55 protein-coding genes and 1 tRNA gene (2 of these 56 running past the window's edge) are annotated in these 55570 nt (G+C 67.1%); 29 read left to right on the forward strand and 27 right to left on the reverse strand.

The window, feature by feature from the left end:
- Window positions 1-427, reverse strand: partial view of an aldehyde dehydrogenase (NADP(+)) gene (locus tag ASE75_RS01090; RefSeq protein ID WP_055929162.1) — the 5' portion only. It extends 1157 nt beyond the left edge of the window; only the first 427 of its 1584 coding nucleotides appear in the window; the start codon lies at window positions 425-427; its stop codon lies beyond the left edge, outside the window.
- A gap of 121 nt (window positions 428-548) precedes the next feature.
- On the opposite strand from ASE75_RS01090, the gene ASE75_RS01095 reads away from it, so the two are divergent.
- On the forward strand, window positions 549-1808 hold the full coding sequence (locus tag ASE75_RS01095; RefSeq protein WP_235512459.1) for a YihY/virulence factor BrkB family protein: 1260 nt from the start codon (window positions 549-551) through the stop codon (window positions 1806-1808).
- Between the two features lie 33 nt (window positions 1809-1841).
- Here ASE75_RS01095 and ASE75_RS01100 read toward each other — a convergent pair.
- A tRNA-Tyr gene (locus ASE75_RS01100) sits at window positions 1842-1928 on the reverse strand.
- Between the two features lie 132 nt (window positions 1929-2060).
- Here ASE75_RS01100 and ASE75_RS01105 point away from each other — a divergent pair.
- Together ASE75_RS01105 and rlmB are read left to right on the forward strand one after the other, a co-directional pair.
- Window positions 2061-3683: a M20/M25/M40 family metallo-hydrolase gene (locus tag ASE75_RS01105; protein WP_055927559.1), complete on the forward strand. Its 1623-nt coding sequence runs from the start codon at window positions 2061-2063 to the stop codon at window positions 3681-3683.
- The gene (gene rlmB, locus ASE75_RS01110; RefSeq protein ID WP_055927561.1) at window positions 3683-4426 is read left to right on the forward strand and encodes a 23S rRNA (guanosine(2251)-2'-O)-methyltransferase RlmB; all 744 of its coding nucleotides are present in this window, start codon (window positions 3683-3685) and stop codon (window positions 4424-4426) included. Before ASE75_RS01105 ends, rlmB begins: the two co-directional genes overlap by 1 nt.
- A 65-nt stretch (window positions 4427-4491) precedes the next feature.
- Here the strand turns inward: rlmB and ASE75_RS01115 are convergent, their stop codons facing one another.
- Window positions 4492-4809, reverse strand: coding sequence for a 2Fe-2S iron-sulfur cluster-binding protein (locus tag ASE75_RS01115; protein WP_055929166.1), 318 nt, complete (start codon window positions 4807-4809; stop codon window positions 4492-4494).
- A gap of 78 nt (window positions 4810-4887) precedes the next feature.
- Between ASE75_RS01115 and ASE75_RS01120 the strand changes: the two genes are divergently transcribed.
- From ASE75_RS01120 to ASE75_RS01130, 3 genes are all read left to right on the forward strand, one after another.
- A complete protein-coding gene (locus tag ASE75_RS01120) occupies window positions 4888-5514 on the forward strand; it encodes a DNA-3-methyladenine glycosylase family protein (RefSeq protein ID WP_055927563.1) in 627 nt (208 codons plus the stop codon).
- Window positions 5515-5640: 126 nt separating this feature from the next.
- Window positions 5641-6108, forward strand: a complete 468-nt coding sequence (locus ASE75_RS01125) for a hemerythrin domain-containing protein (RefSeq protein WP_235512460.1) — start codon at window positions 5641-5643, stop codon at window positions 6106-6108.
- Between the two features lie 31 nt (window positions 6109-6139).
- On the forward strand, window positions 6140-7447 hold the full coding sequence (locus ASE75_RS01130) for an Nramp family divalent metal transporter (protein WP_055927566.1): 1308 nt from the start codon (window positions 6140-6142) through the stop codon (window positions 7445-7447).
- Between the two features lie 85 nt (window positions 7448-7532).
- Here ASE75_RS01130 and ASE75_RS01135 read toward each other — a convergent pair whose 3' ends face one another.
- The gene (locus ASE75_RS01135) at window positions 7533-9212 is read right to left on the reverse strand and encodes a class I adenylate-forming enzyme family protein (RefSeq protein ID WP_200922287.1); all 1680 of its coding nucleotides are present in this window, start codon (window positions 9210-9212) and stop codon (window positions 7533-7535) included.
- Window positions 9213-9277: 65 nt separating this feature from the next.
- Here ASE75_RS01135 and lgt point away from each other — a divergent pair, with 65 nt between their 5' ends.
- From lgt to ASE75_RS01170, 7 genes are all read left to right on the forward strand, one after another.
- The gene (lgt, locus tag ASE75_RS01140; RefSeq protein ID WP_055927570.1) at window positions 9278-10177 is read left to right on the forward strand and encodes a prolipoprotein diacylglyceryl transferase; all 900 of its coding nucleotides are present in this window, start codon (window positions 9278-9280) and stop codon (window positions 10175-10177) included.
- Between the two features lie 54 nt (window positions 10178-10231).
- On the forward strand, window positions 10232-11317 hold the full coding sequence (locus ASE75_RS01145) for a class I SAM-dependent methyltransferase (RefSeq protein WP_055929172.1): 1086 nt from the start codon (window positions 10232-10234) through the stop codon (window positions 11315-11317).
- Window positions 11314-11826 carry a GNAT family N-acetyltransferase gene (locus ASE75_RS01150; RefSeq protein ID WP_055927573.1) on the forward strand — a complete coding sequence of 171 codons (513 nt, stop codon included), beginning with the start codon at window positions 11314-11316 and terminating at the stop codon, window positions 11824-11826. Before ASE75_RS01145 ends, ASE75_RS01150 begins: the two co-directional genes overlap by 4 nt.
- The gene (pgeF, locus tag ASE75_RS01155; protein ID WP_055927576.1) at window positions 11823-12602 is read left to right on the forward strand and encodes a peptidoglycan editing factor PgeF; all 780 of its coding nucleotides are present in this window, start codon (window positions 11823-11825) and stop codon (window positions 12600-12602) included. The genes ASE75_RS01150 and pgeF overlap by 4 nt, the downstream gene beginning before the upstream one ends.
- 173 nt (window positions 12603-12775) lie before the next feature.
- Window positions 12776-14002 (forward strand): MFS transporter, encoded by a 1227-nt coding sequence (locus ASE75_RS01160; protein ID WP_268796017.1) that lies wholly within the window; start codon window positions 12776-12778, stop codon window positions 14000-14002.
- Window positions 13999-15000 carry a helix-turn-helix domain-containing protein gene (locus ASE75_RS01165; protein WP_055927582.1) on the forward strand — a complete coding sequence of 334 codons (1002 nt, stop codon included), beginning with the start codon at window positions 13999-14001 and terminating at the stop codon, window positions 14998-15000. Before ASE75_RS01160 ends, ASE75_RS01165 begins: the two co-directional genes overlap by 4 nt.
- 182 nt (window positions 15001-15182) lie before the next feature.
- Entirely contained in the window at window positions 15183-15926 is a 744-nt protein-coding gene (locus tag ASE75_RS01170; RefSeq protein WP_055927585.1) for a helix-turn-helix domain-containing protein, read from the forward strand.
- A gap of 54 nt (window positions 15927-15980) precedes the next feature.
- On the opposite strand, the gene ASE75_RS01175 is transcribed toward ASE75_RS01170, so the two are convergent.
- Both ASE75_RS01175 and murA read right to left on the reverse strand, forming a co-directional pair.
- A complete protein-coding gene (locus ASE75_RS01175; RefSeq protein ID WP_055927588.1) occupies window positions 15981-18044 on the reverse strand; it encodes a catalase in 2064 nt (687 codons plus the stop codon).
- A gap of 85 nt (window positions 18045-18129) precedes the next feature.
- Window positions 18130-19413, reverse strand: coding sequence for a UDP-N-acetylglucosamine 1-carboxyvinyltransferase (murA, locus tag ASE75_RS01180; RefSeq protein ID WP_055927592.1), 1284 nt, complete (start codon window positions 19411-19413; stop codon window positions 18130-18132).
- Window positions 19414-19540: 127 nt separating this feature from the next.
- Between murA and ASE75_RS01185 the strand changes: the two genes are divergently transcribed.
- On the forward strand, window positions 19541-20275 hold the full coding sequence (locus tag ASE75_RS01185; RefSeq protein WP_055927595.1) for a Crp/Fnr family transcriptional regulator: 735 nt from the start codon (window positions 19541-19543) through the stop codon (window positions 20273-20275).
- Between the two features lie 45 nt (window positions 20276-20320).
- Here the strand turns inward: ASE75_RS01185 and clpS are convergent, their stop codons facing one another.
- The 3 genes from clpS to ASE75_RS01200 all read right to left on the reverse strand — a co-directional run bounded on the left by clpS (window position 20321) and on the right by ASE75_RS01200 (window position 23647).
- Window positions 20321-20659 carry an ATP-dependent Clp protease adapter ClpS gene (gene clpS / locus ASE75_RS01190; protein ID WP_055927598.1) on the reverse strand — a complete coding sequence of 113 codons (339 nt, stop codon included), beginning with the start codon at window positions 20657-20659 and terminating at the stop codon, window positions 20321-20323.
- A gap of 262 nt (window positions 20660-20921) precedes the next feature.
- A complete protein-coding gene (gene phaP, locus ASE75_RS15985) occupies window positions 20922-21806 on the reverse strand; it encodes a phasin family protein (RefSeq protein WP_055927602.1) in 885 nt (294 codons plus the stop codon).
- Between the two features lie 110 nt (window positions 21807-21916).
- Window positions 21917-23647, reverse strand: coding sequence for a PHA/PHB synthase family protein (locus tag ASE75_RS01200; protein ID WP_055927605.1), 1731 nt, complete (start codon window positions 23645-23647; stop codon window positions 21917-21919).
- Window positions 23648-23802: 155 nt separating this feature from the next.
- On the opposite strand from ASE75_RS01200, the gene ASE75_RS01205 reads away from it, so the two are divergent.
- The 3 genes from ASE75_RS01205 to ASE75_RS01215 are packed head-to-tail and all read left to right on the forward strand — an operon-like array spanning window position 23803 to window position 26243.
- A complete protein-coding gene (locus ASE75_RS01205) occupies window positions 23803-25020 on the forward strand; it encodes an LL-diaminopimelate aminotransferase (RefSeq protein WP_055927608.1) in 1218 nt (405 codons plus the stop codon).
- 12 nt (window positions 25021-25032) lie between these two features.
- Window positions 25033-25812 carry a sulfite exporter TauE/SafE family protein gene (locus ASE75_RS01210; protein ID WP_055927611.1) on the forward strand — a complete coding sequence of 260 codons (780 nt, stop codon included), beginning with the start codon at window positions 25033-25035 and terminating at the stop codon, window positions 25810-25812.
- Entirely contained in the window at window positions 25809-26243 is a 435-nt protein-coding gene (locus tag ASE75_RS01215) for an acyl-CoA thioesterase (protein ID WP_055927614.1), read from the forward strand. The genes ASE75_RS01210 and ASE75_RS01215 overlap by 4 nt, the downstream gene beginning before the upstream one ends.
- A gap of 131 nt (window positions 26244-26374) precedes the next feature.
- Here the strand turns inward: ASE75_RS01215 and ASE75_RS01220 are convergent, their stop codons facing one another.
- Window positions 26375-26848 carry a winged helix-turn-helix transcriptional regulator gene (locus tag ASE75_RS01220; RefSeq protein WP_055927617.1) on the reverse strand — a complete coding sequence of 158 codons (474 nt, stop codon included), beginning with the start codon at window positions 26846-26848 and terminating at the stop codon, window positions 26375-26377.
- Window positions 26849-27004: 156 nt separating this feature from the next.
- On the opposite strand from ASE75_RS01220, the gene ASE75_RS01225 reads away from it, so the two are divergent.
- On the forward strand, window positions 27005-29110 hold the full coding sequence (locus tag ASE75_RS01225) for a RelA/SpoT family protein (protein WP_055927620.1): 2106 nt from the start codon (window positions 27005-27007) through the stop codon (window positions 29108-29110).
- Window positions 29111-29252: 142 nt separating this feature from the next.
- On the opposite strand, the gene ASE75_RS01230 is transcribed toward ASE75_RS01225, so the two are convergent.
- From ASE75_RS01230 to ASE75_RS01240, 3 genes are all read right to left on the reverse strand, one after another.
- Entirely contained in the window at window positions 29253-30398 is a 1146-nt protein-coding gene (locus ASE75_RS01230; protein WP_055927624.1) for a DUF1501 domain-containing protein, read from the reverse strand.
- A 3-nt stretch (window positions 30399-30401) separates the two neighbouring features.
- Window positions 30402-31847 (reverse strand): DUF1800 domain-containing protein, encoded by a 1446-nt coding sequence (locus ASE75_RS01235; RefSeq protein WP_055927628.1) that lies wholly within the window; start codon window positions 31845-31847, stop codon window positions 30402-30404.
- Between the two features lie 276 nt (window positions 31848-32123).
- Window positions 32124-32348: a hypothetical protein gene (locus ASE75_RS01240; RefSeq protein WP_055927630.1), complete on the reverse strand. Its 225-nt coding sequence runs from the start codon at window positions 32346-32348 to the stop codon at window positions 32124-32126.
- 323 nt (window positions 32349-32671) lie between these two features.
- Here ASE75_RS01240 and ASE75_RS01245 point away from each other — a divergent pair, with 323 nt between their 5' ends.
- Window positions 32672-33688, forward strand: a complete 1017-nt coding sequence (locus ASE75_RS01245) for a glycosyltransferase family 2 protein (protein ID WP_055927633.1) — start codon at window positions 32672-32674, stop codon at window positions 33686-33688.
- On the opposite strand, the gene ASE75_RS01250 is transcribed toward ASE75_RS01245, so the two are convergent.
- On the reverse strand, window positions 33663-34136 hold the full coding sequence (locus ASE75_RS01250) for a GtrA family protein (RefSeq protein ID WP_235512462.1): 474 nt from the start codon (window positions 34134-34136) through the stop codon (window positions 33663-33665). The two genes, ASE75_RS01245 and ASE75_RS01250, sit on opposite strands and share 26 nt — an antisense overlap.
- A 38-nt stretch (window positions 34137-34174) precedes the next feature.
- Here ASE75_RS01250 and ASE75_RS01255 point away from each other — a divergent pair, with 38 nt between their 5' ends.
- Window positions 34175-35965, forward strand: a complete 1791-nt coding sequence (locus ASE75_RS01255) for a hypothetical protein (RefSeq protein ID WP_055927637.1) — start codon at window positions 34175-34177, stop codon at window positions 35963-35965.
- Window positions 35966-36113: 148 nt separating this feature from the next.
- Here the strand turns inward: ASE75_RS01255 and ASE75_RS01260 are convergent, their stop codons facing one another.
- The 7 genes from ASE75_RS01260 to ASE75_RS01290 all read right to left on the reverse strand — a co-directional run bounded on the left by ASE75_RS01260 (window position 36114) and on the right by ASE75_RS01290 (window position 40491).
- Window positions 36114-36734 (reverse strand): MarC family protein, encoded by a 621-nt coding sequence (locus ASE75_RS01260; RefSeq protein WP_055927641.1) that lies wholly within the window; start codon window positions 36732-36734, stop codon window positions 36114-36116.
- A complete protein-coding gene (locus tag ASE75_RS01265) occupies window positions 36731-37348 on the reverse strand; it encodes a hypothetical protein (protein WP_055927644.1) in 618 nt (205 codons plus the stop codon). Before ASE75_RS01265 ends, ASE75_RS01260 begins: the two co-directional genes overlap by 4 nt.
- Window positions 37348-38214 carry a bifunctional methylenetetrahydrofolate dehydrogenase/methenyltetrahydrofolate cyclohydrolase FolD gene (gene folD, locus ASE75_RS01270; protein ID WP_055927647.1) on the reverse strand — a complete coding sequence of 289 codons (867 nt, stop codon included), beginning with the start codon at window positions 38212-38214 and terminating at the stop codon, window positions 37348-37350. The genes ASE75_RS01265 and folD overlap by 1 nt, the downstream gene beginning before the upstream one ends.
- Complete coding sequence (locus tag ASE75_RS01275) at window positions 38211-38513, reverse strand: DUF167 domain-containing protein (protein WP_055927649.1); 303 nt, start codon at window positions 38511-38513, stop codon at window positions 38211-38213. The genes folD and ASE75_RS01275 overlap by 4 nt, the downstream gene beginning before the upstream one ends.
- An 11-nt stretch (window positions 38514-38524) precedes the next feature.
- Window positions 38525-38827 carry a YggT family protein gene (locus ASE75_RS01280; RefSeq protein ID WP_055927653.1) on the reverse strand — a complete coding sequence of 101 codons (303 nt, stop codon included), beginning with the start codon at window positions 38825-38827 and terminating at the stop codon, window positions 38525-38527.
- A gap of 79 nt (window positions 38828-38906) precedes the next feature.
- Entirely contained in the window at window positions 38907-39806 is a 900-nt protein-coding gene (gene argB / locus ASE75_RS01285; RefSeq protein WP_055927656.1) for an acetylglutamate kinase, read from the reverse strand.
- 46 nt (window positions 39807-39852) lie between these two features.
- Window positions 39853-40491, reverse strand: a complete 639-nt coding sequence (locus ASE75_RS01290) for a queuosine precursor transporter (protein ID WP_055927659.1) — start codon at window positions 40489-40491, stop codon at window positions 39853-39855.
- A 148-nt stretch (window positions 40492-40639) separates the two neighbouring features.
- Between ASE75_RS01290 and ASE75_RS01295 the strand changes: the two genes are divergently transcribed.
- Complete coding sequence (locus tag ASE75_RS01295; RefSeq protein WP_055927661.1) at window positions 40640-41902, forward strand: NupC/NupG family nucleoside CNT transporter; 1263 nt, start codon at window positions 40640-40642, stop codon at window positions 41900-41902.
- Between the two features lie 119 nt (window positions 41903-42021).
- Here the strand turns inward: ASE75_RS01295 and ASE75_RS01300 are convergent, their stop codons facing one another.
- Entirely contained in the window at window positions 42022-42582 is a 561-nt protein-coding gene (locus tag ASE75_RS01300) for a hypothetical protein (RefSeq protein ID WP_156340041.1), read from the reverse strand.
- 254 nt (window positions 42583-42836) lie between these two features.
- Between ASE75_RS01300 and ASE75_RS01305 the strand changes: the two genes are divergently transcribed.
- From ASE75_RS01305 to ASE75_RS01315, 3 genes are all read left to right on the forward strand, one after another.
- The gene (locus tag ASE75_RS01305; protein ID WP_055927667.1) at window positions 42837-44267 is read left to right on the forward strand and encodes a DEAD/DEAH box helicase; all 1431 of its coding nucleotides are present in this window, start codon (window positions 42837-42839) and stop codon (window positions 44265-44267) included.
- 383 nt (window positions 44268-44650) lie between these two features.
- Complete coding sequence (locus ASE75_RS01310; RefSeq protein WP_055929178.1) at window positions 44651-45820, forward strand: acetyl-CoA C-acetyltransferase; 1170 nt, start codon at window positions 44651-44653, stop codon at window positions 45818-45820.
- A 3-nt stretch (window positions 45821-45823) separates the two neighbouring features.
- On the forward strand, window positions 45824-46258 hold the full coding sequence (locus tag ASE75_RS01315; protein WP_055927670.1) for an acyl-CoA thioesterase: 435 nt from the start codon (window positions 45824-45826) through the stop codon (window positions 46256-46258).
- A gap of 11 nt (window positions 46259-46269) precedes the next feature.
- On the opposite strand, the gene ASE75_RS01320 is transcribed toward ASE75_RS01315, so the two are convergent.
- The gene (locus ASE75_RS01320; RefSeq protein WP_235512463.1) at window positions 46270-47064 is read right to left on the reverse strand and encodes a crotonase/enoyl-CoA hydratase family protein; all 795 of its coding nucleotides are present in this window, start codon (window positions 47062-47064) and stop codon (window positions 46270-46272) included.
- 90 nt (window positions 47065-47154) lie between these two features.
- On the opposite strand from ASE75_RS01320, the gene ASE75_RS01325 reads away from it, so the two are divergent.
- Together ASE75_RS01325 and ASE75_RS01330 are read left to right on the forward strand one after the other, a co-directional pair.
- Window positions 47155-47580, forward strand: a complete 426-nt coding sequence (locus ASE75_RS01325; RefSeq protein WP_055927673.1) for a PaaI family thioesterase — start codon at window positions 47155-47157, stop codon at window positions 47578-47580.
- Window positions 47577-47960, forward strand: a complete 384-nt coding sequence (locus tag ASE75_RS01330; RefSeq protein ID WP_055927677.1) for a PaaI family thioesterase — start codon at window positions 47577-47579, stop codon at window positions 47958-47960. The genes ASE75_RS01325 and ASE75_RS01330 overlap by 4 nt, the downstream gene beginning before the upstream one ends.
- 109 nt (window positions 47961-48069) lie before the next feature.
- Here ASE75_RS01330 and ASE75_RS01335 read toward each other — a convergent pair whose 3' ends face one another.
- From ASE75_RS01335 to ASE75_RS01350, 4 genes are all read right to left on the reverse strand, one after another.
- On the reverse strand, window positions 48070-49071 hold the full coding sequence (locus ASE75_RS01335) for a glycoside hydrolase family 3 N-terminal domain-containing protein (RefSeq protein WP_055927680.1): 1002 nt from the start codon (window positions 49069-49071) through the stop codon (window positions 48070-48072).
- Window positions 49072-49178: 107 nt separating this feature from the next.
- Complete coding sequence (locus ASE75_RS01340) at window positions 49179-49910, reverse strand: SPOR domain-containing protein (RefSeq protein WP_055927683.1); 732 nt, start codon at window positions 49908-49910, stop codon at window positions 49179-49181.
- Window positions 49910-51634: an arginine--tRNA ligase gene (gene argS / locus ASE75_RS01345; RefSeq protein ID WP_055927686.1), complete on the reverse strand. Its 1725-nt coding sequence runs from the start codon at window positions 51632-51634 to the stop codon at window positions 49910-49912. The genes ASE75_RS01340 and argS overlap by 1 nt, the downstream gene beginning before the upstream one ends.
- Window positions 51635-51801: 167 nt before the next feature.
- Window positions 51802-52929 carry a PQQ-dependent sugar dehydrogenase gene (locus ASE75_RS01350; protein ID WP_055929184.1) on the reverse strand — a complete coding sequence of 376 codons (1128 nt, stop codon included), beginning with the start codon at window positions 52927-52929 and terminating at the stop codon, window positions 51802-51804.
- A gap of 171 nt (window positions 52930-53100) precedes the next feature.
- Between ASE75_RS01350 and rimP the strand changes: the two genes are divergently transcribed.
- The 3 genes in view from rimP to ASE75_RS01365 are tightly spaced (each overlapping or abutting the next) and all read left to right on the forward strand, a layout consistent with a single transcriptional unit that may run on beyond the window.
- Window positions 53101-53697, forward strand: a complete 597-nt coding sequence (gene rimP / locus ASE75_RS01355; RefSeq protein ID WP_055927692.1) for a ribosome maturation protein RimP — start codon at window positions 53101-53103, stop codon at window positions 53695-53697.
- The gene (gene nusA, locus ASE75_RS01360) at window positions 53697-55397 is read left to right on the forward strand and encodes a transcription termination factor NusA (protein ID WP_055927695.1); all 1701 of its coding nucleotides are present in this window, start codon (window positions 53697-53699) and stop codon (window positions 55395-55397) included. Before rimP ends, nusA begins: the two co-directional genes overlap by 1 nt.
- Window positions 55397-55570, forward strand: the 5' portion of a protein-coding gene (locus tag ASE75_RS01365; protein ID WP_055927698.1) for a tautomerase family protein. Its footprint extends 63 nt past the window's final position; 174 of the gene's 237 nt are visible here — the first part of the coding sequence; its start codon is at window positions 55397-55399; its stop codon lies off the right edge, out of view. Before nusA ends, ASE75_RS01365 begins: the two co-directional genes overlap by 1 nt.

Raw genomic sequence — 55570 nt, forward strand, 5'->3', positions numbered from 1 at the left:
GGCGACGCAGGTCGGGACGCGGCAGCGGCGCACGATCGGGCATCGCGGTGTCGATCGTCGCATGGACCCATTCGCCCTCGCGCACGACGCCGGCGAACAGCTTCAGCTGACCCACGGTGCGCCCGCGCTCGCCCTCCAGCCGCGCGCGGGGCAGGCCGCTCTCGGCCATCGCGCGTACGATCAGGTCGTCGCCAAGGGCCACGATATGCTCGCCGATGGATTCGAGGAACTTCGCGCGTGTTTCGGGATCGGTTTCGGAAAAGCTCGGAAACGCCGCGGCCGCCAGATCGCAGGCGCGGGTCACGTCGTCGGCCCCGGCGGCGAAGAACATCGGCTCCAGCGCCTTGCCGGTGGCCGGGTTCACGCCCGCAAACCGGTCATCGCCGGTCGCCTCGGTCGACCCGATAAGGAAAGAACCGTTAATCATGTCGCCATCCCGCATCCGTGAAAACTCAGACATATACGATAGCAGTCAGGCCGAATCGGCGCAACCCGGCCATGTCGAGCAGGCACCGGCCCGCCATCAATCGTTGTCATGTCGGAACGCCTTGGCGCACCACGCGCTATCGGATGCACGCCCCCTACCTGCAAGACCGGAGCCTCCCGCCATCGCCACGCTTCAGACCCACACGGCCGCCGCCATCCCCCATCCCCGCGGTCGTGACGCGGCCAGCCCGTCCGCCATCCCCTTCGCCGGCTGGAAGGATGTCCTGCGCCGCACTTGGCGCGAGGGTGGCGAGGACAATATCGGCCTGATCGCCGCCGGCGTCGCCTTTTACGGCTTCCTGTCGATCGTCCCCCTGCTCGGCGCGGTCGTGCTGGTCTATGGGCTGGTCGCCGAGCCGCGGACCGTCATCGACAACATGCGGTCGCTGATGACCGTCATGCCCGCCGACGTTGCCCGCATGATCGGCGACCAGTTGATGACGGCGGTGACGGGGTCGGAGGGCAAGCAGGGCCTGGGCCTGCTCATCGCGCTGGCGCTGGCGCTCTACGGCGCGATGAAGGGCGCGGGCGCGATCGTGACCGCGCTGAACGTGGTGTATGAGGAGCGCGAGAAGCGCGGCTTCATCCGCCAGAATCTGGTATCGCTGGCAATCACCGCCGGGGCGGTTCTGCTTGCGATCATGGCGATGACGACGGTCGCCGCCGTCGCCTTTCTGGATTCGCTGATGCCGGAGGCACCGGCGTTCGTGCTGACCGCAATGCGGCTGACCAGCTACCTGCTGCTCGCCGGCCTGACGATGGCGGCGGCGTCGACGCTGTATCGCTATGGCCCGTCGCGCGATCATGCCCGCTGGCGCTGGCTGACGCCGGGATCGGTGCTGGCGACCGTCATATGGCTGGCCATGACCACCGGCTTCGGCCTCTATGTCCGCAATTTCGGCAGCTATGACGCCACATACGGGTCGCTCGGCGCGCTGGTCGTGCTGCTGACCTGGCTGTGGCTGTCGGCCTATATCTTCCTGCTCGGGGCCGAACTCAATTCCGAGCTGGAACATCATGTGATGCCCGACACCACGAAGGGACCGGCCCGGCCGATGGGCCAGCGCGGCGCGACCGTCGCCGACACCATGCCCGAGGATGCGGCGGCGACCGTGGAACTGGCGGATGTGGCGGCGGCGCGACGGCCCGGCGATCATCGCGGCATGTCGGCGGCGGCGGGTGTCATCGGTGGCGGCATGGGACCGGCGCTTGGCGCGGCCGGCGGCCTCGCGATGCTGCGGCGCGGCCATCCCGCCGGTGTAGCGGTGCTGGCGCTGGCCGGCTGGCTCGCATGGTCGAAGCGACCGGGGACCAAAGTCTGACGATTATCGGTGCGGCCCGGCGCAAACGGGCGGTGGTGGACAGGGCTGGATTCGAACCAGCGTACGGGAAACCCGGGCAGATTTACAGTCTGCTGCCTTTAACCACTCGGCCACCTGTCCAGATGCGTGGTTCGCCGAAGCGAGGCGGCTCCATGCCGAAGCGAACCCCGCCTGTCAACGACGCGAACCGCCTTGCGCTGTCGGAAATCGAAGAATACCCCCTTCGACAGCAGTTTTCTTTGGGGGATTTCCATGCGCCACCTGTTTCTCGCCGCGACGGCGACGCTCGCTGTCGTGTCCGCCGCCATGCCCGCCACCGCGCAGGACAAGCCCGCCAGCCCGGTCCTCAACCGGATCATCGACGAGGGCACCAACCGGACGCAGGTCATGACGACCGCGCAGCACCTGACCGACGTCATCGGCCCGCGCCTGACCAATTCCCCCGCGATGCGCCGGGCCGAGGCGTGGACGCAGGAGGAGTTTCGCCGATACGGCCTGGTCAACGTCCACAAGGAGGCGTTTCCGTTCGGGCGCGGCTGGTCGATCGAACGATCCAGCGTCCGCATGGTCACCCCGCGCGTCGTGCAGCTGACCGCGATTCCCATCGCCTGGACGCCCGCGACCACCGGCGCGCTGACCGCCCCCGTCATCGTCGCCCCGATCGACAAGGAGCGTGACTTCGCCAAATGGCGCGGCAAGCTGTCGGGCAAAATCGTGATGTTGTCGGCCCCCGGCACCGGTGACGAACCGACCGACCCCGCGTTCAGGCGGCTGGCCGGCGACGACATCGCCAAGCTCGATGTGTTCCAGCAGCCCTCCTATGACCCCGCCGCCGCCGATCGCCGGCTGAAGCGGCTCGACTTCGCGCAGAAGCTCGATGCGTTCCTGAAGGCCGAGGGCGCGGTCGGGTTCGCCACCATTTCGTACCGCGACGGCAAGCTGGTCAGCGGCGAGGGCTATCAGTTCGGCGTCGGCGAAACCCCGTCGATGCCCGGCGTGCAGATCGCGGCGGAGGATTATCGCCGCCTCGCGCGCCTGTCAGTCAGCGGCCCCGCCCCGACGCTGGAAATCATCAGCGACGTGCGCTTCGACGACAGCGACACCAACGCCTACAACATCATCGCCGAAATCCCCGGCACCGACCCCAAAGCCGGATACGTCATGGCCGGCGCGCATCTCGATAGCTGGGTCGCCGCCGACGGTGCGGCCGACAACGCCGCCGGTTCGGCCATGATTATGGAAGCCGCACGCATCCTGGCCGCCACCGGCGTCCGGCCGAAACGCGCGATCCGCTTTGCCCTGTGGTCCGGCGAAGAGCAGGGCATCCTGGGGTCGATGGCCTATGTCGAACAGCATCTGGCGCGGCGCGGGTCACCCGGCGACCCGAAGCAGAGCGGCATGAAAAGCTATTACGGTTTCGCCAATCGCTGGCCGATCACGCCGCTGCCCGGTCACGGCGATTTGGCCGCCTATTTTAACATCGACAATGGCTCGGGCAAACTGCGCGGCCTGTATGCGGAGAATAATCCGTCGGTCGTGCCGATCTTCCGCGAATGGCTGGGGCCGCTCGCGTCGATGGGCGCTGGCAACGTCGTCGCGCGCCAGACCGGCGGCACCGACCATGTCTTCATGCAGTCGGTCGGGATTCCCGGCTTCCAGTTCATCCAGGATCCGCTGGATTACGGCAGCCGCATCCACCATACATCGGCCGACACCTTCGACCATCTGAAGGCGACGGACATGCGCCAGGCGTCGATCGTGCTCGCATCGGTCTTGCTCAGCGCGGCCAATGCGGACAAGGCGTTGCCGCGACCGCCGGTTCCAACCAAGCCGGTGGTGACCGACCCGTTTGCAATTTCCGAGGATGATGACTGATGGCGCGTAAAGGCCACCGCCCGAGCCAGGCTTTTGCCGGCCGCCCGAAGTTCTGGGGCCGCCACGCGGTGACCGCCGCGCTCGCCAACCCGAACCGGGTGGTGAAGAAGATCTGGGGCACGCGCGAGGCGCTGGCCGCGCTCGACCTGCCGTCGATCCTGCCGGTGACGTTCGCGGAAGCCGTCGATCTGGGCCGGATGGTGCCGGGCGACGCGCCGCATCAGGGGCTGGTCGCCGAGGTCGAGCCGCTGGAGGATATGTGGCTGGGCGACCTGCTGGAAATGGGGCGTGACGACCAGCGCCCGCTCATCATCCTGGATCAGGTGACCGATCCGCACAATGTCGGCGCGATCCTGCGCTCGGCCGCCGCGTTCGACGCGCTGGGCGTCATCACCCAGGATCGTCACTCGCCGCCGGAATCGGGGACGGTCGCGCGGTCGGCCAGCGGCGCGCTGGAAACCGTGCCGTGGCTCCGCGTCGTCAATCTCGCCCGCGCGCTGGACGAAATCGGCGAGGCCCAGTTCTGGCGCATCGGCCTGACCGGCCACGCCACCCAGACGCTGGCCGAGGCGATGAGCCCGATGAAGACCTGCATCGTGCTGGGGGCCGAGGGTGAGGGCATGCGCCAGAATACCGAGGCGCATTGCGACCTGCTCGCCAGGCTGCCGATCAGCCCGAAGGTCGAAAGCCTGAACGTCTCGAACGCCGCCGCCATCGCGCTCTACGCGGTGACTGCGCGGTAGAAGCATTTTCGGCGGGTTGTAGGCGACCGTCATCCCGGACGTGATCCGGGATGACGGGTATAGCCTCAGTCCTCCGCGGCGATCCGCACCTTCAACCCGTCCAGCGTGTCGTCGAACATGATCTGGCACGACAGCCGCGACCCCGCGTCACGGTCGCTGGTCGAATCGAGCAGGTCGTCCTCGTCCGGTCCCATCTTCGGCAGCAGGCCGACGAACGCCGCGTCGACATGGACGTGGCAGGTCGCGCACGAACAGCATCCGCCGCACAGCGCAAGAATCTCGTCGATCCCGGAATCGCGGATCACCTCCATCACGGACAGCCCGGCCTCGCCGTCGATCTCGCGTTCTTCCCCTTCGCGCGTCGTCACGATAAGCTTGGGCATCATGCTCTCCAAAAACCATTTCTCCGCCCATGCCGTGCCGCCCTGCGGCAATCAAGCATTCCCGCCGGTCGCTTCGTCATGGGGCTGAACGCCGAACAGATCGGTCACGCGATGGATGCGCTGGCCGCCGCCGAACCCGCGTTCGCGGTCGCGCTGGCCGAGGCGGGCTATCCCGCCCCCCGGATCAGCGCGCGCGGCTATCCGACATTGCTGCGCACCATCGTCGGCCAGCAGGTCAGCGTGGCGTCGGCCGAATCGGTCTGGCGCAAGCTGGAGGCGGTGCTGGGTGACGCCACCTCACCGGAGGCGGTCGCCGCCGCCAGTGACGAGGAACTCCGCAGCGCCGGCCTGTCGCGCCAGAAGGCCAGCTATGCCCGCAGCCTCGCCGACGAGGTGACCAGCGGCCGGCTCGACCTCGACCATCTGCCGGCGGACGACGAGGAGGCGATCGCCGCGCTGATCCGGGTGAAGGGCATCGGCCGCTGGTCGGCCGAAATCTACCTGCTGTTCGCGGAAGGACGCACCGACATCTGGCCGGCGGGCGACCTGGCGGTGCAGATCGCGGTCGGCCGGATCCTGGGCCACGACACGCGCCCCAGCGAAAAGCGGACGCGCGAACTCGCCGAACGCTGGCGGCCACACCGCGGGGCGGCGGCGATCTTCGCCTGGCATCACTATCAGGCGGGGATGAAGGTCATCGGGTAAAGATGACATTCACTATCCTCGCACAGCTTTTCATCAACGGTGGCGTCCTACTGTCGAGTCCTTGGAACGGGTCGCCTGCGACTGCGCCGTTCATCCAATAGGGCCGTTCGTCCAATGGGGGATGCAATGCTGGATCGCCAATGCCTGTCGCGTGAACATGACGAACTGATCGCGCTGACGACCGCCCTCGTCGCGCAGGTTACCCGGGCGGCGCCCGACCTGGCGGGCCTGTCGACGGTCCGCTGGCGCTTCAACCGGGTGCTGCTGATGCATCTGGCGAAGGAGGACAAGCTGCTCTACCCGCAGCTTACCCGGTCGCCCTCGCCGACCACCGCGCGCCTCGCCGAACTGTTCGCCGCCGAAGTCTGCGGGCTGGCGGCGGACTATGCCGCCTACATGCAGCGCTGGCCGGTCGAACGGATCGAGGGCGAATGGCCCGCCTTCGCCAAGGATACCCGCCGCATCCTCGACGCGCTGGGCAAGCGGATCGCGCGCGAGGAAAACGAACTCTACCCCTGCATCGACGCGGTCAGCACCGCCGGTACAGCGCCCGCCCGTCCGTCGGCCCCCACGCCCGCCCCGCACCGCTTGTGATGCGCGCCATCATCGGCCAAAGCGGCAGGTGATGGCATCCCCCAATACCGATTTCACCCGGTCGCTGGCCGAAAGCCACCGCACCGTCGCCGTGCCCGCCGCCGCCAGGGGCTGGCGGCGGTTCGCGGCGTTTGCCGGCCCCGGCTATCTGGTCGCGGTCGGCTATATGGACCCCGGCAACTGGGCGACCGACATCGCCGGCGGGTCGGCCTTTGGCTATGCCCTGCTGTCGGTCGTGCTGATGTCCAACCTGATGGCGATCGTGCTGCAGGCGCTGGCCGCGCGGCTCGGCATCGCCGCCGGCATGGATCTGGCGCAGGCGTGCCGCGCGCACTATTCGCGGCCGGTGGCCTTCGCCCTGTGGGTGCTGTGCGAGATCGCGATCATCGCCTGCGACCTGGCCGAGGTGCTCGGCACCGCCATCGCGCTGAAACTGCTGTTCGGCCTGCCGCTGGTCTGGGGCGTGTGTCTGACCGCGCTCGACGTATTCCTGATCCTCGCGCTCCAGCGGTTCGGGTTTCGCAAGCTGGAGGCGTTCGTCATCGCGCTGCTGGCGATCATCGCCGGCTGTTTCGTCTTCGAACTGATCGCCGCACAGCCCAACCTGCGCGACGTCCTCGGCGGGCTGGTGCCGACGCCCGAAATCGTCACCGACCCGGCCAGGCTGTACCTGGCGATCGGCATCCTCGGCGCGACCGTCATGCCGCACAATCTCTACCTCCACTCCTCGATCGTCCAGACCCGCGCCTTCGCACAGGACGAGGCCGGCCGGCACGAGGCGGCGAAGATGGCGACGATCGACAGCACCGTCGCGCTGGCGCTCGCCTTCTTCATCAACGCCTCGATCCTGATCCTCGCGGCCGCCGCCTTCCACACCGCCGGCCGCACCGACATCGCCGAGATCGACGAGGCCTACCGCCTGCTCAGCCCGATGCTCGGCGTCGGCGCGGCCAGCGTGATCTTCGCGATCGCCCTGCTCGCCTCGGGCCAGAACTCGACGGTCACCGGCACGCTGGCGGGGCAGATCGTCATGGAGGGGTTCCTCCACCTGCGGATGAAGGTGTGGCTGCGGCGGATGGTCACGCGACTGCTGGCGATCGTGCCGGCTGTGCTGGTCGTCGGTGCCGCCGGCGACGCGGGCGCCACCCGCCTGCTGGTGCTGAGTCAGGTCATTCTCAGCCTGCAACTGCCCTTCGCGGTCGTGCCGCTGGTGCAGTTCACCAGCAACCGGACGGTCATGGGCAGTCTGGTGTCGCCACGCTGGCTGGGCGTCATCGCCTGGGTCATCACGACCGTCATCATCGGCCTGAACGCGACGCTGCTGTGGGGGATGCTGTAGGGCGACCGTATCGCGATGGGGCACCCCTACCCCGTCACCCACGAGCGCAGCGAGGCAATGACGGATCGTAAGGTTCCCGCCCACCTCACACCAGCGCCCGATACCGGTCCCTAAGCGTCACCTTGTCGATCTTCTCCGTCCCCAGGCGCGGCAGGGGTGCGTCGACGATCCAGATCCGCGCCGGCACCTTGAACGCCGCGATATGCTGGAACAGGAAGGCACACAGGTCGTCGGACGTCAGGTCCGCCCCGTCCTGCAACAGCACGACCGCGCCCGGCACCTCGCCATATTTCTCGTCGGGCAAGCCGAAGACCGCCGCCTCGGCAACCTGCGGATGTTCGTACAGCGCGGCCTCGACCTCCAGGCAGCTGATATTCTCGCCGCCGCGGATGATGATGTCCTTCTTGCGGTCGACGATGAACAAATAGCCGTCCTCGTCCAGATAGCCGATGTCGCCGGTGCGGAAATAACCATCGGCGGTGAAGGCGTCGGCGGTCGCCTGGGGGTTTGCCCAATATTCTCGGAAATTGGCGACCGAGCGGATACACACCTCGCCGCGCACCCCGGCCGCTTGCGCGTGGCCGGCATCGTCGAGGATCGCCATGTCGACCAGCGGCAGCGACGCGCGACCGGTCGAATTGGGCTTGGCCAGGTAATTGCTGCGCCAGTTGCCGGAACCGACGCTGTTCGTCTCGGTCAGGCCGTACCCGATCAGCGGCGCGCCGCCGCCCATCTCGTCGTTCAGCCGCCGGACATGCTCGACCGGACGCGGTGCGCCGCCGGCGGCGAAGTCGGTCACGGTCGACAGGTCATAGGCGGCGCGGTTGGGATGGGTCAGCATCTCGAAACTCATCAGCGGCACCCCGACGAAATAGGTGACTCGCTCCGCCTCGATCAGCCGCATCGCATCCTCGGCATCCCATTTCGCCATCAGCACCAGCTTGCGGCCCATCGCGAAGCTCTGCAGGAACACCGGGATTTCGGCGGTGACGTGGAATAGCGGCACGTTCAGCAACGTGGCCGGCTGCCCGACCGGCGGCGTGCCCATGTCGGTCGCGATACCCAGCATCGTCAGCGCCTGCGCCAGAAAACTGAACACGCCCTGCACCACCGCCCGGTGATCGGACAGCGCCCCCTTGGACCGGCCGGTCGAGCCGGAGGTGAACAGGATCGTCGCGGCATCGTCGGGGCCGGGCTGCGGCAGGTCGTCGCGGCCATCCGGTGCCGTCCCCACCGCAACCAGCGCCTCGGCCAGCGGCAACCGGTCGTCGATCGTCACAACCCTGACGCCAAGGCCCGCCAGCCGGGCCGCGCGCGGTGGATCGGCGAACACCAGCCGGCAATCGACGTCGGCGATCGCGGCCGCCAGTTCCTCGGTCTGCCACCAGCCGTTCAATAAGGTCGCGACCCCGCCGGCCATGACGATCCCCATGTACAGCGCGATCCACGACGGCGAATTGCGCATCGCAATGCCGACCCGGTCGCCCATGCCGACCCCGTGATCGTGGACCAATGCAGCAGCGACGCCCCGCGCCTGCGCATACACCTCGGCAAAGGTCAGCCGCTCGGCTCCGGCGACCAGCATCGTCAGGCCGGCATGTTCGGCGCAATAATGCGCGAAGTAGGCGGGCAGCGACGGCGGCGCGGTGGCGATCATCGGCACGGATCGCCCGAACCGCTCCACCGTACCCAGCCGCAACGGGCCATCGTCGCCAGTCAGCCGTGCCAGATGCGCATCCATCAGCCGGTCCAGGTCCGTCCGCATCATTCTCTCCACTTGGTCTAATGCCTTTGCGCCACTATGCAGACGCCAAACCCAGGGGGAAAGCCTTGATCCTGTCGTCTCTCGTTGCCGCTGCCGTCACCGCCCCGCCGGCGGGCCATGTCCGGTTCGCCGATCTGGGCCTTGACCCGGTCGTGTTCTCGGTCGGCTTCTTCACGCTGCGCTGGTACAGCCTCGCCTATATCGGCGGCATCCTGCTCGGCTGGTGGTATCTGCTGAAGCTGCTGGCCCAGCCGGGCGCGCCGATGGCCCGGCGCCATGCCGACGACCTCGTGTTCTACGCCACGCTCGGCGTCATCCTCGGCGGGCGGATCGGCTATGTCCTGTTCTACGCGCCGGAAATGATCCTGCACCCGTTGCGCATCCTGCGGCTGTGGGACGGCGGCATGTCGTTCCATGGCGGCGTGATCGGCGTGTCGCTCGGCCTGATCCTGTTCGCGCGCAAGCACCAGCTGAACTGGCTGCGGGTCCACGACTATATCGCCTGCTGCGTGCCCTTCGGCCTCGGCCTCGGCCGCCTCGCCAATTTCGTCAATGGCGAGTTGTGGGGCAAGCCGACGACGGTTGCCTGGGGCATCGTGTTCGAGCGCACCGTGCCGTTCGGCATGGTCGAACCGGCCCGCCACCCGAGCCAGCTGTACGAGGCGGGACTTGAGGGCGTCGTGCTGTTCGCGCTGCTGTGGTTCGCGTTCTGGAAAACGAAGGCGCGCTATGCGCCGGGCAAGCTCGTCGGCCTGTTCCTCGTCGGCTACGGCCTTGCCCGCTTCACCGTCGAGTTCTTCCGCGAACCCGACCAGCAACTGCGCGCCTTTGCCGAGGCGACCGGCCTGCACATGGGCCAGTGGCTGTGCGTGCCGATGATCCTGGGCGGCCTGTTCCTGGTCGCCACCGCCGACAGGCGCCGCGTCCGCGTGGAGCCGATCGCCGGTACCGAAAGCGTCGCGTGACGTCTCCCCTCCCGCTTGCGGGAGGGGTCGGGGGAGGGCATGGACCGCGGCATCATGTCTGAAGAAACCCCTCCCCTAACCCCTCCCGCAAGCGGGAGGGGAACGGAAACCACCCCCCTCACCGACCGTCTCGCCAGCGCGATGACGCTGGCCGGGCCGATGTCGGTCGCGCAGTTCATGGCCGCCGCCAACGCGCACTATTACGCCAGCCGCGACCCGCTGGGGACCGCCGGAGACTTCACCACCGCGCCCGAAATCAGCCAGATGTTCGGCGAGCTGATCGGCCTGTGGTGCGCCGACCTTTGGGACCGCGCCGGTCGCCCGGACGTGGCGTGGGTCGAACTGGGACCGGGCCGCGGGACGCTCGCCGCCGACGCACTGCGGGCGATGGCGCGCGCCGGCCTGACCCCGCCGGTGCATTTCGTCGAAACCAGCCCGGTGCTGCGCGTTCGGCAGGCAGAGCGCGTGCCGAACGCAACGTGGCACGACGCGATCGACACGCTGCCAACCGACCGCGCGCTGATCGTCGTCGCCAACGAATTTTTTGACGCGCTGCCGATCCGCCAACTGGTCAAGCGCGAGCAGTGGCACGAACGCCTCGTCGCCTGTCAGGATACGCTGTTCCTGCCGATCGCCGGCGCGGCCCTGCCTGATTCGGTGATTCCCGAACCCCTGCGCGACGCAGCGCCGGGGTCGATCCTGGAAGCCTCCCCCGACTCGATCGCGGTCATGCGTGCGCTGGCCGCGCGCGTGGTGGCGCAGGGCGGCGCGGTGCTCGCCATCGACTATGGCTATGAAGGTCCGGCGGTCGGCGACACGTTGCAGGCGGTGCGCGGCCACGGTTTCGCCAATCCCTTCGACACGCCCGGCGAGCAGGATCTGACCGCGCATGTCGATTTCGCGACGCTCGCCGCCGCCGCGCAAGGCTGTGGCGGCGTCGCTTGGGGTCCGGTCGACCAGCGCGACCTGCTCGGCGCGCTCGGCATCGACGCGCGGGCGAGCGTGCTGGCCGCCGCCAGTCCCGACCGCGCCGACCGGATCCTCGCCGACCGCAACCGGCTGATGCAGGCGATGGGCACCCTGTTCAAGGCGCTGGCCGTCACCGCGCCCGGCTGGCCCGCCCCGGCCGCGTTCGCATGAGCGCCACCAGCCGCGACGCCCTGCCCGCCGACGGCCCCGCACTCGCCGCGATGGGTCGCCAGTCGTTCACCGAGACGTTCGGCACGCTTTACGCCCCCGCCGATCTGGCCGCGTTCCTCGACACGACGTTCGGCCCCGCCGGCCTGCCCGCGCAGCTTGGTGACCCGGCCTACCGAATCCGCGTGGCGACCAGCGGCGACGCAATCGTCGGCTTCGCCAAGCTGGGACCGGTGCTGTTTCCCGGCGACTGGCCGGCGGACGCGATCGAATTGCACCAGCTCTATGCGCTGGCCGACAGCCACGGCACGGGGGTCGGCCCGTTGCTGATGGACTGGGCGATCGCGACCGCAAGGCGCATGGGATGCAGCGCGCTGATCCTCAGCGTCTATGTCGACAATCACCGTGCGCGCGCCTTCTATGCCCGCTACGGTTTCGTCGACATCGGCCGTTACGACTTCGCGGTCGGCACCCATATCGACGAGGACCGGATCATGCGGCTGACGCTGTGACGACCACCACCCCCGACATCGACGTGATCCGCGCCCGGACGCTGGCCGGTATCGCGCACGGCTTTCTCGGCCGGCGCGGCGGTGTGTCGACCGGCCTCCACGCCGGGCTGAACGTCGGACCGGGGTCGGAGGACGACCCAGCGGCGGTCGCCGAAAACCGCCGGCGGGCGCTGCAGGTGATCCTGCCCGGCACGACATTGCTGACCCCCTATCAGGTCCATTCCGCCGACGCCGTGGTCGTGACCGCCGCCTTTGCCGACCACGACCGCCCCCATGCCGACGCGCTGGTCACCAACCGCCCCGGCTTGGCCCTCGGCATCCTGACCGCCGATTGCGCGCCGGTGCTGCTGGCCGACCGCACGGCCGGCGTGGTCGGGGCCGCCCATGCCGGCTGGAAGGGCGCGATCGCCGGCGTTACCGATTCGACCATCGCCGCGATGGAGACGCTGGGCGCGGACCGCGCCCGGATCGTCGCCGCGATCGGTCCGTGCATCGCCCGCACCGCATACGAAGTGGACGCCGCCTTCCAGCGCCGGTTCACCGACGCCGATCCGGCGAACGAACGCTTCTTCGTCGATTCCCGCGCGGGCCATCACCGTTTCGACCTGGAGGCCTATGTCACCCACCGACTGGCCGCCGCCGGGATCGGCCGGGTCGAGGCGCTTGGTCTGGACACCTATGCCGACGATTCCCGCTTCTACAGCTATCGCCGCTCCACCCACCGGTCGGAACCGGGCTATGGCCGGCAGATCGCCATCATCGGCATGATGGACTGAACCCGAAACACCGATGCCGTAGCAACAGGCGCTTGCTGAGACGCAAAGACAAGAAACTGCAACATTATGTCCTGTGGCGCTGGTCGCGCCCTCTTTCCGCGCGCCCTCCCGGCGTGTAGCGCGGTTGTGTCTTGGACAACGCCCGCCCCCTTCCCGCAACCGCCATCACCGCCTTGTGTCTCGCCCATCTGGCGACGATGGCGAGTCGGTCGGCGTTTGCCGCGATCGTCCCCGTGCTGGGGCGGCAATATCACTTCACCGACACCGCGCTCGGCGTGCTGATGGGTCCGGCGTTCGCGGTGATGTATGGCGTGGCCGCGATCACTTTCGGGTCCTGGGCGGATCGACACGCGCCGCGCCGCCTGATGATCGCCGGTCTGGCCGTCGTGGCCGTGGCGTCGGGTATCGTCGCGATCAGCGACCGGTTCGGCCTGTTCTTCCTCGGCCAGCTGTTGCTGGGGCTTGGGCAGGCGGCGTTCGTGCCTGCCGCCATCCTGCTGATCGTGCGCGATGCGCCGCGCGGCCGGACTGGACCACCCCCGCTGGCGCTGTTCACCGGCGCATCGGCGCTTGGCCGCAGCACCGGATTCATGATCGCGGGTCTGGTGCTGGCGGCGAGCCTCACGCTGGGCCGGACGACCGGTATCGACGGCTGGCGCGTCCTGCCGCTGGTGATGGCGCTGTCGATTGCTTTGCTGGCCGGGGTGTGTTGCCGGACCCTGCCGCGCCATCGCGCGATACGCCCCGATGCGCCGGCGCTGGCCCCGGCCCACGCCACCGGGCCTGTACCGGCCGCGCTGATCCCGCTGTTCGCCGCAGCCTTTGCACCGGTCCTGATCGGCCAGAGCATCGCCGCGTGGATGCCGTCGCTGCTCGTGCGGATGCGCGGGTTCACGCCGGCCGACGCCGCGACGGTCTTCGGCGGTATCCTGCTCGTCATGGGGTTTGCCGGGCAGCTTGTCGGTGGACTGGCGATACAGCGGATCGCGTGGATTTCCCGCCGGCCCCTCGTCGCCAACGCCGTCTGCCTCGGCATCGCCCTGCCCCTGCTGGTCGTCGCCACCCACGCCCCGCGACCGGTCGTCATCGGCCTGTCGCTGGCCGGTGTCCTGCTGGTGATCGGGATGGCGGCGTTCATCGCCCTGCAGGCCGTCCAGACCGCATCGCCCGCCGACCGGCGCGGCACCACGACGGGCGTCTTCCTGGCGCTGGTCACGCTGGTCGGGGCCGGCGGCGGGCCGCTGCTGACCGGCCTGTTGAGTGATTCGGGCCTGACCGCAGCGGATGGTCAGGGGCTGGCGGCCGCGCTGGTCCTGGTCGCCGCCGGCGGGGCCGGGTTCAACGCGCTGCTGGCGGCGGGCATCGCGATCCGGCCGACGACGCTGGCGGCCGTGCGGTGACCGGCCCCGACGCCACGATCTTTCGGTTCGACAGTGCCACGCTGCCCGAAGACGAGCGATTCGACCGATACCGCGATCTCTATGCCAATGGATCCGACGCCATACGGCTCGGCCCCGATTTTGCCGCGCGGGTCACCGCCTGGGCGTCCGACCGGGTCACCATCTACGAACGCGACCTGCACGATGTCGGCCATGTCCGCGGGGCGGAACGGGCCGGACAGGACGGGTTTGACCACCTGCTGCTGACCCTCGTCGCCGACGGCGCGGTGGAGGTGGACACCGGTCGCGGGTTCGCGCCGGTCCCGGCCGGCAGCGGCGTCATTCTCGACATGCAGCGGCCGATGCGCAACCGGACGCGGTTCGCACGATCCTACAACATCCGCATCGCCCGCGACGATTTCCTCGCCACCATCGGGCCGGTCCGCAACCTGCATGGCACGATCCTGTCGGCGGACGGCACCGCGCTGCTGATCGACTATGTCGCGCTGTTGCTCCGTCGCATGGATGCGCTGAACCCGCCCGCGCGGCGGTCCGCGATCGACGCGCTGTTTTTGCTGGTCGCCGGTGCCCTGGGCGCGGTCACCGGTGCCGTCGAGCGGCCCGCAACCGCGCGCGATGCGATGCGCCTGTCCCGCATCCGCGCGCTGATCGACGCGCATATCGCCGATCCCGCGCTTGGCCCCGACATGATCGTCCAGCGTGCCGATCTGTCGCGCGCCACCCTGTACCGGCTGTTCAAGCCCTATGGCGGCCTGACCAGCCATATCCAGACACGCCGGCTGCAACTGCTGCTGCTGGCGTTGAACGACGAGGCTGAAACGCGCCCCTTCGGTGAACTGGCGCTCGACGCCGGCTTCCGCAGCGAGGCCCATGCCAGTCGCCTGTTCCAGAAGCGATACGGGATTCGCCCGGGCCAGTACCGCATCGAACGCGCGGCGCAGGGCAGCACGCCGGTACCGCTGCGCGCGATGCAGTTTCTGGACGACACGATGCGCTGACCACCGGATTCTAAAATCCAAAATGGACCGATGTCTCAGCGATGAGACGACCGGGCATGGTCCACATCGACCGTTTTGTACCAAGGAGAACCGTTCCGGCGCAACGCCTTGCCACTGCCGGACGTGCGGAGAATAACATGGTTTCGTCATCGGCAGCCCTGGCATTACGGGATTCCGCCACGGTGATCCGGGCCGCCCTGCCCACCGCCCGCGCGGCGCGTGATCCGGGCCTGCCATCATGGACGCTGCCGGGTGAGGCGCGGGTGCTGGTGACGCGCGGCCCGGGTCATGTCGCGACGACGATCGGCAATCGCCACTACGCGCCCCTGCCCGCCATCGCCATCGTCGGCCCGACCAGCAAGCCGCGCCTGTCCTGGAGTGACGCGGCCTCCTCGATCGAAATACCGCTGACGGCGCTCGACTGGTGCGGGCTGACCGACGTTTCGGCCGAGACGATCGCCGACCGCATCGTGACGCCCGATCAGCTTGGCATGGAGGCGTTTGCCGACGATCTGGCGGTGCTGCTGTCCCCGGTACATAGCGAGCAGGACGTGGCCCGGATCGTGCGCGGACTGATCGCGGATCATGTCGTGGGCACCATGTCGACCGTCGTGCCGCAAATCCGGGCACTGATGCGCATCGTTGACGATACCATGATCGTCGATGCGACGGCGGTTGCCGATCAGGTCGGCCTTGCCCCGCACACATTGCGCCGGATCGCCCTTCGCCAGTTCGGTTTCCCGGCGAAGACCGTGTTGATCCGCCGCCGGTTCCTGCACGCCATGGACCGGTTTCGGACGAGCGGCATGGACATGTCCAGCGCGGTGGCCTGCGGCTATTTCGACAGCTCGCATTTCCTGCGCGATGCCAAACGCTTCCTCGGCATGACGCCGCGACGGTTCCTGGCCTCGGTCGCGCCGCACTAAGGAAACGCATCCGCCATCGTACCGGGGGGCCGGTACGATGGCGGACCGATCGGGTCAGGCGAGCGTACGGACGCCGTCCTCGCGTGCCCAGTACCGCTTGGTCGCGGCCGAGGCGATCTGGTCGAGCGCCACAACGCCCTCATCCTTTTCCACGCCCGCCCGGTCCAGCAACGGCCGCGCGTCCGCGCTGGCCGCCACGGCCTTCAGGTGACCGAACGCGTCCATCACCCATTGTACTGCGGCACCTTCCTTGAGCAGCGCCCTGGCACCGTCGGCCGACAGCACGACGGCCACCGCGTCGAACAACTGCGACGGGCTGCCCGCCAGCTGCCCATGCGCTTCCTTCATGCTGCCGTCGGCCAGCTTCGCACCGCCGACCTTCGGGGCCACCAGAAAGACCTTGCCGCCCGCGCCTTCGATCGCGGACGTGACCGTGTCGATCTCGGCACCATCGGACCCGTCGGCAATCAACACCCCGACCATGCGGCCCGCCAGCGTGTCCTTCATGTTCCGCTGGATCGACAACGCCGGGCTTGGCGCCATGTCGACCGGTTCGCGGAACGCCGGGTTCGCAGGCGGCAGGTCCATGCCGATCCCGTCGGCCACGCGCGCCGCCAGTTCCTCGTTCACGTTGCGCAGGTTGGCGACGACCCGCTTGCGGATATGCGCCGGCCCGACCTTCGACAACTCGAAGGTGAAGGCAGAGGCGATATGCGCACGCTCGTTGTCCGTCATCGACACCCAGAACAGCCGTGCCTGGCTGTAATGGTCGCCAAACAGTTCGGCGCGAATCCGCAGTTTCTCGCCCTGCTCGTCGGGACCGGTCGGATTGGTCGTCGTGGCAAAACCGTTAGGCGATTCGCGCGGGCCACCGTCCTCGCCGATCACGGACAGGCTGTTCGGTTCGTAATTGGCGCGCCCCTTGGGCACCTTCGTCTGCATCATCCCGTCGCGCTGGAAATTCTGCGCATCGTTGCGCGGCGCGTTGATCGGAATCTGATGGAAGTTGGTCGTGCCCAGCCGCGACTTCTGCGTGTCGAGATAGCTGAACAGACGCCCCTGCAGCAGCGGGTCGTTCGAAAAGTCGATGCCCGGCACAACGTTGGTCGGCAGGAACGCGACCTGCTCGGTTTCAGCAAAGAAATTGTCCGCGTTCCGGTTCAGGGTCATCGTACCGATGATACGGACGGGAACGTCCTCCTCCGGGATCAGCTTGGTCGAATCGAGCACGTCATAGGGCTGTGCATCAGCAAACGCCTTGTCGAACACCTGGATGCCCAGGTCCCATTCGGGAAAATCGCCGCCGTCGATCGCTTCCCACAGGTCACGACGGTGATAATCGTTGTCCGCCGCCTGAAGCTTCAGCGTCTCGTCCCAGATCGTCGACTGAAGACCAAGCCGGGGCTTCCAGTGGAACTTGACGAAGCTCGACTTGCCCTCGGCATTGACCAGCTGGAACGTGTGGACGCCAAAGCCCTCCATCATCCTGAGCGAGCGCGGCAGGGTCCGGTCCGACATCGCCCACAGCTGCATGTGCGTCGATTCCGGGGTCAGCGATGCCCAGTCCCAGAAGGTGTCGTGCGCGCTGCCGGCCTGCGGATAGGCGCGGTCGGCCTCCATCTTCACCGAATGGATCAGGTCGGGAAACTTGATCGCATCCTGAATGAAGAACACCGGAATGTTGTTGCCGACCAGATCCCAGTTGCCCTCGGTCGTGTAGAACTTGACCGCGAAGCCGCGCACGTCGCGCGGGGTGTCGACCGATCCGGCCCCGCCGGCGACCGTCGAAAAGCGCGTGAACACCTCCGTTTTCGTACCCTTGGTGAACACTGCGGCGCGGGTCAGGTCGGAAATGTCGTCGGTCGCCTCGAACACGCCGTGCGCACCCGAACCACGCGCATGGACGATCCGCTCCGGGATCCGCTCGTGATCGAAGTGGAAGATCTTTTCGCGCAACACAAAATCTTCGAGCAGCGTGGGTCCACGCGCGCCGGACTTCAGGCTGTTCTGGTTGTCCGACACGGGGACACCGTGGTTGGTGGTCAGCACGGGTACGTCGCCGCCGGCCTGCTGATGCGTCTCGCCACCGTTGCCGGGGTTGCGGTTCTGCTCGGTCATGAAATCGGGTCCTCGGGTATCTTCCCCGCCCCAACGCGCCGTGACGCCGGCGTGTCCATCGCTTGACCGGCGTTAGTCGAAAAGATCAGCCGTCGCTGACCCGTTCGATGTCCGCGCCCACCGCCTGCAGCTTCTCCTCCAGCCGCTCATAACCCCGGTCGAGGTGATAGACCCGCGCCACCGACGTCTCGCCGTCGGCGACAAGGCCGGCGATGATAAGGCTCATCGACGCGCGCAGGTCGGTCGCCATCACCGGCGCACCAACCAGCTTGCTCACGCCCTTCACCACCGCGGTACGGCCCTGCACCAGGATATCGGCCCCCATGCGCGCCAGTTCGGGGACGTGCATGTATCGGTTCTCGAAGATCGTCTCGGTCAGCACGCTGGCCCCGTCGGCCATGCACAGCATCGCCATGAACTGCGCCTGCATGTCGGTGGCGAAACCGGGGTACGGCGCGGTCGACAGCGTCAGCGGCCCCAGCCGGTCGGGGCCGGCGATGCGCAGGCCGTCCTTCTGCTCGGTCACGACCACGCCGGCCTCGACCAGCGCGTCGATCGTCGCGCGCATGTCGTCGGCCTTCACGCCGACCAGGTCGAGCGTGCCGCCGGTGATCGCGGCGGCGCAGGCATAGCTGCCCGCCTCGATCCGGTCGGGCATCACCGCATAGGTTGCGCCGTGCAGCCGGTCGACGCCCTCGATTTCCAGCGTCTCGGTGCCGATCCCCGCAATGCGCGCACCCATCGCCACCAGCAGGTTACACAGGTCGACGATCTCCGGCTCGCGCGCCGCATTCTCGATGATCGAGCTGCCCTTTGCCGTCACGGCGGCCATCACGACATTCTCGGTCGCGCCGACCGACACGACGGGAAACCGATACCGCCCACCCGACAGCCGGCCACCGGGCGCGCTTGCCTTCACATAGCCCGCCGCGAGTTCGATCTGCGCGCCGATCGCCTCCAGCGCCTTCAGGTGCAGGTCGATCGGCCGGTTGCCGATCGCGCAGCCACCGGGCAGCGACACCCGCGCTTCGCCGGCACGCGCCAGGATCGGCCCCAGCACCAGGATCGACGCGCGCATCTTGCGCACGATGTCATAGGGGGCTTCGGTCGACGTCAGCCGGCCGGTGCGGATCGTCATGACCCGGCCGAACTCCTCGGGCCGCGTCCCCTCGATCGCGGTCGACGCGCCAAGCTGGTTCAGCAGATGGCCGAACCCGTCGACATCGGCCAGCCGCGGCAGATTGCGCAGCGTCACCGGCTCGTCGGTCAGCAGCGCGCACGGCATCAGGGTGAGCGCGGCGTTCTTGGCACCGGAAACGGGAAGACGGCCGGACAGGCGGTTGCCGCCGCGAATGATGATACGATCCATGCGTGCGTGTCTATCGTCATGCGGAAATGGCGCAAGGGGGACGGAACCTGTCGCGGATTGATCGAGTTTAATGCGTCCATTTTGAACTTTTGCTCTTAGCGGGTATCAATCGGGGAATCGTATACGCGTGCCACAAAGTTTATTCGCGGATCGCCTGTCCGATCTGATTGCGCTGACCCCTGACGAGATTGCCGTGCTGACCGCGATGGAATCGCAGGAACGCCCGCTGCGTCGGGGCAGCCTGCTGGTGCGCGAAAAGGATTCGTCCTCGGACCTGTTCATCCTGCGGCAGGGCATGATGATAAGCTATGTCCTGCTCGACGACGGCAGTCGGCAGATCCTGCGTTTCGTGTTTCCGGGCGACATGGCCGGAATTTCCGCGCTGGTGTACCGCGATTCACCCGAAACGATCGTGGCTTCCACCGACTGTGTCGTCGCCGCATTCGATCGCGCGACGATCGCGACGATCATCAGTGATCACCCCCGTCTCGCCGCCGTCATGCTGGCGGCGGTGCAGGTCGAACGCGTGGCGATGACCGACCGGCTGGCGTCGCTGGGCCGGACATCGGCCAAGGCCCGCGTGGCCGCGCTGCTGGTCGAGTTGCGCGACCGGATGCGGCGGTCGGATCGGACCATGACCAACAGCTACACTCTGGGGCTGACGCAGGAGGAGATCGGCGATGCGATCGGCCTGACCGCCGTTCACGTCAACCGCATGCTGCGCCAGCTGGAGGAAGACGGCCTCATCGCGCGCCACCAGGGCCGGATCACCCTGCTCGACGAACAGGCGCTGTCGGCGGTCGGCTTCTACACCAACCGGTTCATCAATCTCGATCTGAGCTGGATGCCGCCCCCGCGCTGAGCATGGGGCAAGCGACCAGTCGCTCTCCGCTCAGGCCTTTTCCGCTCAGGCTTTTTCCATCGTGCATTGCAGCGGGTGCTGGTTCTGCCGCGCAAAGTCCATCACCTGGCTGACCTTGGTCTCGGCAACCTCGTAGCTGAACGTGCCGCAGACGCCGACGCCCTTCTGATGGACGTGCAGCATCACGCGGGTGGCCGCCTCCATGTCCATGCGGAAGAACCGCTGGAGGCACAGCACGACGAACTCCATCGGCGTGTAGTCGTCGTTCAGCATCAGGACGCGGTAGGGCGTCGGCTGCTTGGTCCGCGACCGTGTCTTGGTGGCGGTACCCGCGCCGGTGCCATCGGCCCCGTCGTCCTGACCATCGTCGCGGCGCTCGGCCATATGAATAGGATGTGCTTGCATGGTGTCCCGCAAAATATGGCATGGGCGGGTCGAAGGGCAAGGGGGCCATGCAGTTCACCCGCATTTAGAATCACGCCCGACCGGCGCGTGCAGGCGTGGGGCAGCCGGATCGCACCCCGTTCGCCCCGCAATGGCCGCCGCCGCGTGACGACCTGACCCTGCAACAGCGCCCATGAAAAAGGGGTGACCGTCCCCTTGGACAGCCACCCCCGTTTCCCGTCAATTCACGCGCGGGCGTGGATCAGCCGGTGGTCTTCATCTTGTCGGCCGCGGTCGCAACGCGGTTCGACACCGGCTGCGCGACTTCGCCGGCCAGCTTCATCATGGCTTCGGTCGACTTGGCGGTCTGGGCGACCATCGCGTCGAACGACTGGCGCATGAAATCGCTCTGCAGCTTCATCAGCTCGGTCGGCGACTTGACGGTCGACATCGTGCGGACGGCCTGGGTCAGACCCTCAAGCGAGGTGCGCGCATATTCTGCCGCGTCCTGTGCCAGCTGCTCCATGCCCTTGACGGCGATCTTCGACGATTCGACCATCGCCTCGACGTTGCCCTTGGTGAAGACGTTCATTTCCTCGACCATCTTGGTGCCCTTTTCCATGGCCCCCTTGGTCTGGTCGTTCGCCTGCGTGAACATGGCCTGCGCCTTGTCGGTGGCGGTCTTTGCGGTTTCTTCGATCTTTGCGGTCGTGTCGGTCATGGGACTGTCCTTGACTGGAGGTGCCGCCGGAACCGCGGCGGACGGATTGGCCACCGGCTTGGCGGCTGGTTTGGGTGCCGCGGGCTTTGCGGCCGACAGCGCCGCTGCGGGATAGGCAGCGGACGGGGTATCGACGATCTCGGCCACCACGTCGGCGGCGGGCGTCGCAAGGCGCGCCGGGGCCGCAGGCGCGGCTGGCGTGGTCGGCTTCACCGTCGGGGCGGCCGAAGCGGGCTTCGGCTTGGTGACGGCGGTCGGCTTCTTGTCGGCCGGTTTTTCGGGCGCGCGAAGCACCGGGGGGACGGCCGAAGCGGCGGCCTCCACGGGCTTCGTCGCGGCGGGAGCGGTGGACTTCGGCGATGCGACGGGCACGGCCGGGGTCGCCGGTTTCCCGGTAACGCGAGACGGCGGGTCGGTGCGCTTCATGATCCTGCTCCAGCTAATTGCTGCACTGCACAATAATGATGGAATCAAAAGATTTCAAGCATTTTGTGCAGTGCATCATGCACCGTGCGGATGACAGATTGATGGCGGCCCTACGGTGCGCGGACATACTCGCCGGGTGCCTCGCCCAGCACGGTCGCCTTGCCGCCACCGGGCACCCGCGCGCCGGTCGCGGCCACCGTCGCCGCCCCCCGCTCGCGCAGCCAGTCGATCCAGTCCGGCCACCAGCTGCCCTTCGTCTCGGTCGCGCCGGCGACGAACGCATCGAGCGTCGCGACCGTGTCCGGGTTGGTCCAATACTGGTATTTCACGGCCGAGGGCGGGTTCACCACACCCGCGATATGCCCGGACCCGGCCAGCACGAACCGCATCGGCCCGGTAAATACCTGGGTCATCGTCCACACGCTGTCGGCCGGCGCGATGTGATCCTCGCGCCCCGCCTGAATGTACGACGGCGTCTTCACGCGCGTCAGGTCGATCGGCACGCCCGCGACCGACAGCGCGCCCGGCCGGATCAGCAGGTTGTCGCGGTACAGGTCGGTCAGATAGCTCTTGTGCCATTTCGCCGGCAGGTTGGTCGTGTCACCATTCCAGTGCAGCAGGTCGAACGGGGCATAATCCTTGCCCAGCAGATAGTTGTTGGTGACATAGTTCCAGATCAGGTCGCGCCCGCGCAACAGGTTGAACGTCGCCGCCATGTAACGCCCGTCGAGGAACCCGTCCTTCGACACCTGCTCGATCAGCCTCAACTGTTCGTCGCCGACAAACAGGTTCAGTTCGCCCGCGTTGGAAAAGTCGATCTGCGCGGTGAAGAAGGTCGCGCTCGCCACCTTTTCCGCCTCGCCCTTGGCCTCCAGCAGCGCCAGCGTCGCGGCCAGCGTCGTGCCCGCCACGCAATAGCCGATGGTATGCACGGCGGGCACGTCCAGCAGGTCGCGGATCGTGTCGACGGCATCGACCTGCGCCGCGACATAATCGTCCCAGACCACGTCCTTCATGCTGGCGTCGGCCGATTTCCACGACACCATGAACACGCTGATCCCCTGCTCCACCGCCCAGCGGATGAAGCTTTTCTCGGGCGTCAGGTCCAGGATGTAGAACCGGTTGATCCACGGCGGAAAGATCACCAGCGGCGTCGCCAGCACCTTTTTCGTCGTCGGCGCATAGTGGATCAGTTCGTACAGGGCCGTGCGATGTACGACCTTGCCCGGCGTCATCGCCAGGTTGCGCCCCACCTCGAACGCGGTCGAATCGGTGTGGGTCAGCTGGCCGCGGCCGATATCGGCCATCATATTCTGCATACCCTTCAGCAGATTCGCGCCGCGCGTCTCGACGGTTTTCGCGATTACCTCCGGGTTGGTCAGCGCGAAGTTGGTCGGGCTCATCGCGTCGACGAATCCGCGCGCGGCGAAGCGCAGCCGGTCCTTTTCCTTCGGGTCGATCCCCTCCAGCGCCTCGACCCCGCGCAACATGTGGTCGGCGATCATCAGATAACTCTGGCGGATCATGTCGAACACCGGGTTCTCGTGCCACTCCGCCGCCTTGAACCGCTTGTCGGCGGGCGCGGCGGCCACCGGCGCGGACGCGGCCTGTGCGGGATCGAGAAACCGTTGCCAGATCGTCAGGCTGTCGGCCCAGAAATCCTGGACGCGCTGGACGGTGGCGGGGTCGTTGAAGCCGGGGATGACCGGCATCGCCTCGGCCGGTCCCTTCATCGCCTGCAGCCCCTGCTCCATCATCATCTGCTGCGCCCGTCCCATGACCCAGGTCCAGTGCTGGAGATCCTCCAGGCTCGGCGGTGCGGTGTCGGATTGCGTGGTCATGCGGCATCCTCTGGTTTGACCGCCAGCCTAGCGGGTCGGGACCGCAATGGCGACCCTGGATCCTCCCTGCTTCCGTGGAGGAATTGAACCCCGCGCTTTCACCGCAACGCCTCGTGCGATAGGAGGCGTCGCTCCATCACGAAGGCTCATGTCCGATGACCGACGATTTCTACCGTATCAAACGCCTGCCGCCCTATATCATCGCCGAAGTGAACGCGATGCGGGCAGCGGCGCGCGCGGGCGGTGAGGACATCATCGACCTTGGCATGGGCAATCCCGACCTGCCGCCGCCGCCCCACGTCATCGACAAGCTGATCGAGGTGACGCGCAAGCCCGACGCGCATGGCTATTCCCAGTCGAAGGGAATCCCCGGCCTGCGTCGCGCGCAGGCCAATTATTACGGCCGTCGGTTCGGCGTCGATCTTGATCCCGAAACCGAGGTCGTCGTGACGATGGGGTCGAAGGAGGGGCTGGCCAGCCTTGCCACCGCGATCACCGCGCCGGGCGACGTCGTGCTCGCGCCCAACCCGTCCTACCCGATCCACACCTTCGGCTTCATCATCGCCGGCGCAACGATCCGCGCGGTGCCGACCACGCCCGACGAGCAGTATTTCGAAAGCCTGGAACGCGCGATGGCGTTCACCGTCCCGCGCCCCAGCGTGCTGGTCGTCAACTATCCGTCGAACCCGACCGCCGAGACGGTCGATCTTGCCTTCTACGAGCGGCTGGTCGCGTGGGCGAAGGAGAACAAGGTCTGGATCATCTCCGACCTCGCCTATTCGGAACTGTATTTCGACGGCAAGCCGACCGTCTCGATCCTGCAGGTCAAGGGCGGCAAGGACGTCGCGGTCGAGTTCACCTCGCTCAGCAAGACCTACAGCATGGCCGGCTGGCGGATCGGCTTCGCGGTCGGCAATCCAAAGCTGATCGCGGCGATGACGCGGGTGAAGTCCTATCTCGATTACGGCGCGTTCACCCCGATCCAAGCCGCCGCCTGCGCCGCGCTGAACGGCCCGCAGGACATCGTCGAAAAGAACCGCCAGCTGTATCACAAGCGCCGCGACGTGCTGGTCGAGAGCTTCGGCCGTGCCGGCTGGGACATTCCCTCGCCGCCCGCGTCGATGTTCGCCTGGGCGCCATTGCCGCCGGCGCTCGCGCATCTGGGCAGCCTTGAATTCTCCAAGCAATTGCTCTCTCACGCCAAGGTCGCGGTGGCCCCCGGGGTGGGCTATGGCGAAAACGGCGAAGGCTTCGTGCGGATCGCGATGGTCGAGAACGAACAGCGACTGCGCCAGGCGGCGCGCAACGTGCGGAAATATCTCCAGTCGATGGGTGTCAACACGCCCGCCAGCACGCCCGCGCGCACGGGCTGATCGCGACCCCGCATGACAATCAATCCGCTATATTCGGTGGCCGGCGTGCTCGTCGGCCTCGTCGTCGGGCTGACCGGTGTCGGGGGCGGTTCGCTGATGACGCCGCTGCTCGTCCTCGTCTTCGGTTTCCACCCCGCCACCGCGGTCGGCACCGATCTGCTCTATGCGTCGGCGACCAAGAGCGTCGGCACCGTCGTCCATGGCTGGCGCGGGACGGTCGAATGGCGGGTCGTCCGCCGGCTTGCACTGGGCAGCATCCCGGCGGCGGTGCTGACCCTGCTGATGCTGGGTCGCGCCGGTGAACGATCGGCCAGTACCGGCCACGCCATTTCGGTGGTGCTGGGCGTCACGCTGATCCTGTCGGCGATCGGCACCATCTTTCGCGCGCGGATCATCGCGTGGCTGTCGTCGCGGATCGGCACGGCGGCGGGGCCACGCCCGGCGATCTACACCGTTATCCTCGGCGCGATCCTTGGCGTTCTCGTCTCGCTGACCTCGGTCGGGGCAGGCGCGCTGGGGATGACCGCGCTGCTGATCCTCTACCCCAGCCTGCCGATCAAGCGACTGGTCGGGTCCGACATCGCCCATGCGGTGCCGCTGACCCTGCTCGCGGGCATCGGCCACTGGATGCTGGGATCGGTCGACATCGCCCTGCTCTGCTCGCTGCTGGTCGGGTCCATTCCCGGCATCATCGTCGGCAGCCTGATCGCATCCCGCGTGTCCGACCGCGTGCTCAGCCCGATCCTGGCGATCGTGCTGATCCTGGTCGGCGTGAAACTGGTGCTGTCATGACCCCTGCTTGCACGCCCCGGCCGGGCTTCGCCTTCGCGACCCGCTTCCGCGTCCGCTATGCCGAGATCGACGGGCAGAAGGTCGTCTTCAATTCACGCTACCTCGAATATGCCGACGTCGCCGCGACCGAGTTCTGGGAATGGACCGGCATCGCCGAGGCGCTTGGCCCCGTGTGGACCGAAACCGAGTTCCACGTCCGCCGGTCGGAGGTCGATTACCTCAAGCCCTTCGTCTGGGGCGACAGCGTCGTCGCCTCTGTCCGGATCGACCGCATCGGCGGGTCCAGCCTGACCCAGCGCTACGAGCTGGCCCACGCGGACACCGGCGATCTCCACGCGGTCATCACGATGGTGATCGTCAACGTCCACCTGCCCACCGGCCGCCCGGTGCCGATCGCGGATCCGGTCAGGGCATTTCTGGAGGTGCTCTAACTCCTCCCCGGCACGGGGAAGGGGACCATGCGCAGCATGGTGGAGGGGAATCGCCGCAGGGGGCCTCCTTTGTGGCAATCCCCTCCACCACGCTCTCCGAGCGCGGCCCCCCTCCCCGTCCCGGGGAGGATTTATTTCGCCACGTCCCCCGACCCCGCCACATCCCCCGGTAGCGCCCAGATCATATCGCCCTTGCCCAGCACCCGCCCGTCATGCGCCAGCACCGCGACCGGCGGGATCGGCCGGTGGTCGCGCGTGTCGACCAGGATCGGGAACGCCGGCACCTCCGTCTCCCACCGCTCGCCCCATTGCCGCAGCGCGACCATCGTCGGCAGCAGCGCGAAGCCCTTGTCGGTCAACCCGTATTTGATCTTGCGCCGGTCGGCCGCGATCGGCGTCCGCTTCAGGATGCCGTGATCGACCAGCCGCGTCAGCCGGTTCGCCAGGATATTGCGCGCGATGCCGAGTTCGCTCTGGAACTCCTCGAAATGGTGCAGGCCGTTGAACGCCGCGCGCAGGATCAGGAACGACCACCGCTCACCCATGGCCTCCAGCGCCGCCGGCAAGCTGCACGCGCGCAGCGGTTCACGCAGATGTTCTGTCATAGCTATGCAATACACCAACTCTACCCGAGCGTAACCCGGGATATTCACGCCGCCGATCACCATCATAGCGAAAATTGTCGCAAAATCGCGGCATTCATAGCCGGATGCGCGTGAAACCGATTGCCAAGCCGTCACGCCTCCCCCCATCTTGGGCGCGTGCTGAGACAATATGAACTCGTCGACCGTGTGCTCGACTACGACCCCCAGGCCGACGAGGCGCTGCTGAACCGCGCCTATGTGTTCTCGATGCAGGCGCACGGGAGCCAGAAGCGCGCCAGCGGCGATCCCTATTTCAGCCACCCGATCGAGGTCGCCGGCATCCTGACCGACCTGCATCTCGACGACGAGACGATCGCCACCGCGATCCTGCACGACACGATCGAAGACACCGTCGCCACGCCGGAGGAGATCGAGCGGCTGTTCGGCGCCAACGTCGCGCGACTGGTCGACGGCGTGACCAAGCTCAGCCGGATCGAGGCGCAGAGCGAGAACGAGCGCGCGGCGGAAAACCTGCGCAAGTTCCTGATGGCGATGTCCGACGACATCCGCGTCCTGCTGGTGAAGCTGGCCGACCGGCTGCACAACATGCGCACGCTGCACCACATCGCCAAGCCGGAGAAGCGCCGCCGCATCGCCAGGGAGACGATGGACATCTATGCGCCGCTCGCCGAGCGGATCGGCATGTACGAGTTCATGAAGGAGATGCAGACGCTCGCCTTCGCGCAGATCGAACCCGAGGCGTATGAATCGATCGTCCGCCGGCTCGAACAACTGAAGGACGGCGGCGGCGGCGACCGGATCGCGAAGATCGCATCGGGCCTGAAGCTGATCCTGTCGCGCGCCGGCCTCGACGCCGAGGTCACGGGCCGCGAAAAACATCCCTATTCAATCTGGCGCAAGATGTCCGAACGCCACATCAGCTTCGAGCAACTCTCGGACATCATGGCATTCCGCGTCATCGTGCCGACGGTCGAGGATTGCTACCGGACGCTGGGCATCATCCACGGTCGCTGGCCGCTGGTGCCCGGCCGGTTCAAGGATTACATCTCGACCCCGCGCCGCAACGGGTACCAGTCGCTCCACACCTCGGTCATCCACGCCGACAATGCGCGCATCGAAATCCAGATCCGCACGCCCGAAATGCATGCCGAGGCCGAGTTCGGCGTCGCCGCGCACTGGGCCTACAAGGAGAAGGTGAAGGCCGGCAACCAGACCAGCTGGATCCGCGACCTCGTCGAAATCCTCGACAATGCCGAAAGCCCGGAGGAGCTGCTCGAACACACGCGCATGGCGATGTACCAGGACCGGATCTTCGCGTTCACGCCGCGCGGCGAGCTGATCCAGCTGCCCAAGGGCGGCACGCCGATCGACTTTGCCTATGCGGTTCACACCGATCTTGGCGATCAGGCGGTGGGTGCCAAGATCAACGGCCGCGTCGTGCCGCTTCGTACCGTCATCGAGAATGGCGACCAGGTCCAGATCCTGCGGTCCAAGGCGCAGACGCCGCAGCGCGGCTGGCTGAACTTCGCGATCACCGGCAAGGCACTGGCCGCGATCCGCCGCCACCTGCGCCACAAGGAGCGCGAGGAGGGCATAAAGCTCGGCCGCAAGCTGTACGACGACATCGTCCAGCGCCTGCCCGCGCCGATCGGCGTCGACGCGCTGCCGCAGGCGCTGAAGCGGCTGAAGCTGCCCGACGAGCCGGCGCTGATGCTGGCGATCGCGCGCCATGTCCTGACCGACAACGCTGTCATGGAGGCGCTGATGCCCGGCTCTGGCGGCGAAGAAGGCCCGCACGCGCTCGCCCCGCAGTCGCACGCCATCTCGATCAAGGGGCTGACCCCCGGCGTCGCCTATGACCTTGCCGAATGTTGCCATCCGGTGCCCGGCGACCGCATCGTCGGCCTGCGCCGCCCCGATGCGGGGATCGAGGTCCACGCCATCGACTGCTCGGTGCTGGCCGAACTGGCCGAACGCACCGAAAGCGAAACCGACTGGGTCGACGTGTCCTGGGGCGACAAGACCGAGGGCGCGGTCGCGCGTATCTCGGTCGAACTGAAGAACGAACCCGGCTCGCTCGGCATCGTCGCCACCGTCATCGGCGCGCACAAGGCCAACATCATCGGCCTGCGCCTCGACAACCGCGACACCGGCTTCCACACCAACATCATCGACGTCCAGGTCCACGACCTCCACCACCTGATGCGCCTGATCGCCGCGTTACGCGCGGCGGATGCGGTGAATGTGGTGGAGCGGGTTTGACGTGACGCAAAAATTCAAAAATTTTGTGTCAAACAGGGTGGGGCGTGCGATTACCCGAACTCGCTAAGCCGTGTTCGCTGCGTTCTTGATCACAAGAGCAAGCCCACGCTTTCGGGGTTTGGAAGTAACGGCCGCAGGAAGCTTACGCCAGTCCCTCTACGGCGCGGCCGGTTTGAGCCATGGGGAACAGCACGCGCCGAGTGCGAACCGGGTCAAGCTGAAAATGCGCGGCGACCGCTCCGGCAATGAAGCTGTCGAGGTCGGCCGTGGGCCGCAGATCGCGCGCCTCGTGAAGCGACGCGATAGCCAGACCCGGCCAGTCGGCGATCACGCGCCCGCCTTTCACTGAGCCGCCCATCAACATCGCGCTCGCGGCGGTGCCATGGTCGGTACCGCCGGTGCCGTTGACGGCTACGGTGCGCCCGAATTCGGTCGCCACCAGCACCATCGTATTGACCCATTCGGCACCCAGGCCTGTTCGGATCGCATCGACCATCACATCGAGCCCGCGCAATTGCCCGGCAAGTCTTGGGTTTTGGCCGGCATGCGTGTCCCAGCCGCCGGTCTCGATCATCGCAACGCGCGCGCCATTGACGGGCGCAACCAGCCGCGCGCACAATTCCCCCGTCGCGGCGGCGTTGCGGCCATTCTCCGCCGACAGGTCGCCGGTCAGCAGCCGCGTCGCCAGCGCCTGGTCCCACAGCCCGTGCAACTGCACATCGCGCTGGTACAGCATCGACACGCGCTCGATCATATCGTCCGAGGCCTGAGGCAGGTTCGAGGGCGCATAGCTCGCCACGTCGCGCGATCCGCGCAGTGCCAGCGGGATGGTGGCGGCGATCGCCATCGCGCGGGCATCGGCCTTGGGCAGCAGCGATAACAACCGGTTCAGCCAGCCGTCCTTGACGGCATAAGGCCCGCTGCCACCGCTTTCGAGGACGTTCTGCCCGTCAAAATGCGAACGTTCACGATAGGGCGAGGCGATCGCGTGGGCGAACAATGCCTGGCGCGAGCCGTACAGCGCGCCAATCTGCGCCAGCGCGGGATGCAGCGTAAAGGTCGAATCGAGCTTCAGCCCCCCCTGCGCCACCTTGCCGAGAATCCCACGTTGCCCGGCAAAGGCGGGATCGCCAACGGGTACGACGATGCCAAGGCCATCGGCGGCACCGCGCTGGATGATGAAGATGAAGCGCTTGTCGGTAGGGGCGGCTGCAAACGCGATACGCGGCGCGAACAGCGTCGCTGCGCCCAACAGCCCGCCGTGCAGCAGGTTTCGTCGATCGATCATCGTCTATCTCCGCATAAAATCGGGGGAAACCAGCAGCAGCGCCAGCCCCTGCGCCGGGCTTTCGGCCCGCGCGATCGCCGTCGCCGTCTGAGGCGAGAGCGAATCGCCGAACAGCGTGCCCCCAATTGCGCGCGCGTCGCTGGCACCCTGCGCCCGGGCCGCCACCCGCTCGGCTGCTTCCACTCGCCGCATCAGCGCGTCGGGGCTCGCCCAACTCGCCGCGACATCGTCGAAACCTGCCGGCGATCCGGGGCGCCATACCGGCTGCTCCAATTGCGTCATGTAGCCCAGCACATTGGGGGCGGGGAAGCTTTCGGCACCGATCGCGCGCATCGCCGAGACCGACCATTCCCACGGCGTCTTGAACTTCGAAGCTTCGGGCGACCACGCTTCGGGTGCCTCGATCAGCGCGCGATAGACCGTTGGTAGATCACCCCCCGATTGCAGGAAGGCGCGTTCGAGCCGTGCCACCAGCGCCAGCGGCGGCGTATCGGCGACGAAATGGCGGGCCAGCTTCGTCGCCACATGCTTCGCGGTCGCAGGATGCGTCGCCAGCATATCGAGCACGGCCTGCGCCTGCGCCTCGCCCGCTTCCGCGAAGTTGCGCCCCAGCACGGTGCGTGCGCCCGGTTCGTGCAGCACCGCGGCGAACGCGAAATCGCCCGGCGATGTGGTTGCCAGTCCGCTGCCCGGACCGCCCGCGATTCCCCCCACGGTCCAACCCGTCAGCGCGCGCGCCAATTCGGTGACGTCGGCCTGGCCATAGCCGGTGCGGGCACCCAGGGTGTGGAGTTCGAGAATTTCGCGCGCCAGATTTTCGTTCAGCCCGCGCTTGCGCCCGTTGGCGGCGGCGCGTCGTCCAGCCATGCTGCCCGGGCCGACCGATTGCGCCTGGTCCAGATACGTCAGCATCGCCGGATGCCGCTCGACCGCGCGCAGCATTGCGGCAAAGCTGCCCAGCACATGCGGTCGGATCGCGTCGAATTCGAAGCTGCCCGCCATCGCGATGACCGGTGGCTTCTCTGCCGATATCGCGAAATGGTTCGCCCAGAAATGCACCAGTCGTTCGACGAAGGGGGTTGGAGTGGTCAGCGAGGCGTTCGCCCGGGCAGCAACGGAGTCGACATATAACGTGCGAAGCTTTGACCGCTCGATCTGCCGTGCCTGCATGGCGGCGCTCCGCATCGGCGGCTCATTCGCGCCCTCGGTTACTGCCGCTCCGGACATCGCTCCTCCGGCCCGCTGCATCCGCCCTGCGCGGGCCGCTTGATAGAAATCGACCAACGCCGCCGCGGCCTCGGCTCGCGACGGCGCAGCAGCGATCGCCTGCGGACGCACGACATAGTGTTGGAGCTGAGCAAGCAGCCAACCGCGCGGGTCTTTCGGAGGCTCGGTCCCCAATCGGGCCCCAAGACCGAAACGGTTGTTGGCAATGGCAGACGCACGCATGGGCTGGCTCCTGTTGGAAACCCAGCCTGAAGCGAAACTGTATCAGAACTTTGTCAGTGCTTGAGTTCGCCTTGTGTCCGGGGCAACTCGTCTCAATGATGGGAATATATGCGGGACCAGTTATTCCACATCGGAAGTGTACGTTTGATCGAAAACTCACAAGTTTTGCACCCCGACTTGCATCGCATTGATACATCACGGTTTTGGTGATGCGCATAGGCGATGCAAATCGGGGTCGAACAAAATTCCAGTCATCCTATATCATCGCTTTCCAACTCACTGCGGCTTTGACTTCGCCGCCGCCTTCTTCGTCGCGACCTTTGCGCGGTGGTGGCCGATCGCGCAGCCGGCGACCGCGCCCAGCACCGCGTGGCCCTTGCCCACGAAATGACCGCCGACGCCGCCGACCGCCGCGCCCTTCAGGCAGCCTTTGGCTTCGACGGGGGCGGCACCGGCAAGGGTAACCGCGAACAGCGAGGCGATCAGGGCGGACTTCATCATGGCACGGCTCCTTGCAGGAAGGATCCATTCCTGGCGCAGGGCGGATGACCCCGCGTTGACGCCTGCCTGACATCGGCGTCATCACGATCCCCGTGGAGCCGGTCGAAAAACCGCTGTCCTATTGATCCGCGATTTGCTTCACCCGGATGCATGCCCGCCGCGCCCGCCCTCCCGACGTCCACCCTACCCCCGCCGATCAGCCCGCCCCCCCATTGCCGGCGTAACCTTTGTAACCTTCCAGCCTCGCGTCTCGGGCAAACCGGTCGTTACCCGCCGTCAACAAATCCGTGACGCTGGCGCGCGCCATCGCTACGGCTGACGCCATGCAACGCCCTGCCCCGACCGTTCCCGCCCTCTCCATCGTCGTCCCCTGCTACAACGAGGCGGCGTGTCTCGACGTGCTGCATGCGCGCATCACCGGCGCGGCACGGGGTGCCGTCGGCGACGATTACGAGATCGTGTTCATCAACGACGGGTCGCGCGACGACAGCTGGGCCGTGATGCAGCGCCTGTCCGCCGCCGATCCCCGGCTGGTCGCGATCAACCTGTCGCGCAATCATGGGCATCAACTGGCGCTGACCGCCGGGCTGGACCTGTGTTCGGGCGCGCAGATCCTGATTATCGACGCGGATTTGCAGGATCCGCCCGAACTGCTCGCCGACATGCGCACGACGATGGCGGAGCAACAGGCCGATGTCGTCTATGCGGTCCGCCGCAAGCGTGATGGGGAAACGGTGTTCAAGAAGGCGACGGCGGCGCTGTTCTACCGCATGCTCCACCGCGTCACCGACACGCCGATCCCGCTCGACACCGGCGACTTCCGGCTGATGAGCCGGCGGGCGCTCGACGCGTTCCTTTCCTTACCCGAACAGGCGCGGTTCATTCGCGGGATGGTCGCCTGGGTCGGCTTTCGTCAGGTGCCCTTCCCCTATGACCGCGCGCAGCGCCACGCCGGCGAAACGCATTATCCGCTGGGCAAGATGATCCGCCTCGCCTTCGACGCGGTCACCGGCTTTTCGACGGCCCCTTTACGCTTCGCCAGCCATGTCGGTCTGGCGCTGACGGGTATGTCGCTGCTGCTGCTGGTCTATATCGCGTTCGGATTCTTTTCCGGCACCGCGGTACAGGGCTGGACCTCGACGATGCTGGTCGTCGTCGTGCTGGGCGCGGTGCAGATGTTCGTGCTGGGCATGATCGGCGAATATATCGGTCGACTGTACGTCGAATCGAAGCGGCGACCGCTCTACATCGTCGCCGACGTGGCCGGGCCGATCCAGGGTCGCGCGACGCTGGGCTTCCGCGCCGAACCTTTGGTTACGCGAACACCCACAGACGGTTGAGCGCGAACGCGACCAGCGGCGTCACAAACAGTTGCGGGATCACCGCCCACCAGGTCGGCCCGTTCATATGCTCGGTCAGCAGCCAGATGAAGCCGCTGTTCAGCGCCTGCCCGACCAGCGACGCCATGAAGAACCGGCTGGTCGTCCGCGCGGTGTTGTCTCGGGCACCGTGCCCCTGAAAGCTGAACCGGCTGTGCAGGACATAGCCGATGACGACGCACACCGCATAGGCGGTCAGCCCCGCGACCTGCGGCGACACCACCCGGCGGGCAAGACCCAGATAGATCAGCGAATACAGCGCGGTCACCACCCCGCCGGTCAGCACGAAACGGATGAGCTGGCCCAGCGCGCCGCTGTCCCGCCATTGTTCGACCTGTCGCAAAATCACGATGACGCAGCCCTTGCCCTTGCGTCGCCCGCCCAAGGGCGGCACGGCGCGGAAAACCACGGCCCTCTAGTCCGGCCGCTGCCCCGAGGAAAGCCACGTTGAGCCGAACGACCGTCGAGACCCTGCGCGAAGAGATCGACCGCCGCTGGATCGCGCTGACCCTGATCGCGTGGGTGGTCGTCTCGGCATATTTCCTGTGGGACCGCTGGGGTCAGGTCACCTGGCTGTCGCTCGGCGACACCGACGACAACATGCGGCTGATGCAGGTGCGCGCGTGGCTGGCGGGGCAAGGCTGGTATGACCTGCGCCAATACCGGCTGAACCCGCCGGTCGGCTTCGACATTCACTGGAGCCGGATCGTCGACCTGCCGATCGCCGGACTGATCCTGTTCTTCCGCCTGTTCACGTCCAATGCCTGGGCGGAGAAGCTGGCCTGCGGCATCGCGCCGCTGATCCCACTGTCGGTGACGATGCTGGGCCTTGGCGCGACGGTGCGCCGGCTGGTCGCGCCGACCGCGTGGCCGCTGGCGATTATCTTCCTCGTCGGCTCGGCAACGACGTTGCTGATGTATATGCCGGAACGGATCGACCATCACGGCTGGCAGCTTGCGTGCCTCAGCCTGACCGTCGCCGGCCTGTGCGATCCGCGCGGGGGCCGGGGTGGCGCGATCGTCGGGCTGGCGAGTGCGGTGTCGCTGTCGATCGGGCTGGAAATGCTGCCCTATGCCGCGATGGCGGGCGCGATCATCGCGCTTCGCTGGGTCTGGGATGCGGGCGAGGCGCGGCGGCTGTCGGTCTATGCGCTGACGCTCGCGGGTGGATCGGCGCTGGGCTTCGTGCTGTTCGCATCGAACGCCAACCAGGCCCTGCGCTGCGACGCGCTGACGCCGGTATGGCTCAGCGTGATGGTCGCGGCGGGCGCGTTCCTGTTCGTGCTCGCGCGGATCAACCCGGCGTCGCGCGGCGTCCGGCTGGCGCTGGCTGTCGCGGCCGGTGCGGCGATCGTCATCGGCTTCGCAGCTGTCTTTCCGCAATGCCTTGGCCGCCCGGAAATGGTGTCGCCCGAGCTGGAGAAGAACTGGCTGAACAACGTGCGCGAGGCCAAGCCGATCTACCGCCACCCATTCCGCACCGCCTTCCCCATCGCGGCGCTGCCGTTCGTCGGGTTGTTCGGCGCGATCTTCGCGACGTGGCGCGCGCGCGGTGCCGATCCGGCGCGGGTCGTCGGCTGGGTCGCGGTCACGCTGTTTACCGCCTTTGCCGTCGCGATGCTGTTCTGGCAGGTTCGCGCGGGGCCTGCGGCGCAGTTGCTGGCGGTGCCGGGCGCGACCGCGCTGGCGTGGGTTCTGCTGCCGTGGCTGCTGAATCACACGTCGATGCCGGTGCGGGTGCTGGGCACGGTCGCCGGCTTCCTGCTGGTGTCGGGCATGTTCGCCGGGCTGGCCATCCGCTATCTGCCGATCGACCGGCCCAACGCCTATGCGACCCGCGTCAATCGGGCGTCGGGCGGCTGCGTGCGGACCACCGTGCTGCAGGCGCTGAACCGCTATCCGGCGACGACGATCTTCACGTTCACCGATCTGGGGCCGCGCCTCATCACCATCACCCATCACAGCGCGGTATCGGGACCATACCACCGCAACGGCGACGCGATCCTCGATGTACAGCATGCGTTCGGCGGCAGCGCCGACAATGCCCATGCGATCATGAAGCGGCACGGCGCGACGATGCTGCTGGTCTGCCCGGACATGGCGGAATCGACGATCTACCGCGCGCGCAACCCCGGCGGCTTCTACGACCAGATGGCGCATGGCAGGACGCCGGCATGGCTTGCGCCGCTGCCGTTGCCGCGCAAATCGCCGCTCAGGCTGTTTCGGATCGTGGAGTAAGCCGCCCTAAATACAACCCCGGCGAAGGCCGAGGCCCAGTAGGAAGACCGCTTGTGAAGTCGGTTCGTCCGCCGCTACGATGACCCTGGCAACTGGGCCCCGGCCTTCGCCGGGGAAGTGCCGCAGCGCGCTGGTTGGCGTTGTTCGCTTACCGCAACCCCACCTGCAACCCGTCGATCACGAACTGCACCGCCAGCGCCGCCAGCAGCACGCCGAGCAGCCGGGTAATCACCGCCTCGATCTTCGCGCCCAGGAACCGCATGATCGGCCCGGCCGCCAGCAATGCGGCCAGCGTCAGCAGCAGGATCGTCGCCAGCGCGCCAAGGATGACCAGCGACCGCTCCCACCCCTCGTTGCGGCCCATCAGCAGCATGACGCTGGCGATCGACCCCGGCCCGGCGATCATCGGCATCGCCATTGGGAAGATCGAGACGTCCTCCGCCTCCGGATCGTCGGCGACCTTGGCCGCGCGGTCCTCGCGGCGCTGGGTCCGCTTCTCGAACACCATTTCCAGCGCGATCAGGAACAGCATGATGCCACCGGCGATGCGGAAGCTGGCCAAGCTGATGCCCAGCGCGCGCAACAGCGCCTCGCCGAACAGCGCGAAGACCAGCAGGATGCAGGCGGCGACGAGGACCGCGCGGATCGCCATCGCCCGCCGGTTCGCCGATGATGCGCCCGCCGACAGGCCGGCATAGATCGGCGCGCAGCCGGGCGGATCAATGACGACGAAGAACGTCATCAACGCCGAGACATACAGTTCGATCATCGCGCGCGCGCCTCCACCCGGTCCTCGACGACCTGTACCATGTCCTCGCCGTTCCACAGGAAAGCGTCGAACGCGCGGTCGCCACCCTCGCCGATGGTCCACCGCCAGGCCAGCGTCCCGTCCGGCGACTGGCCATGACCTTCCTTCACCGCGCCCGGTTCGGGGGTGTCGTACAGGCTATAGGGTTTGCCCTTGCACGATGCCCGCTCCGTCGTCGGCCGCGCAACCGGCGCGGCCGGTGTCGGCAACGCGTCGCCATGGTCGACCACCCAGCGCCACGTCGCGCCCCGGCCCACCCCCTGCCGGGTCCAGACGGTCGTCGTATAGCCGTGACCACCCTTCGCACCGACCGATGACCCGGTGTTGACCGCCATCGTCCCGTCGCACGCGACATAGCTGGCGGTGGGCCGCCGGCGCAGCGGCACCGGCGGGTTCTTGCGATCGCGCAGCGCCGCATCGCTGGCGCGCACGGGATCCGGCGTGAACACGACGGCATCGGGCGCGGCAAACGCCCGCAGCGCGGTCCATTGACCGTCGCGCGCCATCGTCCGGGCCAGCGCGCGTTCGCTGTCCAGCGCGGTCTGCCCCGCGAGCAGCAGCGACAGAAGGATCATCACAGGTCGACCGCGAACCCGTCGCGCCGCGCCGCCGACACGACGGTGTTGCGCAGCAGGACCGCGATCGTCATCGGCCCCACGCCGCCCGGTACCGGCGTGATCGCGCCCGCCACGCCCGCCACGTCGGCAAAGTCGACATCGCCGACCAGCCCCGCCTCGGTCCGGTTGATCCCGACGTCGATCACGGTCGCGCCCGGTTTGATCCAGTCGGCCCTGACCATCTGCGCCCGGCCGACCGCCGCAACGACGATATCGGCGCGCGCCACCACCGCCTTCAGATCGCGGGTGCGCGAATGGGCGACGGTGACGGTGCAGCTTTCGGCAATCAGCAACTGCGCCATCGGCTTGCCGACGATGTTCGACCGGCCGATCACCACCGCGTCTTTGCCCGACAGGTCGCCCAGCACCGACTTCAGCAGCATGACGCAACCCAGCGGCGTACAGGGCACGAAGCCCGGCAGCCCGGTCGCCAGTCGCCCGGCATTGACCGGGTGGAAGCCGTCGACATCCTTGTCCGGGTCAATCGCGGTGATGATCGCGCTCTCGTCGAGTCCCCTGGGCAACGGCAACTGGACGAGGATCCCGTCGACCGTCGGATCGGCGTTCAACCGCGCGACCAGCGCCAGCAGCGTGTCTTGGCTGACATCGGCGGGCAGGCGATGCTCGAAGCTGAGCATGCCTGCGGCGATCGTCGCCTTGCCTTTCGACCGGACATAGACCGAGGATGCGGGATCCTCGCCGACCAGTACCACGGCAAGTCCCGGCGCGCGGCCGGTGGCGGCACGCAGCCGCGCGACCTCCCCGGCGATGCGGGTCCGCAAATCGGCCGCAAAGGCCTTTCCGTCGATGATCTGTGCGCTCATGGCGCGATCGCATAGAGGCTGGCGGCGATTTTCGCCAGCACCGTCGCATCGCCGGCGATCCGCAGCCGCTTCAACCGCGCGGTGTCGCCAGCGATCAGCGTCACCGCGCGTTTCGGGACGGCGAAGATTTTTGCCACCAGCGCGATCAGCCCGGCATTGGCCGCGCCGTCAACCGGCGCTGCCGCCAGCCTCGCCGCAAAATAGTCGGCGGTGCCGGCGGCGAACGCATTGCGCCCGCCGCGCGGCGTGACCCGGACCGTGATGGCAATGCCATGCCCGGCCGGAGTCCATGCCGGCACGGCTCAGACGATCAGAGCGGCGTACCGGTAAGGATGCTGCGCGCCGCGTTGTTCAGGACGATCTGGATCAGCGAGATCAGCAGCAGGACGACCGCCGGCGAAAAGTCGATCTGGCCGAAGTCCGGCAGGATGCGCCGAATCGGCCGGTACAGCGGCTGGCAGAGCTTCTCCACACCCTCCCAGATCGTACGGACCAAGCTGTTCTGCGTGTTGATAACGTTGAAGCTGATGAGGATCGACAGCACGACGTCGATGATGACGACCCACCAGACCAGGTTCAGCAACACTTGCAGGATTTGGATGATCGTAATCAACCTGAGGGACTCCAGTCTGAAAGGAAGCGGTGTGGTATGCGGTCAACATGGGGCCGCGATACCGAACCGGCAATGCGGCTCAACGCCGGACGAGCGTTCCTGCACCCTGACGGGTAAAGATTTCCAGCAGCATCGCGTGCGGCACGCGTCCATCGAGGATGACCGCCGCGTCGACGCCCGCCTCCACCGCCGCGACGCACGTCTCCAGCTTGGGGATCATGCCGCCGGTGATCGTGCCATCGGCGCGCAATTCGGCAATGGCAGCGGGATCGAGATCGGTCAGCAATTCGCCCTGCTTGTCGAGCACGCCCGCGACATCGGTCAGCAGGAAAAAGCGCGACGCCCGCATCTCGGCGGCGATCGCGCCGGCCATGGTGTCGGCGTTGATGTTGTAGGTATGGCCGTCCGCGCCGATCGCGATCGGCGCGATGACCGGGATGATCCCGGCCGCCGACAGCGTGTCGATGATCGACCGGTCAACCGCGACGGGTTCGCCGACGAAACCCAGGTCGACATGGCGCTCGATCCCCTGCAACTGGTCCGGCGTCTTGCGGCCGACCTTCTCGGCCTGCACCAGCCCGGCGTCCTTGCCCGAAATGCCGACCGCACGGCCACCGGCCTGGCCGATCCAGCCGACGATTTCCTTGTTGATCGATCCGGCAAGCACCATTTCGGCGATCCGCGCGGTTTCCGCATCGGTCACGCGCAACCCGTCGACAAAGCGCGATTCGACGCCAAGCCGCTTCAGCATCGACCCGATCTGCGGCCCGCCGCCATGCACCACGACCGGGTTGATCCCGACCGCCTTCAGCAGCACCACATCCTCGGCGAAGTCGCGCTGCAACTCCGGGTCGCCCATCGCGTGGCCGCCATATTTCACGACGAAGGTCTTGCCGGCATAACGCTGCATATAGGGCAGCGCCTCGGTCAGCGTCTCGGCCTTGGCCAGCATGGCGGCGTCGGGTGTGTGGTCGGTCATGCGACGGGCCTTTAGGGTGTCGGCGTGACGGGCGAAAGACCCGTCTTCACGCCCGGTCCAGCCGGCGGCTGATCGCGACGAACAGATAGATGAACGGCGGCACCAGCAAGGCCGACAGCGTGACCTTCGCGATCATCTGCCCGACGATCAGCGGACCGATCGGAAACTCGCCGTAGAAGGCGATCGTCACGAACAGCAGCGTATCGACGATCTGGCTCAGCATGCTCGCCACCGCCGCGCGCAGCCAGAGCAGCCGCCCTTCCGCCCCGCCTTTTAACGCCGCGAAGATCGTGACGTTCAGCGTCTGCGAGATGCCATAGGCGACGATCCCGCCAAGCCAGATCCGCCACGTCGACCCCAGCACCAGCTGGATCGCATCGCGGTTGGCCGGGATCATGTCGGGCGACGGCGGCAGCACCCAGACGACCCAGGACAGGAACAGCGACACCAGCAGCGGCACGAAACCGACCTGCACCAGCCGGTTGGCGGTGGTCCGCCCATGCACCTCGGCCACCGCGCTCGACGTGACGACCAGCAGCAGGAACGCGAAGATCCCGGCCTCCACCGCCACCGGTCCCAGCGACACCTGCTTGTTGCCAAGCACGCCGGCGATGCAGACCATGCCGCCGTAGAAGATCGAAAAGGCGAAGAGCGAACGCGGGATCGCAAGCGGCGGTTTGTCCATCGGCGCAGGTGCTACCGGATTTCGTCCCCACGTCAAACCCGCGTCAAACCGCTGGCGGCGACGGCGGCGGCGTGTAAGGTGCCGCGCTTGGGCGACTGCCGGGGGGCAGCGCCGGGTTCAGTTTAAAAGCCGAAAGACACGTTTCCGCATGACCAGGTTCCTTATCGGCATCGCCGGCATCGCCGTCATCCTGGGGCTGGCCGTCCTGTTGTCGACCAACCGGCGCGCGATCCGGCTGCGGATCGTCGGCGCGGCCTTCGGCTTGCAGGTCGCGATCGCGGTGCTGGTGCTGTATTCCGACGCCGGCAAGCGCGTGCTTGGCATGTTGTCGGGCGGGGTATCGAACCTGCTCGGCTATTCGCAGAAAGGGACCGAGTTCCTGTTCGGCCCGCTCGCCTCGCCCGCGATCGGCGGCAACAGCTTCGCCATCGCCGCGCTGCCGGTCATCATCTTCTTCGCATCGCTGGTGTCGATCCTTTATTATCTTGGGATCATGCAACTGGTCGTGCGCTGGGTCGGCGGCGGCATCGAGAAGGTGATCGGCGTATCAAAGGTCGAATCGCTGTGCGCGGCCGCCAACATCTTTGTCGGGCAGAGCGAATCGCCGCTCGTCATCCGCCCCTATCTGGCTGGCCTCACCCCGCCGCAGCTGTTCACGGTGATGACCAGCGGCATGGCCGGCGTCGCCGGCACCATCCTGGCCGCCTATGCGTCGATGGGGGTCAGCATCGACTATCTGCTCGCCGCCAGCTTCATGGCCGCGCCCGCCGGCATCCTGATGGCCAAGATCATCATGCCCGACGCGATCGTGCCGCCGCCGGGTGAATTGCCCTTGGGCGATGTGCGCGAGGACGAGGCGATTGCGCTAGCCGATGCGACCCATGACGAGGAAAAGCCCGCCAACCTCATCATGGCGGCGGCTCAGGGCGCGCAGACCGGCGTGAAGCTGGCGGTCGCGGTCGGGGCGATGGTGCTGGCCTTTGTCGCGCTGGTCGCGCTCGCCAACGGGCTGCTCGGCGGTATCGGCAACTGGTTCGGGGTGGCCGATCTCAGCTTCCAGCGGATCCTGGGCTATGTATTCCAGCCGGTCATGGTCCTGCTGAACGTGCCGTGGAACGAGGCGGGAATCGCCGGCGGCCTGTTCGGCGAAAAGATCGTGCTGAACGAATTCGTCGCCTATATCGACCTGGCGAAACAGGCGCAGCAATTGTCGCCGCGCACCATCGCGGTCGTCACCTTTGCTCTGTGCGGTTTCGCCAACTTCTCCTCGATCGCGATCCAGATGGCGGTCACCGGCAGCCTTGCCCCCAACCAGCGGCCGATGATCGCCAAGCTGGGCATCCGCGCGTTGCTGGCCGGCAGTCTGGCCAACCTGATGTCGGCCGCGCTTGCCGGACTGCTGATCGGATAAAGGTCGTCGGGCGAAATCACCGCCCGCTTTCGTCCGTCATTGCGAGCGTAGCGAAACAATCCAGGGTGTCACGGCTTGGCTCTGGATTGCTTCGCTACGCTCGCAATGACGGATCAGAGTTAGCCCAGACACCCCTTCAACGCCGTGCTGAGCCGGCGCGCCTCCAGCGGCCCGAGTTCCACCCGCGCCGAAAGGCCAACCCGCCCGGCGGTCGCGCTCTCCTGCTGCCACATCAGCGTCGTCCCCGCCTTCGTCGCGCGCAGGACACCGGCCAGCTTCGCCATCGCCGCCGCATCGGTCCGCGCCGCCGACACGGCCAGCGTGAAGACACGCGCGTTCGCATAGGAACCGCTGGCCGCGAACCGCTGGCGCGCACCGCCGACGGTCAGGGTGGTGAGCACCCGGCGACTGCCCGTCGGCCCTTCGAACGCATCGAAATCGAACCCGCCGGGCTGGTCGCCGCCGACCGGCACCGACAGCGCGATGCCCAGTGCGCCGGTCGCGTTGGGGCCAGAGGCGGTGCACTGGACCGCGAACCGTGCCGGCATGGTGGTCAAGCCGATCCGTGCCTGCCCGGTCAGCGTGACCGGTGCCGCCGCACTGGCCGGGCCGGCGACCACCATCGACACCGCCATCGCCGTTCCCATCAATACTTTCAGGGTCAAACCCGAACGCGTCATCATCCTGTCTCCGCAAAGCCTGTCCGGATACCGTATCGCGAACACCGCGTTCCTGTCGCCATCTTGACATACCGCAATGCAAAATGCATATGGCGGCCATCGAGGCGTCTTGCAGCGTGATCGGCCCTTTGGGGTCCGGCTCCGCCTCGGTCAGATCCAACGGACTTCCCTATCACGCGGGGTGTCATTCTTCCCCGCCCCTCGCCGGCCTCGTTAGGCTCGCGGGCAGGGCATTTTTCGTGAGTCCCTTCCCTATGTCCTTTTCCCATCTCGGCCTTGCCGAGCCGCTCGTCCGTGCGCTCGAAGCCAAGGGCTATACCAGCCCCACCCCGATCCAGGCGCAGGCCATTCCGATCTGTCTTGAGGGCGGCGACCTGCTCGGCATCGCGCAGACCGGCACCGGCAAGACCGCGGCGTTCGTGCTGCCGTCGATCCAGCGCCTGACGGCGCAGGAAAAGCGCGTCCTGCCGACGCATTGCCGCATGCTCGTCCTCGCCCCGACGCGTGAACTCGTCAGCCAGATCGCCGACAGCGCTCGTGAATATGGCAAGTTTTCCAAGATGTCGGTCGCCACCGTGTTCGGCGGCACCAGCATCAACAAGAATCGCCAGGACATGAGCCGCGGCGTCGACATTCTCGTCGCGACCCCCGGCCGCCTGATCGATTGCGTCGAGCAGGGCTATATCAACCTGTCGATGATCGAGATTCTGGTGCTGGACGAGGCCGACCAGATGATGGACCTCGGCTTCATCCACGCGCTGCGCAAGATCGTGAAGATGATCCCGCGCAAGCGTCAGACGCTGTTCTTCTCGGCCACCATGCCGACGTCGATCCGCGATCTCGCGTCGCAGTTCCTGACCGATCCGCAGACCGTGTCGGTCAAGCCCGCCGCGACCACCGCCGAGCGCGTCGACCAGTATGTCACCTTCGTCAACCAGTCGGAAAAGCAGGCGCTGCTGACGATCACGCTGGGCGATCCCACGATCGACCGCGCGCTGGTCTTCACCCGCACCAAGCATGGCGCGGACCGCGTCGTGAAGCTGCTGGCCGGCAACGGCATCGCGTCCAACGCGATCCACGGCAACAAGAGTCAGGGCCAGCGCGAGCGGGCGCTGGGCGAGTTCAAGGCCGGCAAGGTCAAGATCCTCGTCGCCACCGACATCGCCGCGCGCGGCATCGACGTGTCGGGCGTCAGCCACGTCATCAACTTCGAATTGCCCAACGTCGCCGAGCAATATGTCCACCGCATCGGCCGCACCGCGCGTGCAGGCGCTAGCGGCACCGCCGTCGCGTTCTGCGCCGATGACGAGAAGGCGTATCTGCGCGATATCGAGAAGATCACGCGCCAGAAGGTGACCGTCCGCCCGCTGCCGGAGGATTTCAACCAGCATTCGAACGCGATCAAGGCGACCCGCGTCAAGGCGATCGGCGCTGATCCCGAGGCACGGATCGACCGTCCGCGCGCCGAGCGTGGTCCGCCGCGTCCGCGTGCGACCCATGCCCCGACGGCAACCAACGGCCGTAACTATGCCGGCGCCAGCCGTGGCGGCGCAAGCGGCGGCGGCCAGGGCGGTCGCAGCGGTGGCGGCCAGGGAGGCGGCGGTCGCGGTGGCCAGGGCGGTGGTCGCAGCGGCGGCGGTCGTGGCGGCCAGGGTCGTGGCACGGGTTCCGCAACCGTCCGGTAATCACGCAACGCCTCCATTCCGGTGGAGCGTCATGCGATGAGCGACAATTTCCCCGCCATCGGCTTGCGACCTTCGCAGGCTGGTGGCGGGATTTTTGCGTCTTGGTCCCGATCGCAATCACGCGATTTGGTGGAATCCCGATGGCCACGCCAGGTTCGACGGCCTTCCAACCATGCACAAGCGCACAGCACCATAAGACTACCGTCATTGCGAGCGTAGCGAAGCAATCCAGGGCCGTATCACGACGCCCTGGATTGCTTCGCTACGCTCGCAATGACGGCCGCGCCGTGTTTTCGATAATCGGGTATCCTTGGCGTTGGTTGCCGCCCAAGCGGTTATCGGCGACAGTGGGCGTCGAGAATAAAAGCAACGGAGAGAACGGCATGGCACAGGCCTATATCGTCGAAGCGGTGCGGACCGCCGGCGGTCGGCGCGGCGGACGGCTGGCGGGGTGGCATCCGGCCGACATGGCCGGCGCGATGCTCGATGCGGTCGTCGACCGATCGGGGATCGACCCGGCCGCGATCGACGACGTCATCATGGGGTGCGTCAGCCAGGGGGGCGAACAGGGTTTCCAGATCGGACGCGGCGCGGTGCTCGCCTCCCACCTGCCGCAATCCGTTCCCGCCGTCAGCATCGACCGCCAGTGCGGCAGTTCGCAACAGGCGATCCACTTCGCCGCTCAGGCGGTGATGTCGGGCACGCAGGACGTGGTGATCGCCGCCGGGGTGGAATCCATGACCCGCGTGCCGATGGGATCGACCGCCGCGCTGTTCGCGCAGGCCGGTCTTGGCCATGCCAAATCGCCGCGTCAGGAGGCGCGCTATCCCGGCGTGCAGTTCAGCCAGTTTCTGGGTGCGGAGATGATCGCCGACAAATACGGTTTCACGCGCGACCGGCTCGACGCCTACGCGCTCGAAAGCCACCGTCGCGCCGCCGCGGCCACGACCTGCGGCGACTTCGCCGGTGAGATCGTCGCGCTGCCGGTCGAGACGCCGGGCGGCATCGTCCTGCACGACCGCGACGAGGGGATCCGCTTCGACGCCACCCGAGAGTCGATCGGATCGGTGCGGCTGTTGCAGGCGGGCGGCCGGATCAGCGCCGCCAATGCCAGCCAGATCTGCGACGGGGCCAGCGCGGTGCTGGTCGTCAGCGAAGCGGCGTTGAAGGTCCATGGCCTCACCCCGATGGCGCGGATCCATACGCTGACCGTCACCGCCGGCGATCCGGTCATCATGCTGGAGGAGCCATTGTTCGCGACCGACCGCGCCCTGCAACGCGCCGGCCTGTCGATCGGCGATATCGACCTGTACGAGGTGAACGAGGCGTTCGCGCCAATTCCGCTTGCCTGGGCGCAGCATGTCGGCGCGGATCCGGCGCGGATGAACGTCAATGGCGGGGCCATCGCGCTCGGCCATCCACTGGGCGCGAGCGGTACGAAGCTGATGGCGACCCTGGTCCATGCACTGCACAAACGCGGCGGGCGTTACGGCCTGCAGACGATGTGCGAGGGCGGTGGGATCGCCAATGTCACCATCATCGAGCGGCTTTGATTGATGGCGCGCCCCGAAGCATGGCGGCTGGACCCCGCCGCCTACCCTTACACGACCACGATCCAGACCCGGTTCCAGGATCTCGATCCGCTGGGCCACATCAACAACGTGGCGATGGCCGCACTGTTTGAAAGCGGACGGGTGCGGTTCAACCGGGCGATGGGCCTGATGGCGTTTCGCGATCACCGCTGGCTGGTCGCGCAGGTGATCGTCAATTACCTTGCGGAGGGGCAGTTCCCCGCCGACGTGGAGATCGCCACCGGCATCGGTCGGATCGGCACGCGGAGCTGGCACCTGCTGTCCGCCGCCTTCCAGGACGGCGTCGCCATCGCCACCTGCGACGTGGTGCTGGTAATGAGCGCGGAAACCGGCGCGACACGCTTTCCCGACGGTTTCCGGGAGGCGCTGGAGGGCTTCAGGGCGCGCGCCGACGGGTAGGCGCGCCGATTTCAATCCACAAAGGACGCCGCACGCTTTTCCATGTTCGCGCGGACCTGTTCGATCTGGTTGGCGGTGCGGATGACCTTCAGCTGTTCGTCGGACTCGGCGCGCAGGATCGTCGCGGCATCGGCGTCGGCGGCCAGGTTGAACAACCGCTTCGATCCCCGGATCGCGTCTGGGTTCTTCGCCGCGATGTCGTGCGCCAGCGTCATGGCCGCGGCATGCGGGTCGTCGGCCAGCCGCGTGACGAAGCCAAGCTGCGCTGCCTCCGCCGCATCGAATTCACGCGCGGTATAGGTCAGTTCGCGCAACACGTCGTCACGCGCCAGCCCGCGCCACAGCGCGATGCCGGCCATGTCGGGGACCAGCCCCCAGTGCGTCTCGCGGATTGCAAACCGGGTCGCCGGGTGCGCGATGCGGATATCCGCACCCGACATGATCTGGAAACCGCCACCAAACGCGACACCGTGCACCGCGCAGATGACCGGCACCGGCAGCGTGCGCCAGCCCCAGGCAACCTGTTGCGGCCCGTTGGCCGGACCATGCGTGCGCGTGTCCAGCGACAGGCCCGACCCGCCGCCCGCCATCGACGCCATGTCCAACCCGGCACAGAACGCCCGCCCCTCCCCCGACAGCACCACGACGCGAACCCCGGCCATGCTCGCCAACCGGTCGATCATGCCCGCGATCTGGTCGAACATCGCCGGATCGAGCGCGTTCATCTTGTCCGCGCGGTTCAGCCGGACGTCGGCAATGCCGCCATCGACGGCCAGGGTCAGGCGATCCGTCAGGCGATCCGTCATGCACTCTCTCCCGTTTCGATCCGAAACCTAGCGCGGGGCCAAGCCGGGGGCAATTGCACACGCGCGGCGAGCGTGTAGAGCCTTGTCCGCATGTTCACGTTCGATATCCAACGGTTCCTCAATTCCAAGCTGGCAGGACATGGTGGCCGGCTGGGGCTGACCTATCACGCGCATGGCGACGACTGGGTCGAACTGGCCCTGCCCTACAGCACAGAGCAGATCGGCGATCCCGAAACAGGTGTCATCGCGTCCGGTCCGATCGTGACGATGATGGACATGGCGACCAGTCTGGCGGTCTGGCACAAGCGCGGGATGTTCGTGCCGCAGGCGACGCTGGACCTGCGCGTCGATTATCTGCGCCCCGCCACGCCGGGCAGGACGGTGATCGGCCACGGCGAATGTTACCGGATCACCCGCGCCATCGCGTTCGTTCGGGGTCAGGCGCATGACGGCGATCCGTCCGATCCGCTGGCGCATGTCGCCGGCACCTTCATGTCGATCGAGGCGCAACCATGACCACGCTGCCGCCTTATGCCGCGCTGCTGGGTCTGGCGGTCGAACCGGGCGATGAGGCTCCGGTGCTGGTGATGCCGTTCGACGATGCGGTCATCGGTCGCCCCGGCTTTCTGCACGGCGGTGCGATCGCCGGACTGCTGGAAGTCGCCGCCATCGCCGCGTTGCAACAGGCGCTGGCGGTCGAGGGCGGTGGACGGATCAAGCCGGTCAACGTCACCATCGACTTCATGCGCGGCGGTCGCGACAAGCCCACGCGGGCGGCGGGCATCGTCACCCGCCTCGGCACACGCGTCGCCAATGTCGAGGCGGTGGCGTGGCAGGACGACCGGTCCAGGCCGATCGCGGCGGCGCGGATGAACTATCTGCTGGTGCGGGGGTAGCGGACAATAAGACCCGTCATTGCGAGCGCAGCGAAGCAATCCAGAGCCACGGGCTAGACGCTCTGGATTGCTTCGCGACGCTCGCAATGACGGTCTTGGTTGGCAGACCTCACGCCAGCGCGAGTAGTGAATCCCGCTTGGCGATCAGGGCCGCGAAGTCGCCCTGCGGCGGCACCAGCGTCGCCATCGCCCGATCGAGCCGCGCCAGCGATATCGCCGCGATGTCGTCCAGCCGCCCGGCGATCTCGACCATCTCGTCCATCCGCGCCCAGCAATCGAGCACCACGTCACAACCGGCGGCGATAGCGCCTGCCGCCTTTTCGCCCGCCGTCCCCGACAGCGCCTTCATGTCGATATCGTCGGTCATCAGCAGGCCGTCGAAGCCGATGCGGCCACGGATGATCTCGGCGATGACGGTCGGCGACAGCGTGGCCGGACGCTCGGCGTCCCACGCCTGATAGACGATGTGCGACGTCATCGCCATCGGCGCGCCCCGCAGCGACTGGAACGGTTCGAGGTCGATCGCGAGGTCCGCATCGGATGCGGTGACGGTCGGCAGCAGATGGTGCGAATCAACGATCGCGCGACCATGGCCGGGCATGTGCTTGACGACACCGACGACCCCGCCGGCCGCCAGCCCCTCCAGCGTGGCCCGGCCGAGCGCCGCCACGCGCATCGGGTCGCGACCATAGGCGCGGCAACTGATCGCCTCGGTCGTGTCGGGTTGCACCACGTCGAGCAGCGGCAGGCAGTCGACGGTGATGCCGACTTCGTGCAGTATCAGCCCGAGTCCTTCCGCATTGGCGCGCGCGGCCTGGATCGCCGACATCGGCGCGATCTCGTACAGCGCATCGAACGCGGGCCCGGCGGGAAACGCCGGCCATTCGGGCGGGGCCATCCGCGCGACCCGCCCGCCCTCCTGATCGATCAGGATCGGCAAATCATCCCGCCCGGTCAGGTCGCGAAGCGAATCGGTCAGCGCACGCACCTGCGCGCGCGTTTCGATATTGCGGCGGAACAGGATGAAGCCCGCCGGCGCGCTGTCGGTGAAGAAGGCGGCCTCGTCGGCGGTCAGGGTCGGGCCGGACAGGCCGAAGATAACGGGTTTCATGGACGCAGGGTTAGCGAAGCGCGCGGTCGGGGGGAACCATCGTTATCGGGATCCCCCGCCGACCCTCGTCATTGCTTCGCCTGCGCTCGCAATGACGGTGGGCAGGTTCAGCTCGTGACGAAGCAGCTCTCGCCCGCCACGCGCAGGCGACCGCACAGGTCAGCCGCCTGTCCGGCGCTGCCCGCGTTCACGCGCAGCCGGTACAGCGTCTTGCCGTTGCGCTCGACCGGCTCGACCGTCTTGCCCAGCGCGGACAGATAGCCGAACCGCTTGGAGAAATTGCCCCAGGATGCGTTGGCGACCGCTTCGCTCGGATACGCACCAAGCTGGATCAGCGCGCCACCCGCATTCGCGCCGGGGACTGCACTGCGCGGTGCGCCCATCGGTGGGGCGGCGACCAGCCGCCCGCCGGATGCCGGAACCTGCGACACCGCGTTGCGACCGCCCGGACCGGTCTGCGCGGCCGGCGTTGCGGCACGGCGACCGGCTACCGGTGCCTCGGGCACGGCCTTCAGGTCGACATTGCCGTTGCCGGCCCCCGCGCCGGCGCTGGTCGCGACGGCGGCATCGCCCTCGCCATTGACCTTCAGCCCGCCGGGATCGTTCGGGCGAACCTTGTAGTCGCCCTCCTGCGCGGCGATCAGCGTGCCGTCGCCACCGGTCGGGCTACGATGCAGCATCGTGAACACGCCGAACAGCACCGCCGCCAGCACGCCCAGACCCAGCACCACCAGCGCGATGGTGCGGCCGGTGTTGCTCGGCTCGGGCTCGTCCGGTTCGACCGTTTCCAGCCAGGGCAGACGGTCCTCGTCGCGCAGGTCCATCTCGTCGGCCGCCATCATTTCATCTCCGAAACCGCTTCGACCCCCATAATGGACAAGCCGTTACGAATTACTTGCCCGATTGCGGCGGCGAGGAAAAGCCGTGCGCGCGTCGCCTCCGCATCGTCCACGACCAGGAAACGCCGGTCCGGGCGATCGTTGCCGACATTCCACGCCGCGTGGAACTCGGCCGCCAAGTCATAGAGATAGAAGGCGATCCGGTGCGGTTCGCGGGCGGTCGCCGCCGTCTCGACGATGCGCGGGAACTGCGCGGCCAGCTTCACCAGTGCCAGCTCGTCCGTCTCAAGCCGGGACAGGTCGGCCGAACCGCCCGCGATTCCCGCCTCGGCCGCGCGGCGGTGGAGCGACTGGATCCGGGCATGGGCATACTGGACGTAGAAGACGGGATTGTCCTTCGACGCCTCGACCACCTTGGCGAAGTCGAAATCCATCTGCGCATCGGACCGGCGGGTCAGCATCGTGAAGCGCACGACGTCCTTGCCGACCTCGTTCACGACATCGGCCAGCGTCACGAAATTGCCCGCGCGCTTGGACATCTTCACCGGCTCGCCACCGCGCAGCAGGCGGACCATCTGCACCAGCTTCACGTCCAGCTTGACCGCACCGCTGGTCAGCGCCGCGACCGAGGCGACGATGCGCTTGACGGTGCCGGCATGGTCCGCACCCCAGATATCGATCAGTGCATCGGCGGTCTGTGCCTTCTGGTAGTGATACGCCATGTCCGCGCCGAAATAGGTCCAGCTGCCGTTCGACTTCTTGATCGGCCGGTCCTGATCGTCGCCGAACTGCGTCGAGCGGAACAGCGGCAACTCGACCGGTTCCCAGTCGTCGGGCGTCTCGCCCTTCGGCGCTTCCAGCACGCCGTCATAGATCAGGTCGCGCGCGCGCAGCGTCGCCTCGGCCTCCTCGGGCTTGCCGGCGGCCTGCAGCTCGGCCTCCGACGAGAAGACGTCGTGGCGGATGCCCAGCAGCGCGAGATCGGCGCGGATCATGTCCATCATCGCCGCGACCGCGCGGGTGCGGAACAGGACCAGCCATTCGCCCTCGGGTGCGGCGACGTAGCGATCGCCATATTCCGTGCCGAGATCCTGGCCGATCTGCACCAGATAATCGCCGGGATACAGGCCCTCGGGAATCGTCACGGTCTCGCCGAGCGCCTCGCGGTAACGCAGGTGGACCGAGCGGGCGAGGACATCGACCTGGCCGCCCGCGTCGTTGACGTAATATTCGCGGATGACGTTGTGCCCGGCCCATTCGAGCAGCGCGGCCAGCGCATCGCCGACGACCGCGCCGCGGCAATGGCCCATGTGCATCGGCCCGGTGGGATTGGCCGAGACATATTCGATGTTGACCGTGTTGCCGGCCCCGCGCGTCGAGCGGCCATAATCCGCGCCGCCCTCATGGATCGCGCGCAACTCGCCCTTCCAGCTGTCGGACGTCAGCGTCATGTTGATGAAGCCCGGTCCCGCGACGGCGACGCCGGCGACCTCGTCGATCTTCTCCAGTTCGGCGGCCAGCGCGGCGGCCAGCGCGCGCGGATTGGTGCCGGCGGGCTTGGCCAGCACCATTGCCGCATTGGTCGCCAGATCGCCGTGCGTGGCATCGCGCGGCGGCTCCACGGTCACGTTCGCGCGGTTCAGATCGGCGGGCAAGGTGCCGGCGGCGACCAGTGCATCGAGCGCCGCGTCGATGTGCGCGGTGAAACGGGAGTAGAGCGTCATGGGGAACGGGCCTTCGCGAATGATCGGCGGCCCCTAGCAGGTCGGAAAAGGGAGGCCAACCTTGGGCCGTTTCATCCGCCGTCATCCTCGCGCAGGCGATGGTCCCGCTTCTTCTGTATCGAATACGTCGAAGAAGCGGGACGCGCGCGCGGGCGACGGGTAGGGCATTATTTCTTCGCCGCCGTCAGCTTCAGCAGCCGCCCCTGCGACTCGCCGCCATCCTCCAGCAACCAGATCGCGCCGTCCGGCCCCTGCTCGACCTCGCGGATACGCGCGCCCATGTCCCACTGGTCGCCTTTGGCCGCGCTGGTGCCGTTCAGGTCGACGCGGACCAGGGATTTCGACGACAAGCCGCCAATGAAGGCATCGCCGCGCCACTGCGGGAACATCGCCCCCGAATAGATCATCAGCCCGGCCGGGGAGATGACCGGGTTCCACGACACCTTCGGCGCTTCATACCCGTCTCCGGCCTTGTGATCGGGGATGTCGCGACCGTCATAGTGTGAGCCGTTCGAGGCGTTGGGCCAGCCATAGTTGCGGCCGGGCAGGATCAGATTGACCTCGTCGCCGCCCTTTGGTCCCATTTCCTGTTCCCACAGATTGCCCTTCGCATCGAAGGCGATCCCGAGCAGGTTGCGATGACCATAGGACCAGATTTCGGGCAGGAACCCCCTGGCGGCGAGCGGATTGCCCGGTGCCGGCTTGCCGTCGAGGGTCAGGCGCAGCACCTTGCCGAGCGGCAGTTTGGGATCCTGCGCGGGCGTGAACTTCTGGCGTTCGCCGGCGGTGAAGAACAGGTATCGGCCGTCCGGCGAAAAGGCGATGCGGCCGGAATAATGGCCGTTGCCCGGCACCTTGGGCGCGCGCCACAGGGTCTGGACATTCTCCAGCCTGGCGGTCGTGCCGTCCTCGACCAGCTTCGCGCGGGCAAGGACCACGCCCTTGCCGCCGGCCCCGGCCTCCGAATAGCTGAAATACAGCATGCCCGACAGGTTGGCGGCATCCGGCGGGACGACCACGTCCATCAGTCCGCCCTGCCCCTCGCTGTCGACCGCCGGCACGCCGGTGACGTCGATGATTCGTCCGTCCTCGAACGGCACCAGCTTCATTGCGCCCTTCTTCTCGGTGACGAGCATGTACATCTCCCACGGGGTCATCGCCCAGGGTGAGTCGAAGTCGGCAATCTCGGTCACGGTGAAGGGCTTGGCGGCGGTCTTCGGGCCCGCGCCCTGCGGTTGTGCCGAACAGGCGGCGGAGGCGAGCAGGGTGACGGCGAACAGGGTGCGGCGAATCATGTGAAGTCTCTCCCGGAAATCGACCATGAAAACGCTGCGAACGGCCGCAAGGTTGCCGCGCTTGCGAAAGCCCGTCACCCGGCGTATAGCGGCCGGGCTTTCTCTACATCGTCAGATGAAGAGGCTGCGGGGTTCGCCCCGCGGCGCAGACCTCCCGTGCATGGAGCCGTGATGGCGGATATCGCCCTGTTGACCGCGTTGATCGAACCCGAAGCCACGGCTTTGGGCCTCTCCCTCGTGCGTGTGCGGATGCAGGGCGGCAAGTCCGACCCGACGCTGCAGGTCATGGCCGAGCGCCCCGACACGCGCCAGCTGGTGATCGAGGATTGCGCCGAGCTGTCGCGCCGAATCTCCGACAAGTTCGACGCGCTGGAGGCCGAGGGCAAGGACCCGATCGCCGAGGCATATCGCCTTGAAGTGTCCAGCCCCGGCATCGACCGCCCGCTGACCCGGTTGCAGGACTTTGCCGACTGGGCCGGACAGGAGGCGCGTATCCGGCTGGTCGCGCCGTTTGAGGATCGCAAGCAGATTTCGGGCGATATCGTCGGTGTCGAAGGCACGAAGATCACCATCGACGTGAACAGGCACAAGATGATGACGATCGACTATGACCAGGTGGCTGATGCCAAGCTGGTGATGACCGATCGCCTCATCGCCGCGACCGCGCCGCTTTCCACCGAAGGCGCGGACGAGCTATTCTATCAGGACGACGACGCGCCGGACGCGGAAACGCACGGCGCGGACACCAGCGAAGAAGGACAGGATTGATGGCCACGGCAGTCACCGCGAACCGTGCGGAACTGATCGCGATCGCAAATGCGGTCGCCTCGGAAAAGATGATCGACAAGGCCATCGTCATCGAGGCGATGGAGGACGCGATCCAGCGCGCCGCGCGCCAGCGTTACGGTGCCGAAAACGACATCCGCGCCAAGCTGGACCCGCAGACTGGCGACCTTCGCCTGTGGCGCGTGGTCGAGGTGGTCGAGGCCGTCGATGACTATTTCAAGCAGGTCGACGTCGCGCAGGCGCAGAAGCTGCAGAAGGGCGCGACGCTGGGCGATTATATCGTCGATCCGCTGCCCCCGATCGAATTCGGCCGCATCGCCGCACAGGCCGCCAAGCAGGTCATCTTCCAGAAGGTCCGCGACGCCGAGCGCGAGCGCCAGTACGAAGAGTTCAAGGACCGGATGGGCGAGATCATCACCGGTGTCGTCAAGCGCGTCGAGTTCGGCCACGTCGTGGTCGACCTTGGCCGCGCCGAGGGCGTCATCCGCCGCGACGCGCAGATTCCGCGCGAAGTGGTGCGCGTCAACGACCGCATCCGCTCGCTGATCCTGAACGTCCGCCGCGAGAATCGCGGGCCGCAGATTTTCCTGAGCCGCGCGCATCCCGACTTCATGAAGAAGCTGTTCGCGCAGGAAGTGCCCGAAATCTATGACGGCATCATCGAGATCAAGGCCGCCGCGCGCGATCCGGGCAGCCGCGCCAAGATCGGCGTCATCAGCCATGATTCGAGCATCGACCCGGTCGGTGCCTGCGTCGGCATGAAGGGCAGCCGCGTCCAGGCCGTCGTGCAGGAAATGCAGGGCGAGAAGATCGACATCATCCCCTGGTCGCCCGACACCGCGACCTTCGTGGTCAATGCGTTGCAGCCGGCCAGCGTCAGCCGCGTCGTGATCGACGAGGAAGAAGACCGGATCGAGGTCGTCGTGCCCGACGATCAGCTCAGCCTTGCCATCGGTCGCCGTGGGCAGAACGTCCGTCTCGCCAGCCAGCTGACCGGCAGCGCGATTGACATCCTGACCGAAGCCGATGCCTCCGAAAAGCGCCAGAAGGAGTTCGTCACCAACTCCGAGCTGTTCCAGAACGAACTCGACGTCGACGAGACGCTCGCGCAACTGCTGGTCGCCGAAGGCTTCGGCAGCCTGGAGGAAGTCGCCTATGTCGAGGTCGATGAGATCGCGTCGATCGAGGGCTTCGACGAGGATCTGGCCGCCGAGTTGCAGAACCGTGCGACCGAGGCGCTGGACCGCCGCGAAGCGACCAACCGCGACGAGCGCGTTGCGCTTGGCGTCGAGGATGCGCTGGCCGAGCTGCCCTATCTGACCGAGGCAATGCTGGTCACGCTGGGCAAGGCGGGCATCAAGACGCTCGACGATCTGGCCGATCTGGCCACCGACGAGCTGGTCGAGAAGAAGCGCGCCGAGCCGCGTCGCCGCAATGAGGACGCACCGAAGCGGGCCGAACCGAAGGGCGGGATTCTCGCGGAGTATGGCCTGAGCGACGAGCAGGGCAACGAGATCATCATGGCCGCCCGCGCGCACTGGTTCGAGGACGAGGCTCCGGCAGCAGAGACCGGGGACGAGGCTGAGGCTGAGGCTGAGGCTGAGGCTGAGGCTGAGGCTGACGAAGCCGTGCAGGACGATGCGGCAAAGGCATCGACCGAGCAGAACGACAAGACCGCCTGATGCCGTTCGTCAGCATCCGCATGGCCGGCTCCGCCACGAAGGAGCAGAAGGCCGGCCTCGTCGCGGATGTGACGCGGTCGCTGGTCGAGCGGCTGGGCAAGAACCCGGCCGCCGTCCAGATCGTGATCGAGGAAGTCTCGACCGAGAATTACGGAGCCGGCGGTCAGTTGATC

Origin of the sequence: Sphingomonas sp. Leaf17 (genome assembly GCF_001421505.1) — a bacterium.
In the GTDB taxonomy this organism is placed as follows: domain Bacteria; phylum Pseudomonadota; class Alphaproteobacteria; order Sphingomonadales; family Sphingomonadaceae; genus Sphingomonas.

Bases quoted from the DNA above. Each gene is read 5' to 3' on its own strand.
- ASE75_RS01105 (WP_055927559.1), top strand. From the start codon at position 2,061: ATGCGCCACCTGTTTCTCGCCGCGACGGCGACGCTCGCTGTCGTGTCC.
- rlmB (WP_055927561.1), top strand. From the start codon at position 3,683: ATGGCGCGTAAAGGCCACCGCCCGAGCCAGGCTTTTGCCGGCCGCCCG.
- ASE75_RS01115 (WP_055929166.1), bottom strand. From the start codon at position 4,809: ATGCCCAAGCTTATCGTGACGACGCGCGAAGGGGAAGAACGCGAGATC.
- ASE75_RS01120 (WP_055927563.1), top strand. From the start codon at position 4,888: ATGGGGCTGAACGCCGAACAGATCGGTCACGCGATGGATGCGCTGGCC.
- ASE75_RS01125 (WP_235512460.1), top strand. From the start codon at position 5,641: ATGCTGGATCGCCAATGCCTGTCGCGTGAACATGACGAACTGATCGCG.
- ASE75_RS01130 (WP_055927566.1), top strand. From the start codon at position 6,140: ATGGCATCCCCCAATACCGATTTCACCCGGTCGCTGGCCGAAAGCCAC.
- ASE75_RS01135 (WP_200922287.1), bottom strand. From the start codon at position 9,212: ATGCGGACGGACCTGGACCGGCTGATGGATGCGCATCTGGCACGGCTG.
- ASE75_RS01145 (WP_055929172.1), top strand. From the start codon at position 10,232: ATGTCTGAAGAAACCCCTCCCCTAACCCCTCCCGCAAGCGGGAGGGGA.
- ASE75_RS01150 (WP_055927573.1), top strand. From the start codon at position 11,314: ATGAGCGCCACCAGCCGCGACGCCCTGCCCGCCGACGGCCCCGCACTC.
- ASE75_RS01175 (WP_055927588.1), bottom strand. From the start codon at position 18,044: ATGACCGAGCAGAACCGCAACCCCGGCAACGGTGGCGAGACGCATCAG.
- murA (WP_055927592.1), bottom strand. From the start codon at position 19,413: ATGGATCGTATCATCATTCGCGGCGGCAACCGCCTGTCCGGCCGTCTT.
- clpS (WP_055927598.1), bottom strand. From the start codon at position 20,659: ATGGCCGAGCGCCGCGACGATGGTCAGGACGACGGGGCCGATGGCACC.
- phaP (WP_055927602.1), bottom strand. From the start codon at position 21,806: ATGAAGCGCACCGACCCGCCGTCTCGCGTTACCGGGAAACCGGCGACC.
- ASE75_RS01200 (WP_055927605.1), bottom strand. From the start codon at position 23,647: ATGACCACGCAATCCGACACCGCACCGCCGAGCCTGGAGGATCTCCAG.
- ASE75_RS01205 (WP_055927608.1), top strand. From the start codon at position 23,803: ATGACCGACGATTTCTACCGTATCAAACGCCTGCCGCCCTATATCATC.
- ASE75_RS01210 (WP_055927611.1), top strand. From the start codon at position 25,033: ATGACAATCAATCCGCTATATTCGGTGGCCGGCGTGCTCGTCGGCCTC.
- ASE75_RS01215 (WP_055927614.1), top strand. From the start codon at position 25,809: ATGACCCCTGCTTGCACGCCCCGGCCGGGCTTCGCCTTCGCGACCCGC.
- ASE75_RS01220 (WP_055927617.1), bottom strand. From the start codon at position 26,848: ATGACAGAACATCTGCGTGAACCGCTGCGCGCGTGCAGCTTGCCGGCG.
- ASE75_RS01230 (WP_055927624.1), bottom strand. From the start codon at position 30,398: ATGATCGATCGACGAAACCTGCTGCACGGCGGGCTGTTGGGCGCAGCG.
- ASE75_RS01235 (WP_055927628.1), bottom strand. From the start codon at position 31,847: ATGCGTGCGTCTGCCATTGCCAACAACCGTTTCGGTCTTGGGGCCCGA.
- ASE75_RS01240 (WP_055927630.1), bottom strand. From the start codon at position 32,348: ATGATGAAGTCCGCCCTGATCGCCTCGCTGTTCGCGGTTACCCTTGCC.
- ASE75_RS01245 (WP_055927633.1), top strand. From the start codon at position 32,672: ATGCAACGCCCTGCCCCGACCGTTCCCGCCCTCTCCATCGTCGTCCCC.
- ASE75_RS01260 (WP_055927641.1), bottom strand. From the start codon at position 36,734: ATGATCGAACTGTATGTCTCGGCGTTGATGACGTTCTTCGTCGTCATT.
- ASE75_RS01265 (WP_055927644.1), bottom strand. From the start codon at position 37,348: ATGATCCTTCTGTCGCTGCTGCTCGCGGGGCAGACCGCGCTGGACAGC.
- folD (WP_055927647.1), bottom strand. From the start codon at position 38,214: ATGAGCGCACAGATCATCGACGGAAAGGCCTTTGCGGCCGATTTGCGG.
- argB (WP_055927656.1), bottom strand. From the start codon at position 39,806: ATGACCGACCACACACCCGACGCCGCCATGCTGGCCAAGGCCGAGACG.
- ASE75_RS01290 (WP_055927659.1), bottom strand. From the start codon at position 40,491: ATGGACAAACCGCCGCTTGCGATCCCGCGTTCGCTCTTCGCCTTTTCG.
- ASE75_RS01295 (WP_055927661.1), top strand. From the start codon at position 40,640: ATGACCAGGTTCCTTATCGGCATCGCCGGCATCGCCGTCATCCTGGGG.
- ASE75_RS01300 (WP_156340041.1), bottom strand. From the start codon at position 42,582: ATGACGCGTTCGGGTTTGACCCTGAAAGTATTGATGGGAACGGCGATG.
- ASE75_RS01305 (WP_055927667.1), top strand. From the start codon at position 42,837: ATGTCCTTTTCCCATCTCGGCCTTGCCGAGCCGCTCGTCCGTGCGCTC.
- ASE75_RS01310 (WP_055929178.1), top strand. From the start codon at position 44,651: ATGGCACAGGCCTATATCGTCGAAGCGGTGCGGACCGCCGGCGGTCGG.
- ASE75_RS01315 (WP_055927670.1), top strand. From the start codon at position 45,824: ATGGCGCGCCCCGAAGCATGGCGGCTGGACCCCGCCGCCTACCCTTAC.
- ASE75_RS01320 (WP_235512463.1), bottom strand. From the start codon at position 47,064: ATGACGGATCGCCTGACGGATCGCCTGACCCTGGCCGTCGATGGCGGC.
- ASE75_RS01325 (WP_055927673.1), top strand. From the start codon at position 47,155: ATGTTCACGTTCGATATCCAACGGTTCCTCAATTCCAAGCTGGCAGGA.
- ASE75_RS01330 (WP_055927677.1), top strand. From the start codon at position 47,577: ATGACCACGCTGCCGCCTTATGCCGCGCTGCTGGGTCTGGCGGTCGAA.
- ASE75_RS01335 (WP_055927680.1), bottom strand. From the start codon at position 49,071: ATGAAACCCGTTATCTTCGGCCTGTCCGGCCCGACCCTGACCGCCGAC.
- ASE75_RS01340 (WP_055927683.1), bottom strand. From the start codon at position 49,910: ATGGCGGCCGACGAGATGGACCTGCGCGACGAGGACCGTCTGCCCTGG.
- argS (WP_055927686.1), bottom strand. From the start codon at position 51,634: ATGACGCTCTACTCCCGTTTCACCGCGCACATCGACGCGGCGCTCGAT.
- ASE75_RS01350 (WP_055929184.1), bottom strand. From the start codon at position 52,929: ATGATTCGCCGCACCCTGTTCGCCGTCACCCTGCTCGCCTCCGCCGCC.
- rimP (WP_055927692.1), top strand. From the start codon at position 53,101: ATGGCGGATATCGCCCTGTTGACCGCGTTGATCGAACCCGAAGCCACG.
- nusA (WP_055927695.1), top strand. From the start codon at position 53,697: ATGGCCACGGCAGTCACCGCGAACCGTGCGGAACTGATCGCGATCGCA.